The organism is Psychroserpens algicola, assembly GCF_014526325.1.
GTDB classification, from domain to species: Bacteria; Bacteroidota; Bacteroidia; order Flavobacteriales; family Flavobacteriaceae; genus Psychroserpens; species Psychroserpens algicola.
The window spans coordinates 115343-173013 of record NZ_JACNMJ010000008.1 but is presented as its reverse complement, the minus strand read 5'-3'; the positions used below and the strand labels follow the sequence as shown (position 1 = coordinate 173013).

Here is a 57671-nt window from a genome sequence, read left to right as displayed (position 1 = left end):
TCGAAATCTCTTGCTTCAGATAAACCTGCATCAGCTAATACTTTAGTAATAGCAGCAGTTAAAGTTGTTTTACCGTGATCTACGTGTCCAATAGTACCAATATTAAGGTGTGGTTTTGAACGATCGAAAGTTGCCTTTGCCATGTTTAATTTATTTAATCTTAATTTATATTAGTGTTCAATTTAATTTTCAATTCAAAAAGAGCCAATGACGAGATTTGAACTCGTGACCTCTTCCTTACCAAGGAAACGCTCTACCCCTGAGCTACACCGGCGTAAAGTGTTTATTCCCTCATTACTTAATGAGATTCCTGCCTTCGCAGGAATTTTAGAGCGAGAGACCGGGTTCGAACCGGCGACATTCAGCTTGGAAGGCTGACGCTCTACCAACTGAGCTACTCTCGCATTTTATAACCATTTTACTAGTTAAGGGTTTCAATATTTCAATTTGGACAACCTCGCTTTACTCAGTAATCCTGGATTGGTAACCCAATCCAAAGAATTTTAAAACGTAGCTTTACAAAAGCAAGCTTTTGATAACTTCTTATTTAAAATTCTTAGTGGGGAGAGCAGGATTCGAACCTGCGAAGACGTAGTCAGCAGATTTACAGTCTGCCCTCGTTGGCCGCTTGAGTATCTCCCCAATTTTAAAGAACAAATGCTAAACTAACCACAGTTAATTTTAGACTTTTTTTAGAGCCGATGGAGGGACTCGAACCCACGACCTGCTGATTACAAATCAGCTGCTCTAGCCAGCTGAGCTACATCGGCTTTTCTATAACTTTTTCGCTATAAAAAAAGCCCGCTATTTCTAACGGACTGCAAATGTAAAGATTTATTTATTTATTCAAAACATTTTTTGAAAAATTTTATCACATATGTGCTCTTAATTTTTCTTTTCGGCGTTTTAGCTGTCTTTCTAATGAGGAAACAGCCATATCTGTTCCTTCTTCAAATGTTTTACATTGCTTTTTCACAACAAAGCTATCTCCTGGAACTTTTACTCGCGCTTCAAATATTTTATTTGCTTTATCACTTGTGTTTTCAACTTTTAAATATACATCAGATTGTATGACTTTATCATAAAACATATCTAATTTGTCCATTCGTCTTTGGATAAAATCTATTAATTTTTTATCCGCGTTAAAATTTACAGATTGCGTGTTTACCTTCATAATCATTCGTTTATTAGTTAGACAATATTATTTTTTACTTCTTGGATGTGTATTTAAATATACTTTTTTTAATTCGGCTATACTATTATGTGTATAGACTTGGGTTGCTGCCAAACTTGAATGTCCAAGAAGTTCTTTAACAGCATTTAGGTTTGCACCTTGATTAAGTAAATGAGTCGCAAATGAGTGCCTTAATATATGCGGACTCCTTTTTACTTTCGTTGATACCTTACTAAAGTAGTCATTTATAATTCTGTAAACAAGAGTTTCATAAATTTTAACCCCTTTTTGTGTTAAAAATAAATGCTGATGATCTACTATTGTTTCTAATGTATTTCTTTCAACTAAGTAAGTCTCAATTGTTTGAACGACGGTATCAATTAACGGTATGTAGCGTTCCTTATTTCGTTTGCCTAAAACTTTTAACGTTTTATTAGCGATATCCAAATCAGATAGTTTAAGCTGTACCAATTCGATACGACGTATTCCTGTTGCATAAAACAATTCGACAATCAATTTATTTCGCAGTCCTTCAAAACCTTTTGTGGCATTTAACTCTTTAAGTACAGCCTCCATTTCAGCTTCAGAAAATGGCACTTGAACTTTTTTACTAACTTTTAAAGCTTTGTGTTTTAAAAGAGGGTTAACTTCTATCGTTTTTGTTTTTAGCAGAAATTTATAATAGGTATTTAAGGATGATACCTTTCTATTGATACTTCGATTAGAAATACCACTTTCTACCAAACTAACAATCCAGTATCTTATTTGCTGGTAGTTCACATTACTTATTGTCGGAATATCAAATTCTGATGCTATAAAACATTCAAATGCTTCTAAGTCATTCAAATATGCTTTAAGCGTTAGCTTAGAGTAGTTTTTTTCTAATAATAGATAATCTGAAAATGCCTTAAAAGTCATGGGTTTAATTTTTCCGAAGCATAAAATTAAATGTACAACTTTTAGATTAGGTATAAAAAAATCCCGCTAATTAATAGCGGGATGTATTTTTGAAAAGCAATGGTTATACGACCTCTTGATCTCTAAGACCTTGAACGTATTGTGCTTTTTGAATCTGTGCTCTACGTGCAACTGAAGGTTTTGTAAATTGCTTACGTTCTTGCAACTGATTTTTAATCGTTGTCTTCACAAACTTACGCTTGTAACGTTTTAACGCTCTCTCTATATTTTCTCCTTCTTTTACTGGAATTATTAACATAGTTCTTAACCTCCTCTCTTTTAGAATTTTTAAGGCTGCAAATATAAAAAGTAATTTTAATTTAACAATTAAAAATTATAAAAATAGATATTGGTTTATTTTACTGACCAAACCGAATAACTTTTAGGTGGTGCCTGAATCTTAACCCACTTACCGGATTGCGTTGTTGGCTCCCAACCTGAATGTCCTGTATAATCTTTAATAACTGTGTTAGACCAATTGGTTTCTACCCAACGTTCTTGCCATGAATTTGAATTATTAATGTATACGATTAAACCTGGTCCGTTATAACCATTTCGCTTAGCGACGTACTCATCGGTGTCTGCATGAAGTATGGTGGTGCTCCCTGAAGCTAAATTATTATGAATCCAAATAAGATTGTTTAAACGTTCTTTATTTAACCATTCTTCGTAATCACGATAAAATACCGTTGGATAACCTTCATGAGTTAAAATATATGCATAGGCTAATATTTTGTTATTTGTAATTTCATCAGTATCGTGATTTGTGACAAATGTCACGGCTTTAGATGCATTTTGTTTCCAAAGCATATTGTCATTTAATACACTTAAGTTATTTCCCATAAAGGCATCTCTCATTTTATAGTAACACGCAAAATCGAATGCGCTTACTTCGGCTGCACCAGTCCACCAATCTAATGTAGACACATTACTATCCCAATATTCTCCAACAGAAAAGCCACCAACTTCATTTTTCCAATCTTTAACAACCCAAGGCTCAAAGCCTTTTACATAATCAAAACGCCAGCCATCAAAACCAATAACATCTCTATAGTATTTTGCTACACTGTTAGAATTTTTCCATAACCAGTCTTGCACATAGGTCTGATGATGACACAAATCTGGAAAGCCACCAAAAGCACCACTATCGTTAGAATGAATATTATTTGCATGAAAATCGGTAGCTGAACGATAAAAATTTCCAGATAATGGGTTGAAATCTGTCCAGGTATTTCCTCCTGTATATGGATTTGCTTCGCTAGCGCCACCACTATTATGATTTATGACTATATCGGCAATAACACTTAATCCATTCTGGTGTGCTGAATTTATCATTCTTGTCAATTCGGTTCTTGAGCCAAATCGGGTTTCAATACTTCCCATTTGGTCATATTCACCAAAATCGAAATAATCGAATGGATCATATCCCATTGAAAATGGTCCGTTTTGTGCTTTTGATACTGGAGGAAGCCAAATGGCATCAATACCTGCATTACTCCAGTCGGCAACTTTAGAATTGATGGTATTCCACCAGTTACCTCCTGCCGGGACATCCCAATAAAACGCTTGCATCATTACTCCCTCTCCAATAGGTTTCAAGCCAGCTCGTTTCTGAATGGTTTCAGTTGTCTGGTTTTCATGTGTTAGATTTTCAGTGTCTTGAAGGTCTTCTTTTTCACAATTGAAAAGGCTTAAGAATACTAATACCAAGCCCATAAATTTGATAGTTCTCATAATTGATTTATTTAGTTGAAGTAAAAAGTTAACTAAATAAGTACGAAAATTAAAATAGCAAAATCCACGAAAACGTTTTCGTGTTAATAAATAATCAATTTTATAGCTAAAATATTAACATCTATTAAAAAAATGAGGTGTTTTATTGTGAAATTTAAAAATTAACAAGATTAAGATTACAATTTGGAGCGCTGTATTTTTGAAAGCACTTAATCCTTAAATAACGAAGCTTTTTTACTCAAATCGTCAATGAGCTTTTCATCTTCTTCACTTTCTAAAAGAATGTTATAGTTTTTCCAGAAGGCCTTATCATAGGGTTTTGGTGAAAATATATCCATATCCCATTCGCTGAGAAGTTCAGTATTAATAATGTCCTTGTCTAAAATAATTTCAGAAAACAATATTTCTTGAACCGTATAATAGTAACGTTCTTCTTTATTGTATCGCTCTTTCTCTTCATCACTGACTTTTTGGTCGGCTTTAAAACCAACATTCACAAGTTTTGGAGTTTCATAGTAGATATAATTAGGATACATTTTATCCTGATACTCGATATAAGTCATGATTAACTTATGATTGACTTGCGTATCAAACAATCGCTTACTTCGTACTTTTTGAGCATCTGAAGCCGCTACGAGTTCATATTCTATTTTTTTAATAGCATAATTGTCGTAATAAATGTAAAGCCATCCTTTTGCCTGATAACCTTCATTAAATATCCCTTTAGTATCCAGCCCGACGAAATCATTACCTTCGGAAATTTTAATTTTATAGATTTTACGGTCATTATCTACTAAAATCGTGTCTAATGCAAACTGGTGTTTCTCTAAAATATCTTCACCAAATAAAGCTTTTGCATCTGATGAATTTCGAAGTAAGTTTAATTTACCCTGAAAAATATTTTGCAATCCGTTAACTCTGTTATCATTCCATTTTATGGCATTAACCAATTGAGACGTTTTAAGCTGGCTGCGTTTCACATCTTTAGGTCTTAATCTGCTACGTTTAGCATTTTGGTTATTATAAGAAACATATGAAAACACGCTATCTACATCTCTGAGGTCATAACTCTTTCTAACCTGATCTACATTTATTTTTAAATACTCGTCAGAATTAGATGCAAAACCCGAATCGTATACAGTAATAGCACTCTCAATGAGCCATTTAAATTCTACTTTATTTCGTTCTTTATGTCTTAGAAATCCTTTTTGAATGTATGCAGAATCAGGTAAATTATTAGCCAATTTTTCCATGGCTTTTAATACAATTTCATTTCCTGTTTTTGGGCGCGTTTCAGCAATTAATAAAATTTCATCTAAGGAAGCGATATCTTCCTCCAAGTAGATTTCTTCAGAATTATCAAACGCTTCTACCTGAACTTTAAAACTCTTATATCCAATAGATGAAATAATTAAAGTATCTTTTGAAAACTCTTGCGGCACTTGAAGCGCAAACTTTCCATCGGAGTTGCTCACTGTACCAATCGTTGTATTCTTAACATAGATACTTGCACTTTCAATAGGCATAAGTGTACCAAAATCAACAATTTTATTTTTCAGTTCAACTTGAGAATATCCTACCAATGACACCAGTAGAATTATTAAAACAAGATATTTTTTATAGTTATTTTGTACCATTCTAAGTATTCTGTTAATTTATATGGAACTGCTTGACAATTACATTTCCGAAGACATCATATTAGGTCGCTGGTTTATAGTCTTTATTATCTAAAACCATTTTAGCTATAATTTCTCTGAGAATTTCGGAAGTTCCGCCACCAATAGGTCCTAGTCTGCTATCTCGCAATAATCTTGCCATTGGGTACTCTTCCATATAACCATAGCCACCTAAAAACTGAAGACATTGATATATGACTTCGTCTGCCATTTTAGTAGAACGTAGCTTAGATATGGTTGCCTCCTTTACCACATAATCACCTTTATCCAGGCGGTCGGCAATAGCATAATTAAATTCTTTACACATCATCATATCGGCATAACAATCGGCAAAGCTATGACGCAAAGCTTGAAACTTATCTATAGACTTCCCAAAAGCCTGTCGTTCACTCATATACTGTTTTGCATAATCTAATGCGTACTCTGCTCGGGCATGTGCATTAATTCCCATAATTAAACGCTCTAAAGCAAAATGCTGCATGATATAAGGAAAGCCTTTATTTTCTTCTCCCATCAGGTTAGATGCTGGGATAGTTACATTATCAAAAGCAATTTCTCCTGTATCTGAGGCGCGCCAGCCTAATTTATCTAACTTGGTTGCAGAAATACCAGGTGTATCGCGATCCATGATAAAAATACTGATGCCTTTATTACCAAGTTCAGGATTTGTTTTAGCGGCTACTACGAGATAATCACTGTAAACACCATTAGTTATAAATGTTTTAGACCCATTAATCACGTAAGAGTCCCCTTGTTTAACTGCTGTTGTTCGCATACCTGCCACATCACTTCCACCAAAAGGTTCTGTAATACAAAGACAACCGATTTTGTCACCAGAAATACTTGGTGTCAAATATTTTTCTTTAATGTCATGATTACCTTCTTTATTGACGTGAGTCATTGCTAAATAAGCATGAGCCCAAATTGCTGCTGAAAATCCAGCGGAATTAATTTTTTGAAGTTCTTCAAGCAAAATAACGGTGTAAAATAAATCGAGATTCATTCCGCCATAGGCTTCAGGATATGCTAATCCGAAAAACCCCATGTCACCAAATTTTTTCCATATAAAACGTTCTATATGTCCTGTTTCTTCCCATTTTTCAATATGAGGAACGACTTCTTTTTGTAAAAAATCTTTTAAACTTTGTCTGAATAATTCGTGCTCTTCGGTGAAGTACCTACTGCTCATAACCTGTCTTTTTAGTAATTCTAATCAAAGGTCAAATATAACTTAATTATCTCACTTCTTTTAATAGGGAAACCTTTAACTTTTGTTAATTCTTCAAACGATTTAAATCCTTGTCTAAGTGTACGTTGTTCAATGATTTCATAAGCAATCTCATAGTCGATATATTTAATTGTAACAAGTGTCTCAATGGTTGCCGAGTTAATATTAATTTTTGTTATTGGCTTAGCAGTCTTAACTGTAAACTCATTTAACAAGCGCTCTATAACTTCTGGCGACAAACCATACACTTCAGTGAGTTGCACATCGGAAATAAAACCACCAGATTTAGTTCTAAAATTAACGATACGTTCTGACAGTTTTTCGCCAATGCCATATATGCGTTTTAATTGCTCGGCAGAAGCAGTATTTAAATCTTGTTTTTGATCAAATGTTTTTGGTTTAGAATTCTTAGAATACGCTCTTGAATAGTCCGTTTTAGGTTTTGATTTAGTAACCCAGTCCGGAAATTTAAAATATGGAGATATTTCAGATAAAAGAGTATCTGACACCTTAGTTACACGTTGAAACTCTTTTGCTGAGTTCACCCATTTATTAGTTTCCCTAAATGCATGGAGGCGATCAATTTCTTCACTAGTCATCCCAAGTGTATAGCCTTTATAATCGGTAATATAATTTGGATTGAAAGGATAAATTTTAGGCTGATTGTTCTCTAATTTTAATTGTTTTAAAGAATCGACCTCTGCCCTAAATTCTGCAATTAATTGAGAATTGATATCCTTTTTTTCTACAGGAAAATCTACAAAAAAATAAATGCATTGCACAATCAATATCAGCACAATTAACACAAAAATCCCACTCCGTTGTTGTTTTGAAAACGTGAAGTGGGATTTAAATTTTGACATGTTTTATTTAAGATTTTCTAGCTTTTATAGCTGACATATATTTATTTAATTCTTCTTTAACTTTTGGAGCCAAGAGTATCAAACCAACCATGTTTGGAACCATCATTGCAAATACCATGGCATCTGAGAATCCAATAACTGACCCTAAACTAGCCGCAGCACCTATGATAACAAAAATACAGAAAATCACTTTATAGGTATACTCTGTTTTCTTTGAGCGTCCGAATAAATAGGTCCATCCTTGGAATCCATAATACGACCATGATATCATAGAACTAAAGGCGAATAATACTACAGCAACAGTTAATACGTATGGGAACCAAGATATTGAAGACTCAAAAGCACTCGAGGTTAATAAAATGGCTTGCGCATCATTAGCTGGAGGATTTAACGGATCAACAAAACCAGTAATTATTAATACTAAAGCAGTCATTGTACAAACGATAACGGTGTCAATAAACGGTTCTAATAAAGCTACCATACCTTCACTAGCTGCATACTTTGTTTTTACTGCTGAATGCGCAATAGATGCTGAACCAATACCTGCTTCGTTTGAGAAAGCAGCACGTCTAAACCCTTGAATCAATACTCCAACAGCTCCACCTGCAATACCTTCAGGGCTAAATGCTCCATTCCATATAGCAGCAAATGCAGAACCTATCATATCGAATTTAGAAAAGATAACAAATAAGGCTGCAGCTACATAAATTGCCACCATAAAAGGTACAATCTTATCAGTAACCTTTGCGATTTTTTTAATTCCACCAATAATTACAATACCGACAAGAATTGCCATTACGACACCAAATGCCCAACCATATCCATGTAAGAATGATTGCTCACCTCCAGTGATGTTTTCAACCAATTGAAACGCCTGATTAACTTGGAACATATTTCCTCCACCAAACGAACCACCAATAACAAAAATGGCAAATAATACAGCCAGAACTTTTCCTAATCCACCCATACCTTTAGATTTGAGTCCTTTAGTTAAATAGTACATTGGTCCTCCGTAAACGGTTCCGTCTTCGGCTATATCACGATATTTCACACCGAGGGTACACTCAACAAATTTTGAAGCCATACCCAAAAATCCGGCTATAATCATCCAGAATGTTGCTCCTGCTCCACCAATTGACACCGCAATAGCAACACCTGCTATATTACCTAAACCAACGGTTGCTGATAAGGCAGCAGTTAAGGCTTGGAAATGAGACACCTCACCTTCATGCCCTTCAACTCTAATTGTATCAGGATTATCATCTTCATCTGTAAAAGATGATTTTTCTAATTCTACCTTGTGATTTTCTCTTCCTTCTAAATCATCATATTTTCCTCTAACAATATTTACAGATGTAAAAAAACCTCTAAAGTTGATAAAGTTAAAATAGATAGTAAAATAGATAGCTCCAATAATTAATGGGAATAATACCCAGTAGACACTTATCGTATCCGTAAAAGGAATTTGATAAAAAACAGCTTGTACAAACCAACCTGTGGCATCACCAAATTTTTCATCAATAATTTGATCTATACTTTGTTCGTTGTCTTGAGCAAAAGTGAATAAAGGGTATGCGAGAGCAAAAAGTGAAAGAAGATATTTCTTCATACTTGAATTATTTAAGTTAGTTAGTTTTTGTATTAAACCCACAAGATGCTAAAAAAAAACGACTTTTTAAAGTAGAGCTTGTTAAAATGGCATACTATTTAATCGATATCGTAGAGCGAATTAAGCTTTTGAATTTGTTCAGGTCGTCCTAAAACTATTATTTTCGAATTGGGCTGCAATTGCATATCTGCTTCTGGGTTAACGATATACTCACCTTTATTATCCTTATAGCCAATAACAGTACATCCTGTTCGTTTTCTGAGGTCTAAATGTCTTAAGGTTTCTATCTTAGATGCTGAAAATAATTTTTCGACTGCAACCTCTTCTATATTGACATTTGCTTTACCTACTATAGATAAATTATCTATAAATTCTATTAAATCTGGAACCACAACTAAAGATGCCATATGATCGCCACCAATTCTATCTGGAAGAATCACATTATTAGCGCCAGCCAGCTTTAATTTTTGATATGATGTCTCTTGTGATGCACGACTTATAATATTCATTTGATTATTAATTTGTCTGGCAGACAATACGACAAACAAGTTATCTGCATCATTTGGCAAAGCTGAAATTAAGGTCTCTGCTCTATCAATTCCTGCCTGATATAAAATATCATCTTCATTTGCATTTCCTAAAACAAAAGGCACCATTTCACTTTGAAATTTATCTATGGTTTCCTTACTCTTTTCAATAACTACAAAAGGCTTTTTATACGCTAACAACTTTTTTGCAGCTTGTTTTCCGTTTCTTCCGTAACCACAAATAATAATGTGATTGTTGAAGCTGTCGATTTTCTTTTGCATTTTTCTTTGTTTTAGTTCTTCAAAATTATTCTTACTCAAAATATATTCTGTGATAACAGTTATGGCATATCCCAAAATAATGACACTTGCTAAAATTAAAAATATGGTAAAAACTTTTGTGTTATCATCTAGTGGCTGAACCTCACCAAACCCTACAGTAGTAATCGTAATCACTGTCATGTACAAGGCATCAATCCAAGTGTAATTAGACATCATTTTAAATCCGAGTACACCAATAATAAGTATAATTCCAAGCAGAAAAACTGCTGTGTAAATTTTGGTTCTAAATAGTTTTATTAATGGATTCATAGTTTACAAATCGAATACAGATGACCGCTTCGTATAGACAATGTCTTTAATTTTCATCCAAAATGCAAAAAATAAATACAGTGCAAAACCAAAACCCAGTGTTACGAACGTCAAGTACATAAAGGAGGTACGAACTACTTTTGCTCTAATACCCAAACGGTCTGCAATTCGCTGACATACGTAATAACCACGTTTTTGGAAATAATATAATATTTGATAAAATAAGTTCATGTGTATTCTTTTAGCACGTTTGGAAATTCAGATCTATTAAAAGTCTAAAGATTTAACACTGCAATTTAAACTTTATTTGCTTAACAGTGCATTTCCAATTGCACATTTTAAACACTGCTGTTTTTCACAATATTCTGATTTTAATTGAATGAGCGCCTGAGACTCCATAGCCGATTTTGATACCTGCTTTATTTGATTAAATCCATTGACTATATTGTTTTTTTCTGAAGGAATTGCTCTTATAATGGTCATAATCATCTCATGATTATAGTCACCTTTGTGCTGTGCATAATAAAATTTTAGAGGTATTATCGTATTTATAAGAAGTAAATTAATAAATGATCGGCTCATTTTTTTAGTCGAAGACTTAGCGCTTTTTCCAAAGGTGTAATGTGTAGTCCAATACTCAGATGTAGCCACATCAAATAGCAAATAAAAATCTGATAGTGTAGCTGCTGAAATGACTTTAGAAAACAACTGTTGCTTTGTATGGTATAGGTTTGCTAATTGTGATAACCTAATGGTTGGGAAATTAGGTGGTCTCAATCTAAAAAACTGACATGGTACAACGCCATGATTATTTAATTGATACTTCTGCTTTAAAAACTGATACTTACTTTGAAGCTTTACATGATACCCATCTGTGGCTTTATGGTCTAGCAAACCTGTTTGACCAAATAATAAAGCTTCCAAAGCAACTAGGCTAGACTGTTGTTTTCTTACTACTGAAAAATCAACAGAACGTGCAAGACTTGCAAAAGCCTCACCATTAACCTTAAGTCCAAAGTTTTTTACCAGTAATTTAAACAACACTGCTTCCCAATCATATTTTGAAGTTTTAAGCAGTTGCTCGATACCTTTCGATTTACGCTCTAATCGTTCAATATAGAGGCGTTCTAACCAATTATAAATGGTAAACTCTGAGACATTGGCAAAATCATTCTCGCAATAAATCCATTTGTTTTGTGCAGAAAACAGCCTATAATAGGTATCAAGCAAATCCTTATCAATAACGGATTTAAGTTCTAGTGTTGGGATAATTGTATTGTCGTTTCTGAAAATTTCAGTGTCATGTTCAAATACCACATGCAAAATGACATTATCGTAAGCCGCATCTTGTTCATGATTATGTAAAAACCAATCGCTTGATTTGACATGGATTTCAATATTTCCAGCCCAAAGTTGTTCTCCAATACGCAACTGACCATTGAAAAAATCTGGACCGCTATTCAGATTCAATAATCCTACTGATATAATTTCCAATGGTTCGTGTTGCGTAGTTTTTAAATGGAGAACATTTAGTTTTTTATATTGCCACACATAATAGAGAAAATTTTCTATCATAATCAAATGTAGTAAATTTTCTATATTTTACAAAATTTAAAAATAAAATCACGTAGATGTACGTATTGACTCTTGTAGATTTATTGTTGATTTTTGATAAACATCAAATTCATGCAAACCTTATCATTAATGACAAAAACCATTGCAATAGAGTCATTAAGATGCAATACGTAAAATTATGACAGACCTACCCTCTAGCTTATCTGAGCATGAAATACTAGCTCAAAATGCTGGCCTGGTACTTTTAAACAATTATTTTCAATTACTTTTTAAACGCTTAAATTGCATTGAAAACCAAGTCTTTACATCCAAACAAGATCAACAAAACGCCATTCATTATTTGCAATATCTTGCGACTGGTTTTACCCAAACAGATGACAGTTATTTAGCATTAAATAAAGTACTGTGTGGTTTTCCTTTAAGCGAAGCTATTAGTAATACTGTAACAATTTCAGATTCAGATAAAAATTTGATGGACGGATTAATCACAGCTGCAATAGACCATTGGTCAGGTATAGGACAAACTTCCAATGAAGGATTTAGAGGAAATTGGCTTGTTAGAGATGGATTACTTATTGAACATGATTCGCTTTGGGAATTAACCGTAGAAAAAAAAGCTTATGACATTTTATTAATTAAAAGTCCATACTCATTTTCGATCATAAAATTTCCCTGGATGCCTAAACCACTACATGTTTATTGGCCATACTAGTAAACAGCTATAAATACTCGCGATACTGAAGCACTCTAAAATCGAACGTATTAAATTCTGGATGACGTGCTTTCATTTGTTTGTATAGAGGCATTCGACTAATGGAGATATTGGCAGCACCAGATGACGAGGTTAAAGAGATTGTTTTAATGCTTCTTTGATCTAAAGGAAACTGATGTACTCTTGGCACTTCATTAGACACCAGTTCTAATTTAAGATTGTAATCTTTGAGATGTTTCCTAAAAAAATATTCTGGTCCGTTTTTACTGTTTCCGCCTATAAATAGTAAGGTATTAATATTTGGATAACGTTTTAAATAACCAACAAGGTCTCTTAATTTGATATGTTGCATCCCCAAATCAGAAGCATCTATTTTATCACGTTCTGCGCTATCGACAATATCACAAACACCTATTTTATGTGCAATTAAAAACGCCTTACGTTGTGCTATCGCTTCTTGAGAATTATCATAGCGCAAATTAAGTTGGTAAATTTCATCGATATACAACCACAAAGAATTATAATAACTACCATAACAAAAGTCAACATCATTTTCGAGGAGCTCTCCTGTAGTAAATCGTGGAGGTGGCAAGGTACCAACAATTAATTTTGTAGTATCCTTTTTAATAAATGGTTGGTATGGATGTTTATGAAAGAACACAGATTTAACTTGAATTTGATGATATTTTTTTGTACATTAAAGACACTACAAATTACACAAAAACTATGGGAAAAGGTGATAAAAAATCAAGACGCGGAAAAATACACAGAGGCACATTTGGTGTAAGGCGACCGCGTATAAAAAAGCGTCCGAAAACGGAAGACAAAATCAACCCAAATAAAAAAGCCTAACTATCTCGTGAATATCAATTCGGTATCGCTTGATAATGCTTCAGAAAAGCGATAGTTTTCATAATTAAAGCCTTTTATATCTTCAATTGAATTGGCATTGGTATCGATAATATAACGTGTCATATATCCTCTGGCTTGTTTAGCAAAAGTCATTATGGTTTTATATTCTCCGTTTTTAAAATCTTTAAAATTTGCTGTAATAACAGGCACTTTTAAAGCTTTTGTATCTATAGCTTTAAAATATTCGTTGCTTGCCAGGTTTAAAAACAATTCGCCTTCTTCTAACTCATCGTTTAAAGCCTGCGTAACTTGTTTTTTCCAGAACTCATATAGATTTTTGTTTTTTCCTACCGGAAATTTGGTGCCCATTTCTAATCGGTAAGGTTGCATTAAATCTAAGGGTTTTAAAATACCGTATAACCCAGAGATAATTCTTACTGTATCTTGAAGTTTGTCTATTTTTTTTGTGTCGATAGAGTAAGCATCCAATCCGCGATACACATCACCACTAAAAGCATAAACGGCTGGTCTGGCATTATCTTTAGTAAACGGAAGCGACCATTCCTGATTGCGTTCGTAGTTTAACTGCCCTAAATTATCAGAAATCTTCATGAGTTTAGATAAGCTTTTTGCCGATTTCTTTTTGAGCAACTTATTTAAACGTTCTGATTGTTTTAAAAAACAAGCTTCAGAGGTTTTAGTTGTAGGCAACTTACTATCGAAGTCTAATGATTTTGCTGGAGATAGAACGAGTTTCATATATCGGAAATTTTTATTTCAAATTTACAATTCTAAACACTAATCGTCAACTAAACCTTTTCAAATCTTTCTATAAGGCAATAAGTAAAACTAATGGCTTAAACTTGCGTTAAGGATGGAGCGCTTGTGGAGCTCCTCAACGAGAGCGACGTGCGAGAGCCTGACCTTTTAAGGTTTGAAACCTGAAAAGGGAACGCCCAAATACTATTGCATGTGCGTGGCATAATGACGCCATTTCTCAATACACTGTTGCATATCATCTGGAATTGGCGAATCGAAACTAAGTTGCTCACCCGTTTTTGGATGTTGAAATCCGAGAGTTTTAGCATGCAGTGCCTGTCGCGGTAAAATTTTGAAACAGTTATCTACAAACTGCTTATATTTTGAAAAGGTAGTGCCTTTTAAAATGCGTTCGCCACCATAACGCTCGTCGTTAAACAGTGTATGTCCAATATGTTTCATATGGACACGTATTTGATGTGTACGACCTGTTTCGAGTTTGCACGACACCAAAGTCACATAACCCAATCGCTCGATTACTTTATAATGTGTAACTGCTGGTTTGCCTTTCTCATCGGCATCATCACTTTCGAATACGGTATTTTGCAATCTGTTTTTGGGATGGCGACCAATATGCCCTTCAATTGTACCTTCGTCTTCTGTCATATTTCCCCAAACAATAGCTACATATTCGCGCTCACTGGTTTTATTAAAAAACTGCTTAGACAGATGCGTCATCGCTTGCTCTGTTTTGGCAACCACTAATAAACCACTTGTGTCTTTATCGATGCGATGTACCAGTCCTGGACGTTCGCTGGAGTTGTTTGGCAAATTTTCAAAGTGAAATACCAAGGCATTGATTAGTGTCCCAGAATAATTTCCGTGACCAGGATGGACGACCATTCCGGCTGGTTTATTAATCACTAAAAGCTCATCATCTTCATAGACAATATCTAAAGGGATATCTTCTGGTGTTAATAAATATTCGTAAGGTGGATGTTCGAATAAGACTCGGATTTTATCAAAAGGCTTGACCTTATAATTTTGTTTGACCTGAACATCATTGACATAAATACTACCGTCTTTTGCTGCAGTTTGAATTTTATTACGTGTCGCATTTTCAATTCGATTCATTAAATACTTATCGATACGTAATGGCGCCTGACCTTTATCTACTGTAAAGGCGTGATGCTCAAATAATTCATCATCATTTTGTTCGGCTGCTGTATGTGCTGTAGTCATTGTTTTAGTTTGATCCTCGTTTTCCGTTTCCTAAAACAACATCAATTTTTGAAGTTAGCGGCAACATTCTGCCTGCTGAAATAGTTTCGCCTTTAAATTTTATAGCAATTACTTCGTCTTTTCCTATATCATCGACATAGGTGACTTTTCCAACTTCAAATCCTAAGGTTTCTAATGTTGGTTTCGCTTGACGAAATGTACGTCGGACAATATTAGGCACTGCTACTTTACGGTATCCAGACGGATTTAAAGTGAGATAAATTTTTCGGTTTTCTTTCACTTGAGCTCCTGCTCTGGGATATTGCTCAATCACAGAAAATTTAGGATATTTAGGATTGTAGTTAGCCGAATCCTGAATTTCCATAACCAAATCATGGTCATCAAGTTCGATTGCAACGGTTTCAAGTGTTTTACCTTTTAAGTCAGGAACTTCTACAAACTCTCCGTGATTAGTCGTACTTTTTAGCCATTGCATTGTTAAAAATACGATAACAAGTAAAGCGACTATTGCTAATCCTAATTGCTTAAAAAACGTTTTACTCTTAAGAAATTGTATGACACTCATGAAATTTAGTACTAGAGGACAAATATATAAAAACGAAAGCGTTTTTATTATGGGTTTATTTGGTATTTTAGCTTAACTGATAATTCATTGTTTTTATTGTGAATTAATACAAATTATAAACTGAAATAAACCCAGCATACTTAAATCGGTCTTAAATGAAAAAAAATATCGCTATCATCATGGGAGGATTTTCGAGCGAATATGAAATCTCTCTTAAAAGCGGACAAGTGGTCTACGATACTTTAGACACTTCAAAATATAACACTTATCGCATTCATATTTTTAAAAACAAATGGGTGTTTGTTAATGATTTAAATGAGGAATTCCCTATTGACAAGAATGATTTTTCGGTATTGGTAAATGAAACAAAAATCACATTTGATTGTGTATTTAATGCAATTCATGGCTCTCCTGGTGAAGACGGTTTTATGCAAGGATACTTTGAATTATTGAACATACCACATACGAGTTGCGGTATGTATCAAGCTGCTTTAACCTTTAATAAAAGAGACTGCTTGAGTGCTCTAAAACCTTATGGCATTAAAACTGCTGAATCGTATTTTGTAAACTTAGGCGACAGCATTGATGAAGATGCTATTATTGACAAAGTTGGTTTACCATGCTTTGTTAAAGCTAATAAGGCTGGGAGTAGCTTTGGTATCTCTAAAGTGTATCACAAAGAAGAGCTTCAAAATGCTTTAGACGTTGCTTTTAAAGAAGATGACGAAGTCATTATTGAAGCTTTTTTAGATGGCACTGAAGTTTCTGTTGGTGTCATTAATTATAAAGGCGAAGTGTTGGTATTACCAATTACGGAAATCGTATCTAACAATGATTTTTTCGATTATAAAGCAAAATATTTAGGAGAATCACAAGAAATTACACCTGCACGTATTAGCGATGAACAAGCTGAAAAGGTAAGACGTGTAGCAAAAACAGTTTATGAAGTCTTACGTCTGCAAGGATTTAGCCGAAGCGAATATATCTTTAAAAATGGTGAACCTCACCTTCTCGAAGTCAATACTGTTCCAGGTTTAACAGCAGCAAGTATTTTACCTCAACAAGCTGTTGAAGCTGGTATTAGCATGCTAGACTTATTTGAAAATGCGATAGAGTCTTGTTTAAAGTAATGCTATGATTATTTGGGGAACTCGAAAAAAAATCATCAAAAAAGGGAGGTTGCACCATGTACCTTGTCCTGACTGTGACAGCAAAACAACCATGCATTATGAAGTTTTTGGTAGGTTTGTTGATGTCTTTTGGATTCCGACATTCCCCATAGGTAGACAAAAGTTTTTAGAATGTGATACCTGTGGTGCGATGTTTCGTTTAAAAGAACTACCGAAACGCGTTAAAGACACGTTTAAAACTGAAGCCTCTGCTCCATATCCGATTTGGTTTTTTAGCGGACTGCTCCTCGCAATATTAATGATTTCTTTCTTGACTTACGCTGTAATTAAAGATGATCAAAATGATCAATTATATATTAACAATCCAATGGTTGGTGATGTTTATACCATACAATTTAAAACAAAAACCAATTATACAACTATGAAAATTACTGATGTATCAGTTGATAGTTTACAGGTCATCTACAATCTCGAAAGCAGCTCTAAACGATCTAAAATTTACACTATAGATAAGCCTGAGAACTATGCAGAGTTCTTAAGAGATAAGTATTCAAAAAAAGACATTCAAGAGTTATATTCAGAAAAATTTATTCTCGAAGTTGATCGACGATGATATCGACTAACGATTATAAAACATAATTGTATCTTTATAGTATGAAACGAGCTATATTTCCCGGATCATTTGATCCAATTACTCTAGGTCATTACGATATTATTAAGCGTAGTGTAAAGCTTTTTGATGAAGTGATTGTTGCCATTGGTATCAATGCCGAAAAAAAGTACATGTTCTCTCTAAAAGAACGTCAAGAATTTATTGAAAATGCCTTTAAAGACGAGCCTAAGGTTTCGGTTGTAACTTACAAAGGTTTAACAGTAGATTTTTGCCAGAAAAATAATGTTGAATTTATTTTAAGAGGTTTACGTAATCCGGCAGATTTTGAATTTGAAAAAGCTATTGCCCATACCAACAGGGATCTCGCTCCTATTGAAACTGTATTTTTATTAACCGCAGCGAGTACGTCGTATATTTCATCTTCAATTGTAAGAGATGTTATTAGAAACAATGGCGATTATACCAAATTAGTACCTAATAGTGTAAGAATTAAATAAGGTTGTTCTTCTTAGCCTTTTGTACGGCTTCTAGTTTATTATGCACCTGAAGTTTTCGGTATATATTTTCAATATGTTTTCTGACCGTACCTTTTGACAAAATCAAATTATCTGCAATTTGTATGTAATTAAGTCCTTTACTAAGATGCTCTAAAACTTCAGTTTCACGGTTTGATAATCTGATGTCTTCTTTATCTTTTTCGTTTTCAATGCTCAAAGGGTTACGCAACAGTTTGAGTGTTTTTAACGCAATGGAAGGATTCATAGCAGCTCCGCCATTTAAGGTTTCAATGATACCATCATGAAGGTTTTGAGCATTAATTTCTTTAAGTAAATATCCATCAGCTCCTGCTTTAATAGCGTTAAAAATATGCTCATCATTATCAAAGGTAGTAAGCATTATAATTTTTATATGCGGATATTTCTTCTTTACAATTTCGGTAGTTTCAATCCCATTTAAAACAGGCATTTCTATATCCATCAAAATCAAATCAAGATTATGATTATCTTCTAATTTAGTAAGACATTCAGAACCATTTATGGCCATAAATTTCACACTGAAATCATCAAAAAAAGACAGTTTTTCCTTCACAGTATTTATCAGGAATGTATTATCATCTACTATGGCAATTTTGACAGTCATATCTATTCTATTTGAGCTTAAAAGTTACGATTTTATGCGTATAGTATTGCTACGGCATTTGCCGTATTTTACCACTATTGATGGTAAAGAAAAAAACCTAAATCGACATATAATGATTTAGGTTTTCCTGAACTTTTAAGCAAGGTCTTATCGTGCTAGTGTCGCTCCTTCTTTAGCTTTAAAAGTAATTCTTCCGCTGCGACCTTCAGTCGATTCGGTAGTCGTTTCAGAAGTACGAGTTTCGGTAACTTCATAATCATTGATATCGGTCGAATACGTTTCAGGCGATCCAGTTAAAGTGGCAAGGAATAAGGCAAATGCAGCGATGATTTCTGGTGTATATAACATAGTTTCAAAATTTTATTATCTCTAAAGTTACATTAAAATATTTAAATGTGGTTTTTTAACTTTAGTAGTAAAACGGTACCATTATCATCAGACAGTAATGTTAGAAGTCCTCCAATATCCTGTGCGCGTTTTTTCATATTATTAATGCCATTTCCAAGAGTCGCATTTTTAACATCGAAACCTTTTCCGTCATCTGAAACTTTAAAAACAAAATCGTCTTGTTCTACTGAAAAATCAACTGTAATGTTTTTGGCATCTGCGTATTTTAATGCATTATTAATACCTTCCTGAATAATGCGATACATGTTCATACCTTCAACTGATGTAAAGGTCACCTGTTCCATCTTAGACGTTGAAGAATTAAACTTAAATTGAACACCATCTGAAGCTGTATCGGCTTTCTCTATAAAATTAGATATACGGGATTGTAAATCTTCTAATGAAATCTCATTCTTATTCATTGCCCAAATGGTATCTCTTAACTCATAAATAGTAGTACTAGCAAACTGACTGATGGTTTCAAGCTTTTTGGTGAGTTTTTCATCTTTAATATCAAAACCGTATTTTAAATTATCGATTGATGAAATGATGAACGTCAGTTGAGCTCCAATATTATCATGCAAATCGCGACTAATTCTAAGACGTTGCTCTTGCAAACGATTTTGGGTTTCAATTTTAATCAATGCGTCTTTGAGTTCATTCTCTTTTTGTAGCTGTTTATTTTTAAGTTTTTGCTGGTTGTAAAATAAGAAGCCAATAAGCCCTAATATTAATGCCAATGCTATTAAACCATAAATTTGGTAATCACGCTGCTGAATGGTAAGTTTGTTTTCAGCTAATTCAGCACGCTGCACTAATATTTCACGTTCTTTCTTTTCGGTTTCATATTTGATTTCCAAATCTGCAATGGCTACTGCATTTGTTTCAGAAAAAATAGAATCTTTAAGTGTGATAAACTCTTGACGTTTTGCCCTTGCTTTTTTAAAGTCATTAAGCATATAGTAACTTTCGGCAGTGGTTAAATTCAAATCGGCAGATATCAATTCAATCTCAGGATATTTTTTGACCAATTCGAAACCTTTTTCTGCATAACGCAAAGCCGTTTTTGGCTGATTTAATTCATTATAAAGTGCAGCAATATTGTTTAGAGTAGTTAGCTGAGATTTTTGTTCAGACTCATAGCCTTCGGGTTTATCCAAAGCTTTTAAATACGTTTGCAGAGCCAGATCAAGGTCTCCATTAACATTATATGCATTTGCGAGATTATCTAATAATTTATAATAATCGATTAAGTTATTTTTGCGCTTAGCAAGTGCTATCCCTTTTTTATAAGTTATGATGGCTTCATCAACGCGACCTAAATCTTTTAAGTTTATACCAATATTATTTAAGGATGCTATTTGTTCATTCTCTAAATTATACTTTTCACGAACACTTAAAGCCTTTTTGTGATAACTCAATGCCTTTTCACTTAAATTCATTTCCTGGTAAATGAGACCAATATTGTTTAGTGATGAAGCAGTAGATCTTTCATCATCAATAGCTTCATTCATTTTTAATGATTGAAAAAAATAGTCCAAAGCTTTATCATAATTGGCTCTATTCCAATTGTACATTCCCAAATTATTGATACACATAGATTCTATGATTTGAAAATCATGTGTTCGGCTCATATCTAAAGCCTTTTCAAAGTAATACCCAGCAGAATCTGACTTTCCGGTAATGTCCATATAAATGCCATGGGTATTGGTGAGTTCTGTTAGACCAAAATGAAATTGTGCTTCATTGGCTAGTACCTTACCTTCTTTAATAACCTTTAAGGCCTTATTGGTATCATTAAAGATATAGCTGAATGCTATTTTATTAAACATTCTAATTTTAACAGAGTCATTTTTGGTTTGTCTTGCAACGGTAAGTAAACTATCGAGATTTTGTGAATAGCCAGAGCTACAAATTAAAATGAAGAGAAAAAAGCACTGACTTTTTTTCATTTTTGGGTATAAAAAAAGCATCAGATTTGTAAGGCCTTTTGGGACAACAAAATGAACTGACGCTCTTTTATAAAAATTGATTAATAGCATAGCTAATATATATACTTAATGAGGTTAGTTCAAGATTTTTCGATAAGAGGCAATTAAAAAAGATTAAGCGTAATCTAATAAAAAATCACGCCTAATCATAATCTCAACAACAAGATTTAATTATTAAGATTGTATGCATAAATGGTTTTGTCGTTTGCTTTATAGTATAAATACCCTCCAAATTCATCGACTTGATATTCTGGTTTTTTATCTTTTAAAACAATCTCCTTTTCGACCTCTCCTGTATCTTTACTTACCTTGACCAGTCCTACACCATCCTCTAATTTTGTCAATATAAATTGTGAATTTTCAGTTGCAGAAGTAGCCTTAAAACGCGTTGACAAATAATCAAATGATGCACCTGCAATTCCTGCAAACATATCGGCAGCTCTTTTCGCTTCTTTTCCGTAGTCGTTATAACTACCTAAATCATTTACACTTCCATAAGCACTTCTATTAGCTCCTGCTCTGGCACTCATAGAGACCGTCATTGCTGTAGAAGCCACAGCTGTTATACCTCCTACTATTTTACCGAAAGTACTTCTGCCTGGAGATTTATAATAGGTGTGGTAATTTTCGTTTCCGTCATAACTTAATGCGGTCATATTCTGACTAGAAGATAAAAATATACTGCCATTTCTAATTTCCATGTGGTTAGGATCTTCTTTTTCTTCAAAATCGCACTTTGCTAAATCATTTACTTCACCACTATTGGCATCAACTGCCATTATTTTACCGTCTGCAGCAATTAAATACCTATTGTTTTCTTTATCAAAAGTTGAAGCAACTGATGTTGCACTCTTATATTTTAATGGTTTTCCCCAAACTTCTTCTCCAGTTTCTAAATTTACAATATTAGCATCTTCGCCTGTAATATATATTAAACCTTGAGGGGAATGTGCCATCACCATAATATTTTCGCCTGTTTTAAGGGGCTTTTTAAAGAGGGTTTTCCCATCAAATGAAATCTTGTTTATACCACCTTCATAAATTCCAAAGAGAATACCATCGTCCATGATATAAAAATGTTGTACATAGCCTTTGGTTTTAGGTGCCTTATCCCATAAATCTTCACCAGTAGCCGCACTGAACATGGTTATTTTTGACTCTGATCTTGCAGCAAATGCACCACTTGATCCTGCAACGTCACTCACAACGGCTAAGCCCTGTGGCAAAATTTCAAAGTTTGAAACTATCCCTTTAACTTTTCTATCATCTTGCCATAACTCATCTCCATTGCTTCCAATTTTATGTATTCTAGTATTTTTCCCATTAGCAGTGGTTTCAAAACCATAAATTTCTTTTTCAGTTTTATCAGCAACCATCCAATTAATCCCCTTGATTTTAGTTTGCCATAAATCATCGCCTGAATGGGATTTTGCAATCAAACCTTGTGCTGTTGGTATGATTAAAAAGTCTTTTAATAGCAAAGGTGTACCTGTGACGCTAAAATCTTTAGCAATTCCAACTCTACCAGGCTTATCTAAAAAAAAGCTATAGTCTAATTTTGATGTGTTTAAATCGTAAACAGCAACCTTAGGTGTCATTTTTTCAAATTTATCACCTTCTTTTTGAATACCACTGACTACAAGTTTATTTTGTGGTAATATAACATTGCAAGTGTATATTTGGTTCCAGTTATCATTTTCGGAATTGAAAATAACTTTACCCTGAATGTAATCTATAACTGCTCGCTTGGTCTTAGTTAGTCCAGCAAATTTAGACCCTGCTCCTTGTGACACTACAATGTATGGTGAATTTGGAACAAAATCTGTTTCTTCTGGTTTTAACTTTCCGAAATTAGTGAATGTAAAAACAGGCTGGCTTTCGGTAGGTTTAATACCTATTAAACCATCGTTAGTTGCGACAACTAAAACACCGCCTACAGTTAGTGTCATTTCGTTAATCTTAGCTCCTAAATCATAATTTTGATCAGGTGTTTCCGCTTTTTGAGCGTTTAGTGAAGTCACACTCCATACGAGTGCAACCGTCACTAAATACTTCAATTGAATTAATAGCATTTTCATAATCAAACAGTTATTGTACCTGCTTGTTAAGGTTAAAAGAACCGTCTGTTACTGTTTTTACAGACTGGTCACCGTTAAGGTTTTTACATGTAAATTGGAAAGTTCCAATTACTTTAGTATCAGTTTCTTCAGATACCTTTAAAAAACCAACGGCACTGTTATCATAAGGTGCTTGCCAAATTTCTGTTGTTGAGTTTTGCGGATTGTTTAAATCTACATCTGTTTCGGTATAAGATGCTACATTAACATTTGAAATCACAGAACCATCTAAATCATAAGTTCCTACACCTTCATAACCAAAAATTGTAAATGCAAATGCTTTTCCATCGCTATTTGTTGCAATAATAATCAGGTTTTGACCTCCATTGGCAACTGTTGCAGACGATGATATTTCTAAAGACTGGTAAGATGTACCATCAACTTTAGCAACTAATACTCCAGAACCAGCAGAACCAGCTCCTCCTCCATCGTCATCACTTGAACATGACGTTAAACTTAGTAATGATCCTACCATTACAAATAACATAAATTGTTTAAAATTTCTCATTGTTGATTAATTTTGTGGGTTTATAATGAGACAAATTTGCGTTAAAACAAAAGGCAAGACAATACGACAAATGACGTATTTTTAAAATACGATATGCGGAAACCTTGATTTTACAAGGGTTTCTTTAGCTTTTAGCTGTTGAAGAAATGCAGTATGAGCATCAGATTCTGGATTAAACGGTTGGTGAGCCATTCCTTTTTGAATTGCATCAACATCGTTCATTGTTGCATGAGTATCTTCTGAAATCCAAACGTCTTGAAAATACTTCCAAATATAATTTATAGCTATATTATTAGGATGCAGCATATCATCCTTATAAAAACGATAATCACGTAATTCGTCCATCATAATTTCATAAGAAGGAAAATAATACTGATGCTGTCGCGGTTCTATTATTTGATGTACCGCAGCAATTAAATGCGACTTACTTAGGGTGTTTTCTACAAAGCCATCCTTAATATGTCGTACAGGTGATATTGTAAAAATGAAACTCACTTCAGGGTTAACACTTTTAATCAAACTCATAGTTGCATTGAGAGATTCTGAAATTTGATTTACGGAAAGTAATTCTTTTAAAAATCGTTTTTGCGGCACCTTATGACAATTAGCCACAAATGAATCTGTTTCAATAAAACGATAAGCCCAGGCTGTTCCCAAAGTTAAGATAACATGAGTTGCTGAGTTTAGAAATTGATACTTTTCAATGCAACGTGTGTTAAGCTCGTCAAGTAGTTGATCTTTAGATGTACGGCTCAACTTAGAGTGTGCCTCATAACAATGCCACTGCTCATTATGAAAAAACACATCACTATCCGTATAGATTTTTTTGTTTATAGCATTGGTAACGACGGTTTCTATAGCCAAGGGATGAAATAAAATTCCGAAAGGATTTTGAAGCTTTTGAAACTTAAAGTACTCAAACCGTTCGCCTATATGTTCTGAAAAACAAGACCCTATCAACATTACTTTCGAGTTGTAATCTATACGATTAAACTGTTGTGGTTGTAGAGGTATTTTGGTTTGAAGATTCATTATTTAGTTCTGCTTTCTATACAGAATGATCAATTATTTTATATAGTCTATAGCTGCATTCAAAGCCTCATCAATACCATTTGGATGCTTCCCTCCTGCAGTTGCAAAAAATGGTTGTCCGCCACCACCTCCTTGGATGTATTTTCCGAGTTCTCTAACAATCGTTCCTGCATTTAAGTCTTTGCTTGCTACTAATTCTTTAGAGATATAGCATGATAAAATTGCTTTCCCATTATGTTCAGCCCCAAATAATAAAAATAAATCATCAAACTGACTTCCTAATTCAAAACATACATCTTTAATTCCAGCAGCATCTAAATCGAGTTTTTTAGCCAAGAATTTTACACCATTCACTTCTGATAATTCACTTTTAAGATCTCCTTTAATAGACTTAGCTTTTTCTTTTAGTAAGGTATCTATTTGCTTTTTAAGGCTCGTATTTTCATCCTGCAAACTCTGTAAAGCTTTTACAGGTTCTTTCGCATTATTGAGAAGGTCTTTCATTTCAAAATACGCGCGATTGTTTTCAAAGTAAAAATCTTTAACAGCATCACTGGTAATCGCTTCTATTCGTCTGATTCCTGCTGCCACTGCACTTTCTGATACAATTTTAAAATGCCAAATATCGCCTGTGTTTTTAACGTGCGTTCCACCACATAATTCAATAGATTGCCCAAAACGAACGGTTCTTACAGTGTCGCCGTATTTCTCTCCAAATAACGCCATTGCTCCTTCATCAATAGCCTTTTGCATAGGAATGTTTCGTTGTTCTTTAAGTGGAAGCTTTCCTTCGATACGTCTGTTGACAAAACTTTCAACATCTCGCAATTCTTCAACAGTTAATTTAGAAAAATGTGAAAAATCAAAACGCAAATACTTTGAATGCACAGCCGATCCTTTTTGTTCTACATGCGTTCCTAGAACTTCACGAAGGGCTTGATGTAATAAGTGAGTTGCCGTATGATTACATTCGGTTCTATAGCGTTGTTTTGTATCTACTGATGCTTTTAAAGTGTCATTGATATGCTTCGGTAAGTTTTTTGCAAAATGAATGACGACATTATTCTCCCTTTTGGTATCAATAATATAAACGACATCACCATGAGCATCTTCTAAATACCCTTTATCACCTACTTGTCCGCCACCTTCAGCATAAAATGGTGTTATATTAAATACCAGTTGATATTGTTCACCGTCTTTTTTTGAAGTCACCTTTCTGTATTTAGTGATTTTCACTTGAGCTTCTAAAGTATCATAACCAATAAATTCTTGCTCTTCATCATCGATAAGAACAGTCCAGTCGTCTGATTTTAATTGTGATGCTTTTTTACCACGTTCTTGCTGTTCTTTGAGTTTTTTATTGAATTGGTCATGATTATAGGTAAAGCCATTTTCCCGAAGAATCAAATCGGTTAAATCCTCAGGGAATCCATAGGTATCTTTAAGTTCGAATACTTTATTTCCTGAAATCTCTTTAGAATTCGAATGAGTTATAATGCGGTCAAGTAGTAATAAACCTTGATCTAAAGTTCTTAAAAACGAATTTTCTTCTTCTTTAATCACATTTTCAATTAGCTGACGCTGCTCTTTTAATTCAGGAAACGCTTTTCCCATTTTATTTACGAGTACATCAACTAACCTGTAGATAAAGGGTTCTTTTTTGTCTAAAAATGTAAATCCGTAACGTACAGCACGACGTAAAATTCTTCGTATCACATAACCTGCTCCAGTATTGCTTGGCAATTGTCCATCGGCTATTGAAAACGCCACAGCTCGAACATGATCTGAAATCACACGAATAGCGACATCAACCTTTTCATTTTTACCATAATCTTTATCTGTTATGGTTTCTATTTCACGAATAATAGGTGTAAATACATCGGTATCATAATTAGACTGAACACCTTGCAATACCATACATAATCGTTCAAAGCCCATTCCTGTATCAATGTGCTTGTCGGGCAGATTTTCTAGTGAACCATTAGCTTTACGGTTGTATTGCATAAATACCAGGTTCCATATTTCTACCACTTGAGGATGGTCCATATTCACTAATGTTTTTCCGTCAACTTTAGCTTTTTCTTCCGCCGAACGAATATCCACATGAATTTCACTACAAGGTCCGCAAGGTCCTTGATCTCCCATTTCCCAGAAATTATCCTTTTTATTTCCCATCAGGATACGATCTTCAGGAATTAATGCCTTCCAGAAATCATAAGCTTCCTGGTCCATCGGTAGCTTATCATCGTCATTGCTACCTTCAAAAACAGTCACATATAAAATATCTTTATCGATTTCAAATTTTTCGGTCAGTAACTCCCAAGCCCAAGCAATCGCTTCTTTCTTAAAGTAATCACCAAAACTCCAGTTACCTAACATTTCAAAAAGCGTATGATGATAAGTATCATAACCTACTTCTTCCAAATCATTGTGTTTACCAGAAACTCGAAGGCATTTTTGAGTATCTGCAAGACGGTTATTTTTTGGCTGCGCATTTCCGAGGAAAAACTCTTTAAAAGGTGCCATACCAGAATTAACAAACATTAATGTTGGATCATCTTTTAAAACCATTGGTGCTGAGGGCACAATGCTGTGTTTTTTTTCTTCAAAGAAGTTTAAAAAGGTATTTCGGATGTCTTGAGACTTCATGCGCTAGTTTTAAAACCTGTTTCTATTAAATTCGATAAATAAGAAACAATTTATATATTTGTGTTACGTTCTATTATTCTTGCAAAAATAGAATTTTTTAAGATATGTCTAAAGTAAAATATTATTACGATCCTGAAACACTTTCTTATCGCAAAATAGAGCGAAAGAAAAGGAAGACTATTACCTACGGATTTATATTTTTACTGGCCGCTGCACTCTTCGGATTTCTTTTTGTTTTTATTGCGAGTCAGTTTGTAGAATCGCCTCGTGAGCGTGCTCTAAAACGAGAGCTCTCTAATCTCGAATTGCAATATCAGCTTCTTAATAAACGTGTTGACAATGCATTTGCTGCGTTAGAAAGCGTAGAAGAACGTGATAACTCTATTTACCGATTATATTTTGAAGCTAACCCGATTCCTGAAGAGCAACGTCGAGCTGGTTTTGGTGGCGTAAACCGCTATAAAAAATATGAAGGTTATGACAATTCTAAGTTAATCATCGAGAGTAACAAACGTATTGACCAGCTTCAAAAAGCTATTGTTGTACAATCGCGATCTTTAGATGAAATTGCTGTTTTAGCTGAAGATAAAGAGAAGTTTTTATCTTCTATTCCTGCAATCCAACCTGTTCGAAATAAAGATTTAAAGCACATGGCTTCTGGCTATGGTTATAGAACCGACCCTTTTACGAAGGTTAGAAAATTTCATTTTGGAATGGATTTCACCGCACCACGCGGCACACCAATTTATGCTTCAGGAGATGGTGTTGTTAAACGCGCTGATGCGAATTCATCTGGATATGGAAATCATATCAGAATTGACCATGGTTACGGTTACGTCTCTTTATATGCACATTTGTATAAGTATAATGTACGTGCCAATCAAAAGGTGAAACGCGGTGATTTAATTGGTTATGTTGGAAGCACTGGACGTTCTGAAGCTCCTCACCTACATTATGAAGTTTTTAAAGATGGTGAACGTATTAACCCGATAAATTTCTACTACGGAAATCTAACTGCGGAAGAATATGCTCGACTCTTAGAAAAAGCATCACTAGAAAATCAATCTTTAGACTAAGACTATGCATATCGATCTTCCAGAAAAACGTTACTATGGTATTGGCGAAGTTGCTAAAGCGTTTAATGTAAACACCTCATTAATTCGATTCTGGGAAAAAGAATTTGATGTTTTAAAACCTAAGAAGAATGCAAAGGGTAATCGGAAATTTACACCTGAAGACATCAAAAACCTTAAGTTTATTTATCACTTGGTCAAAGAACGTGGTTTTACACTAGAAGGGGCAAAAATTCACCTAAAAGAAGGAAAAAAGAAGTCACTGGATACTTTTGAAATCATCAACAAACTAGAAAGTGTCAAAGCACAACTCATTAAACTAAAATCACAGTTGTAACATAATCTAATTAATTTCAACTAACTAAAACACAACTTTAAAACTATATCATTATGAAAAAACTACTCGTTCCTATTATCATCATAGGTTTATTGGCTTTCGCATTATATTCTTGGGGAAAAGGATTTAATAACGAAGCGGTACAACTTAATGAAAATGTAAGTGAAGCCTGGGGAAATGTACAAACCTCATACCAACGTCGTAATGACCTCATCGGAAATTTAGTAAACACTGTAAAAGGTGCTGCCGATTTTGAAAAAAGCACATTAGAAGCTGTTGTAAAAGCAAGATCTGAAGCTACAAAACCTGAAATTAACATCAATAATGCTGAAGATTTAAGTCCGGAAAAGCTAGAGCAATTTAATAAGGCTCAAAGCGGATTAAGTAGTGCCTTATCTCGACTACTATTAGTTGTTGAGCGCTATCCCGATTTAAAAGCGAATCAAAACTTTTTAAAACTCCAAGACGAATTAACGAGTACTGAAAACACGATTCAAACGGCAAGAACGCGTTATAATGAAGCTATTAAACCTTATAATATTCATGTAAAAGAATTCCCTAATTCAATCCTGGCTGGCATTCTCGATTTTGACGCTAAACCTTATTTTGATGCTGAAGCTGGAGCTGAAAAACCTGTTGACGTAGAATTTGACTTTAGCAATTAAACATGTCAAAAGTTGAAGATTTTCTAACGGCTGCTGAGGAACAAGAGATTATTGAAGCCATTCGCATTGCGGAGAAAAGTACGTCTGGAGAAATACGAATTCATATAGAACACGGCTCTCATCTTGATGCTTTTGAACGCGCCATGGAGGTGTTTCATTTTCTAAAAATGGACAATACCAAACTTCAGAATGGTGTACTTATTTATGTGGCTGTAGACGCAAAAACCTTTGTGATTTATGGCGATAAAGGTATCAATGATGTTGTACCTAACGGATTTTGGGATAGTACTAAAGACATCATGCAATCTCATTTTAAAGCCAAGCGTTTTAAACAAGGTCTTATTGAAGGTGTTTTAAAAGCTGGAAAGCAATTAGAAAATCATTTCCCATGGATTCATAATGATATTAACGAATTACCAAATGAAATTTCAAAAGGATAAATGTTGAAATACAAACACATATTGTTATTAACACTGTTTAGCTTTATCAGCAGCTTTGTTATTGTTGTGCATGCTCAGTTTGACATTCCTCCTATTCCAGATGAACAAACCAGTGTTTATGATTACGCTAAGCTTTTAACAGATTTTGAAAAAACTAATTTAGAGCAAAAACTTATTCGGTATTCCGATACCACTTCAACACAAATTGTGGTTGCAATCATTAGAACTACTAAAGGTGAAAATATTGGTCTTTTAGCTCCTAAATGGGCTCATGAATGGGGTGTCGGACAAGCAAAAGAAGACAATGGTGTTTTTATTTTACTAGCAAGTGAAGATCGGAAAATATGGATTTCACCAGGTTATGGTGTCGAAGACCGACTTACTGCTGGAACAACAGGTGAAATTGTAAGAAATGTTATTATCCCAGAATTTAAACGCGGTGACTATTACCAAGGTTTAAACAAAGGTAGCGATGCTATATTTGAAGTGTTAACCGGAAAATACCAAGGTACTCGCCAGTCAAATAATTCGGGTAGTGATTTTCCTGTAGTGTTCTTCCTATTCATGTTTATCATGTTTATCATTTTTATCATTGCAATTACCAAAAACCGACGTGGTGGTGGAAAAAATGGTGGGCGTCGAACCAACGGCACCAGTATTTTAGATGCTATTATTTTAAGTAATATGGGACGAGGAAGCTATGGCGGAAGCAGTTCTGGTGGAGGCCTTTTTGGAGGCGGAAGTTCATCTGGAGGCAGCTTTGGTGGTGGTTTTGGTGGCGGCTTCGGAGGTGGTGGCTTTTCTGGAGGTGGTGCTGGTGGTAGCTGGTAATCGTTTGAAAGAACCCTATTCTCCATCTTCTAAAAAGAAAAGTTCTTCAACGGGAAGTTTAAATAACCTTGCGATTTTTATAGCTAATAGAGCCGAAGGCACGTACTTACCTTTCTCTATAGCATTAATAGATTGTCTGCTGACTCCAATTTTTTCAGCTAGATCACCTTGGGTCAAGTTATGTCTCGCTCTTTCAATTTTAATATTATTCTTCATAATTAAGCTCTTGACTTTAGAAAATTAAATCTTATGATAAAAAATAATAAAGGTGTAAAAATGTTATATACCAATACATCAAAAAATGCAAAATTATAAACAAAAATAATAGCTAACATCAATACTATATAATTGAAAATAATAGCCCAAACTAAAGAATCTTTACGTAATTTATATATAAACTCGTCTTCAACTTTCTCTTCAGAAAAACCAACCAACAGGCCACCAATAATAATAGACAATGCTGCTAACTCATCAATAATACTATTCTCAATAATCGAAAAGATTGTATTTGGCGAATCATTAAAACTATTATTTATTGTGGATTCTCCTCCAAATATTGATATAACTTTGACCTGAAAAATATTTGACTCATAATCTGAAAAAGCCAAAAACACACCTACCACTAACCCAATCATTAATAAAATCCATCCAGGTACTTTATACTTATTAGAAATTAAATAATTTGTCTTCATGATCTATTAAATTTTAAAATAACAACTCAAAAGTAAATAAAAATTTACAAAATGTAAAGTATAATTTACTTTTTGTAAAAAATAATAGCTAATTAATAGGAATTTAAATGATTATTATTTAATTTTTAACGCTTTAATGTAAAGTGATTTCTAAAGGTTCTTCCATCTTCTAAGGTTGCCGAAAACCAGTAGTCATTTGTAGGTAATGGTTGTCCTTTAAAGGTTCCATCCCAAGAATCAAAAGGCGAATTTATAGTGTAAAGCAATTTTCCGTAGCGGTCAAAAATAAAGACTTTACTATTAGGCTGAAACTGAGCCGATACTCCTTTAAGTTGCCATGTCTCATTTACACCATCTCCATTAGGAGTGAAATATTTAGGATATCCAATGACTGACACATCCTCTGAAGTAATGCCACAATCATTTTTAGTATCTCTTATATAAACCGTATAGATTCCAGCAGCAACATTATCGAATGTATTAGATGATTGATAGGGCCCTTCTATTCCTAAAATAGCATATTCATAGTCGCCTTCACCAGAAATCAATACTGTAATAGAATTATTTACTGAAACATCTTCGATAACAACATCTTCAATTGTAGCAATATTAGAAGGAAGGACTGTAATCGTTTTTGTTTTTGAGCAGCCTTCAACAAATGATACATCAACTGTATAAGTTCCTGTCTCGTTAATTTCAATATCAATAGTAGTCTCGCCTGTAGACCAATTATAGTAATAGTTATTTGGTGTATCACCCATCACACCACCACTTAATGTTATGGTTTCAGGAAATGAATTCAAGCAATACAATACCGTTTCTTCGGTTAAAATATTTGGATTAGGATTTACCTGTAAATGTACTTGTCCGATACCATAACATGAGGCTTCAATTTCAACTCTACTGTATATGGTATAATTGTAAGGCTCTGGATTGAAAAAGTTATTAGGCAATTCATTAACCTCTAATAAGGCATCATTATAAGTCTCGTAATAAGACACTTCAGAATTTAAAGGCAAATCGTCCAGAACCAATTCATCAGCAAGTGACAAATCCCAGATCACACGACCTGTTGGTTCTCTGGTATCACAAGATTCGAGTGTTACTGCAGGAACGGCTTCAGTATTGACTTGCAATGTAATCTCTGAACTATTAGTACACCCTGAACTCGTATCAGTAACCTTAGCATAAATGGTTTGCGGATTCGAACTATTACTATATGACGTCCCTTCTATTTCGATCGTTAAGGCCTCATCTTCAAAAAATTGCAGTTCTCTGTTCTGAGTGATGCCATTAGTAATATCTTCAAATGAGCTATCAAAATTAAATACCGTAAAACCATCTAGAATTTCGTCATCACATTGACTAATTGTAATATCTTCAGCATCTGGACTTGCCAGAAAGTTTGCTGTAAATGGAATTCGGTTTCCATCTGAACAACCATCAAATAGAGGCAAAACCCAAAATGTAGTCGTTTCAGTTAGTGCAACATCAAACACAAATCCAGAGTTTATCACATCTGTAGATGTTTGAGATTCAAACCATAATACTGTCGGCGTATTTGATGTAAGACTTAATGTCGATATCCCTTCACCACAAGCCACATCTGCCTCAAAAGAGAGCTTAGGTGTGGTAATAGTTGTACTTGCAGAAAGATTTAATACAGGATCATCAGGCATGCCTCCAAATTCTACCAAATAGCCTTTTGGATGATATGGGCTATCTGGATTAGTATCACCAGTATTTGCCAAATCATTCCAGGAACCTACAATACCAACTGAAGCATCAGTAATATGTGCATAATCTTCATTATTGATATTATTTGGCTCACCAGTATTCCAAAGTGAAAATTCGTTATTAACGGGAGCACCATCCCAGAACACAGTACTATTTTCGGGTCCGGTAACCCATTGCCAAACACCTTCGGTTTGCGCGTCACTGGCGCCAATCCATCCAACACCCGGACTTTGTTCTCCTGCAAATTGAGCTTCTTCAAAAGAGGTTAATGTAGCAAGGTAGCCTTGTAATCCGAAATAATCTTGAGTTTCAGCTGCAGCTCTAGCATTGGTCCATGTAATACCCTGACTAGGCACGTAAATATAATAGTGATTGGTAGAAGGCAGATAATTAGCATCTCCCAGATTTATTGAAAAAAACTTATCCTGAGTAAAGTTAGCTTCAACTGTACTATAAACCACATTACGTATGGCGTCTTCAAATTCGGTAAAAGAAGCAGGACCGTTGAGCGTTAATTTACCTTCAGCAATAATCCAGGTAGATGTAATATTGGGATAAGTTCCATTTAAAATTAGAACATCTTGACCAAAGGTATAGCCTTCAGAAATTTGAACATCTACTTTTGCTAAGGTAGTATCTCCTGGATCAGGATCTGTAATGCTAACATCAGTTACAATGCTCATTGGTGAGCTTCCACAAAACTCCTGATTACCTTCTGCTGAAATTGATGGAGGTGTTTGAGCATAGTTGTATTCAATACCAAAGAATACAAAAAGACACAAAAACACACACTTCAATTTCATAGACTGGTTATTTCTTCCTCATGTAAACACTTACAGGAACACCATTAAAATTAAAATGTTCTCGCAAGTTATTTTCTAAAAAGCGTTTATAAGGTTCTCTGACGTATTGCGGTAAGTTACAGAAAAATGCAAACTGAGGCTGAGGCGTTGGTAGTTGCATGATGTATTTAATCTTCACGAATTTACCTTTATACGCTGGTGGTGGATAGTTTTCAATAATTGGAAGTAAAACCTCATTAAGTTTACTCGTTTTTATTTTTTTGGTTCTATTTTGATAGACTTCAACAGCCGTTTCAATAGCTTTATAAATACGTTGTTTGTTGACTACGGAAATGAACACAATAGGCACATCGGTAAAAGGTTCGATTTCTTTTCTTATGACCTTTTCGAACTCTCTGGTTGACTTGGTATCTTTTTCAATTAAATCCCACTTATTAACCAGAATTACAATCCCTTTACGATTGCGTTCGGCGAGCCAAAATATGTTTTGTACCTGACCATCAAACCCTCTAGTGGCATCTAATACCAACAGACAAACATCACAATGCTCAATTGCTCTAACACTACGCATTACAGAATAAAACTCTAAATCTTCTTTTACTTTAGATTTACGTCTGATACCTGCGGTATCGACTAAGTTAAATTCAAATCCGAAACGGTTATACTTGGTATCTATGGAGTCTCTAGTTGTACCAGCTATGTCAGTAACAATGTAACGCTCTTCACCAATAAGTGCATTGATAAAAGACGATTTTCCTGCATTTGGACGGCCTACCACAGCAAACCTTGGTAATTCATCTTCTTCTAGGTCTTCTTCCACTTCAGGCAGCGCTTCTACAAGTGCATCCAGTAAGTCACCTGTTCCACTTCCATTAATACTGGCAATGGTGTAATATTCGCCTAGACCTAAAGAATAAAACTCTACGGCATCTTCGGCACGTTTGTTATTATCAACTTTATTTACAGCAAGAAAAACTGGTTTATCTACTTTCCGAAGTAATCGTGCTACATCTTCATCCATTCCTGTAACTCCGGTTTCGACATCTACCATAAATATAATAGCGTCGGCTTCATCGATAGCCAACTCTACTTGTTTATCAATTTCAGCTTCGAAAACATCATCACTTCCTTTAACATAACCTCCTGTATCGATTAGAGAAAACTCTCTTCCGTTCCAATCGCTCTTACCATAATGTCTGTCGCGCGTAACTCCACTAACAGCATCAACAATGGCTTCGCGACGTTGAATCAAGCGATTAAAAAACGTAGATTTTCCAACATTTGGTCTTCCTACAATAGCAACTATATTACTCATAATTCAAAATTTTATCTGCATTACATATCCTGTAAGCGGCTGCGAAGATACTAAATAAGTAAGCAGGTCGCATGAATTTAACGTTAAACCTTAAGAATCAGTTCAACTTTCAATAAAAAACAGTAATTTGAATTACTATTTCAGCTAAAAAATGTCATCTACTACAAATACTATCATTTTAAGACCTCGCTTTAAATTTAAAGTCAATCATAATAATGAGGAGCTTTTAAAGTTATTTGAAGATGAAAAAAGGACATCTGCTAGTTTTATAATTTCTAGAGTTGATAATCATATATTTATTAAAATCCCAAAAGAAAAACAACATTTCTGGTCACCTCAACTGCATTTAGAAATTGACAGTCACGAAACAGAAAACAGTAGTACTATTTATGGATTATTTGGTCCTAATCCAACAGTTTGGACGCTGTTTATGTTTTTACATTTTGTAGTTGCCGGACTTTGGATTGCTTTTGCAATATGGACTTATGTGAACTGGAACTTAGACACTGATTATACCATCCAGTTATTTTTAACTTTGTTGATGGTTGTGATATGGTTTGCTTTATATTTTGGAGGTCGTTTAGGCAAGCGATCAGGAATGCGAGAAATGCATGAGTTGCATCACTTTATGAGAGACACACTACGAAAAAAAGGGATTCACACTGAGTGCTAGTTATTGTATCCAAAACGTTTAAGTTGCCTTTCGTTACTCCTCCAGTTTTTATTCACTTTTACATATAATTCTAAATGCACCTGTTTGCCAAAAAACTTCTCTAAATCTTTTCTAGCCTCAATACCAACACGCTTGAGCGCACTTCCTTTGTGTCCTATGATAATTCCCTTTTGAGTCTCTCGTTCGACCATAATTACAGAGCGCATTCTAATAATTGCATCTTCTTCAAAAAACTCTTCGGTATCAATTTCTACGGCATAAGGTATTTCTTTTTTGTAATGCATTAAGATTTTTTCTCTAATGGTTTCGTTAACAAAAAAGCGTTCGGGTTTATCAGTTAATTGATCTTTAGGGTAAAATGCAGGTGACATTGGAAGTAATTCAATGATTCGGCCAAAAACCTCTTTTACATTAAAACCTTCTAAAGCAGAAATTGGAAATATTTCAGCATTTGGCACTTTAGTAGACCAAAGTGCTACCTGACTTTCTAATTGTTCCTGATCGGATTTATCAATCTTATTTAAAAGCAATAATACTGGAATTTTAGAATTTGTGATTTTTTTAAAAAAGGCTTCATCTTTTAATTCTTGTTCACCAATTTCGACCATATATATAAGCACATCAGCATCTTCAAAAGCTGATTTCACAAAATCCATCATAGATTGTTGTAACTCATAAGCTGGTTTAATAATACCTGGTGTATCACTTAAAATAACCTGGAAATCATCACCATTGACAATCCCTAAAATACGATGTCTGGTCGTTTGTGCCTTAGACGTGATGATTGATAATTTTTCACCTATAAAAGCGTTCATCAAGGTTGACTTCCCTACATTAGGATTTCCGATAATATTTACAAAACCTGCTTTATGACTCATATTAATCTTATTAAATAGGCTACAAAGTTACGACCTTGGTTTGTTTATTCCTCTATCATACATCACAATACTTCCAGCTACAGATACATTTAAGCTCAATTGTGATTTAAATTTAACTAAAAAATGACTTTTCTCTATGGCTTTATGTGAGAGTCCATGATCTTCTGCTCCTAACAAATATACACAACGTCTGGGATGGTGAAAGGTTTCTAAATCTTTGGCTGCATCAGTAAGTTCAACACCAACAATACGAGCGCCTTTAGGTAAGTTTTTATAAAAGTCATCAAAGGTGTCGTAATGAAAATAAGGCATAGATTTTACGGCATTATGTGTGTCGCTTGATTGTTTTGCATAACGATTTCCGATTGTAAAAATAAAACTCGCCCCTAGATTTTGTGCTGAACGCCAGAGTACACCAAGATTTTCTGGAGTTTTACCATTTTGAATACCTATTCCGAAGAACTCATTTTCGAAGTTATCTACCATGGTTCAAAATTAAGTAATCTTATGTTTTTATAGAAGTATACCAGTCGGTTTTATGAATGCTACAATTCTCTTGATTACATTAAAAGAGCCAAACTAACGCTTCACAATGAAGTTTAAAATCAATCCGATAAGAATTAAGAGGATTCCGATGATACTCATAAACGTATAGGTTTCACTTAGCCAGACAACACCTATAATCATAGTGAAGATAACTTCAATATATTTTAATGGTGCTACTTGATTGACTTCCGAAATCTGAAATGCTTTAGTCATGTAATATTGTCCGAAATATCCAAAAACGCCCAAACTAAATAAAAGAACCCATTCTAAACCTGTAGGGTTTGTCCATTCTGAAATAGCTAAAATCCCTCCAAAAAGTGCAGCTATGATCATAAAATAATTGACGACAACAACAGGATGGTCGCTGTTTCCTATTTTTCGGATAATTATAAATACCAATCCTGTAAAAAAAGCAGATAATAAAGCATAGGCGACTCCCATTCCACTGATATGAGCGTCAAAACCTTTAAGAATAATGACACCTGAAAATGCTATCGCAAAACAGAACCATTGTAAGTATTTAATTTTTTCTTTTAATAAGAGTAATGCAAAAAGGGCAGCAAAAATTGGTGAGATATAGCGAATAGATACAGCCGATCCCATAGATAGGTGTTGTAGTGATGTAAAAAAAAGCGTCATTGCAATAAAACCAATAACACCTCTTGAAACCAACAATACCTTTTTCTTACCAAGTATGGGTATTTTGTGGTATGTTAAAAAAGGTAGTGTAAAACATAAAGAACCTATTGACCTGAAAAATACAATTTGATAGACATTAAACTGGTTTAAACTTTTAACAAGCACATTTAAAAGAGCAAAAGCTAAAGCACTTATAATCATTAAAATTATTGCTTTTCTAAACATATGTCAAGCGCTGCTTATTTCAAATTAATTTATTCGTCTGAGTAATTTATTAAAGCCTTTTATGCTCTCTTTTTTTAATTGATCACGGGATAGCTTATCATTGATTGTTATGTACTCAATATGCAAGTTACTATTGCATTCTGAATGTGAATTTAGGCGTTTGTTATTATTTGATATGATTATAACACCATCGACACTACCATCATTACTCTTCTGAATAAACTCTTTTTCTTTGGAAAGATCTTCTAAAGATTGAAACAAAATAATTCTGTAGCCTTGGGCATAAGCTACTTTTTCTATGTTGAACAAAAAACAACTGTAAAAAGACGTGTTAACCTGCGGAATGATAACAGAAATAGCTTTGGCTCTTTTTTTTCTTAAAGCCACCGCAAAGTTATTCGGTATATAATTATACTTAAGCGCTATACTTTTAATAATTTGTCTGGTATCAGAACTAATATCAGTTTTATTGTTTAAGGCTTTAGAAACCGTAGACACTGAATAACCTGAAACCCGAGATATTTCTTTAAGTGTAATTGTAGACACAATCTGATTTATTTTCTAACGTCTTTAATGAACTGTAAAGCCTGTTTAGTAGTTGTTTTTATTTCTTCTAAATTATATGCTCCTTTAGCATCTTTTTTTACCAGTTTAGAACCTATTCCTACACAAGACACACCTGCACTAAACCATTGTTGCAAATTTTCCTTTGTTGGAGAAACGCCACCAGTTGGCATAATGCTCGTCCACGGCTGAGGTCCTTTAATAGCTTTTACGAAATCTGGACCATAAATTCCACCTGGAAATAATTTTACAATCTCACAACCTAATTCCTCAGCTTTTGCAATTTCAGAAAGGGAGCCACATCCAGGAGACCATAATACTTTTCGTCTGTTACAAACGATTGCTATATCTTCTCTCAATACCGGAGTAACGATAAAGTTTGCTCCTAAAGCCATATATCTAGATGCTGAAGCAGCATCAGTAACAGAACCAACGCCTAGAATCATTCCTGGCAATTTTTCTAAGGCATATATGTTAAGCTGTGCAAATACATTTTCGGCAAAATCTCCTCGAGCTGTAAACTCTAATAATCTTGCGCCACCTTCATACAAGGCATCTAATATACTTTTACATGTAGTAATATCACTATCGTAAAACAGTGGTACTAACCCTGTTTTGTTCATTATATCTACAACTTCTAATCTTGAATATTTTGCCATTTTACTTTTATTTATCTTGATACTTTGCCTGAAGCATTGCCACTCAATAGTTTTTCAATTTCATCAAGCGTAATTAAATTACAATCTCCAGAAATTGTATGCTTTAAGCAACAAGCTGCTACTGCAATGTTTAATGCTCTTTGTTTATCGGTTGCATCGTTTATTAATCCGAAGATTAATCCACCCATAAATGCATCACCACTACCAACGCGGTCAACAACTGGAGTAACCTCTTTCACATCTGCATTAAAAACAGATTTACCATCGTATAAAATACCACCTATACGTTGATGTGAAGCACTTACAGAATACCTCAAAGTTGTAGCAACTGTTTCTAAATTAGGACATAATTTGAACAATTGATCATATAATACAGGTAAGGATTTTTCATTCTGATAGTTAGGAAACACTTTATCTTTTCCTAACATAAAAAATGCAGTATCAATATCACCTAAGATGATATTACTGTATTTCAAAAGTTCAGGCATTACCTCGCTTGGTTCTTTTCCATACTGCCATAGTTTGGATCTGTAATTTAAATCTGATGATATCGTAATTCCTAGTTTATGAGCTACTTTTAAGGCCTCTAAACATTCTAATGCAGCAGACTCAGAGATTGCAGGTGTAATGCCACTCCAATGAAACCATGATGTGTCTTTTAAAACGTCTTCCCAATTTATTGCACCTTTTGGGATTGTAGCCATAGCACTATTAGCTCTATCATAAACCACATTACTCCCTCGTGTTCCTGCTCCAGTTTCTAGGTAATAGATGCCTAATCTGTCACCACCAAAGATGACATTTTTAGATTCAACATTATACTTACGCATTTCTTTTAATGCACAGGCTCCGATTTCGTTTTCAGGCAAACGCGTTACAAACTCGGCTGAAAGTCCATAGTTAGCCAATGAAACAGCGACATTAAATTCGCCACCACCATATGAAGCTGCAAATGTTTTTGCTTGTGAAAAACGTAAATGTCGCTCTGTAGAGAGTCGCAACATAATCTCACCAAATGTGACAATTTTGCTCATTTTATTATCTCTTTATATTTTAAAACCAAATAATCTTATTTTTAATTGTACTCTTATTAACAATGACAGAGCAATTTAAAAAATAAAATTATTTGGTTGTTTAAAACTCAAATTAAAATCTAGCTAAATACTAAACTTTATTATTGCAATTTACATCTTTTTTTTTTCAACTTCCTCAGTACTTCTTGCATTTCAAAATGATGTCGCACTTGTGTAACTCTAGTTGAAATTAAACCATCACTAAGTGCCATTACATTGCCTTTGTCAGTTTATTAAATACCTAAAGCTTGACCACCACCAATCTGAATGGTTTCGGCAGTTATAAATGCTGCATCTTTACTTGCTAAAAATGAAATAACACCAGCAACATCTTCTGGTTGACCTAATCTACCTAACATAATATTATTTGCCCAAGATGCAAAAACTTCAGGTTTGGTTGCTTTAATTTGCGCATGAAAAGGCGTATCGATTGTACCAGGTGATACGGCGTTCACTCTGATACCATATTCAGCTAAATCTTTAGCTAGTGCTCTGGTAATAGCGTGAACTCCAGCTTTAGATGTTCCGTAGATTCCAGCACCTGGCCCACCTGCAGTCCATCCTGCATTTGATGTATAGTTAATTATAGAAGGATGCTCTCCTTTTTTAAGAAACGGTATAGCTGCTCTTGATGCAAAGAAGACTGAATCTAAATTTAATGCCATTACAAATCTGTAAAAATCTGTTGTCATCTCTTCAAATCTAGATCGTCCGCCTAATCCACCTGCGTTATTAACGAGAACATCTATTCTACCATACTTTTCACCTATTTTTGTGATATTTGAAGTGACTTGTTCTTCTTTAGTAACGTCAAATCCACAATATTCAGCAGTAATCCCTTCAGCTTCCAGTTCTTTAACTCTTTTTGCTCCTGATTCATCTTCAATACCATTTAAAACCACAGTATATCCGTCTTTACCTAATCGTTTTGCTACTTCGAAGCCAATTCCACCAGTTGCTCCAGTTACTATTGCTACTTTTCCTTTATTACTCATATTAATTTATAGTTATTTTATAATTTAACTTATTTCGTTTTCTATAGGTTTAATTTCTTTAATAAGCGTGTAAATGGACACTAGAGCTAAAGGAGCTAACACAGCTAGTATAATAAATGCTGGTGTATATGATTCGGTAGTAATTATTGGTATCAACCAGTTCATAATAATTACTGAAACAGCACCAATACTTCCTCCTAATCCTGCTAATGTTCCTACAGATTTACCATTTAACAAATCACTTGGTATGGTTTGAATATTACTAATTGAAAACTGAAAACCAAATAGAACCACAAACACAAATGATACGAATTTCTCAGGTGTATTTGCAAATAAAATGGCTCCTACAATTGCTATAACAATAATTATCGCTCCAATAGTAATAACTTTCTTTCTTGATTTATCTAAACTCTTAGTATTCATGAGTTTTTTAACATACCAACCTCCTGCTAAACTACCTATTGCAGCTCCTACATAAGGGAACCATGCATAAAGTCCGATTTCTTTTACATCAAATCCAAACTCCTTGTATAGATAAATTGGCATCCAAAAAACAAACAACCACCATATAGGTTCTATAAAAAATCGTGCTGCTATAACGCCCCAAGATTCTTTCATAGATAGAATTTCTACGACACTTAAGCTCTTAGCATCATCGTCATCTTGTCGTGACTCCAATCGTCCTGAAACGATATGATTCTTTTCTTCGTCGGTGATCCAAGGATGATTTTTTGGTTTTGTTTTATTCATAATTAACCAAGGGATAATCCATAAAAAACCTAAGACACCTATAATCACAAATGTGACTTTCCAACCGTATATTCCAAAAAGTTCAGATACTGTTGGTGCTGCGATTATTGATCCAACGGCAGCGCCTGCGTTAAAGATACCTTGAGCTACTGCTCGTTCTTTAATAGGAAACCATTCGGCATTATTTTTTACTGCTCCAGGCCAGTTTCCTGCTTCAGCTACACCTAATAATCCTCTAAAAACACCGAGTGATGCTGCTCCTTTAGCAAAAAAGTGAAGAACGCTGGCTAAAGACCAGAAGAAGATAGATAGCACAAACCCTATTCTTGTTCCTACTTTATCATATACTTTACCAGAAATAAATTTACCTGCCGCATAAGTGATAGTAAAAATATTGATAACCCATGCATAATCTTCTTCGGTAAGTCCTAGGTCTTTACTCATTTCTGGCCACATTATTCCTAATGCTGACCTGTCTATATAATTGATGATTGTGGCTAGACATACTAAGCCAATGATCCACCATCTTAAACCTTTTAATTTCATAAACTATTAGTTAGTGTGTTCGTATTAAACATTGTAGCAATATTGATATAACACACTGAAGTGCTCTTTCATTTTTTGTTTAGCTAATTTTGGATCTTGTTTCACTATGGCATCATAAATAGCCATATGCTCGTCAATACCTTGAGTCGCTAAACCTTTATCACAGACATGATATTTTTCAAAATTTGTAATGATTTCTGGAGTTATAATAAGCATGAAAGTATTCATCGTACTATTACCACTAGCTTTAGCAATTGCTAAGTGAAATAGTAGATCTTCTTCAACAGCGTCTTCTCCCTCTAAAACTTTTTCTGTGTAGGCATCCAAAGCTGCCTTCATTTTTTTAAGATCTTTATCAGTTCTTCTTAATGCTGCCAAACGAACCGTTTTAAGTTCTAATAAAATTCTGGTTTCAACTAAAGATTTAAAATCAGGATCTTCTAGCCTTAGAATATCTTCTATCATTCCATTCATGGCAATGACACCAATATTAGCAACAAAAGTTCCACTTTGCGGAATTGACTTTAACAAGCCATAGAATTCTAATTTTTGAATAGCTTCTCTAACATTACTTCTAGAAACTTCAAACTTATCAGATAACATTCTTTCAGAAGGTAATTTATCTCCTGGTTCGAGGTTTTTTTGATTGATAAGATCTCTTATTTTAGAAATAATAGTCTTGTGTACATCAAAATTATCTGTTTTAGTTAGAATCTCTATTTTCATATTTAAACGTTTTAATTCTTGATTAAATTTATGGAAATAATAACCAAAACATATTGATTATTACTAAAATTTAAGTACTTAAAGAATTCTACTCATCTTAATTTTGACCAGTAGAACTCAATAAGTGACTAACTCAAAAATAATTAATTTTTAATGCTTAACTTCTAAGCTATAATATTTTACTTTAGCAAAGGCTCCTTCATCTCTTGTTTGGAAATAATTGCCCGCTTTAAAATAGTTTTCAAATATTCCCCATTTTGACATGTGAATATTTTCATACACTTTATACTCTGTGTTATTCAACACGATTACCATTTTTCCTTCGGAAACTTTAACTTCTAGTGTAAATTTCCCAAAGCCTACTTCCTGCTCAAAATTAAATCCTTCATCATTATCCCATGCATCTTCATGAAGTAGTTCGGCACCTGTTGCATTTAAGTTTTTTAATACTTTGGTTTTGACTCTAATTTTACCTTTATCCCAATAGATTTTCAACATTGGAGGTGCATTATTATCATCTTCACCTATTAAATCCCTTTGCTCATTAGTTAATCGACCATGAATTTGCATAATAATAATACGATGGTATTTTCCATCCTTATCTCTTGAAACATCTTCAATAGCAAGTTTTCCTTTCATGGTACCACCTTGTGCAAAGGTCCAGTTCGTATTGTTATCACCAGGAACCATTTGCTCCCTTAACTCAGATCTAGTGTATTTTGTGTTTTTTGTTTTAGATTCTGTAGGCATTGCATGAAATACAATAGCACCTTTTGTAGAATCTATATACATGTATGGTTTAGCCGCTTCAATATTAGCAAAATCTAAAATTTCAGGAGGACTAATTTCTAAAGGCTTACCGTCTTCATTTGTGACTGGTAAAGTAACTTTCCAATGACTTAAGTCAATTTCAGGAAGCCTAACTTTTTTCTTTCGTTTTTTCTTTTTCTTTTTCTTATCCTTTTTTTCAACTTTAGTTTCCGTGTCTGCAACGCTACTTTTCTGATTTTGAGAAGTAGCGTTAACAGATAGGAATACTATCAGAATAATTAACAATATGTGTTTTTGAATTTTCATTTAAATTAAAATCCAAGTTCAATTTCAACATTATCTAACCACACATTATCTACGTTAGCAGTATGATTAAACAGTAAAGCTATTTGACCATTGGCACCTGTTTCAAACGGCAGAGAAAAATCTGCATAACTATCAACACCACCTGTTGGCTCTGTTGCTTCTGCTTGTGCTAATAATGTAGCACTTTCAAATTCACTAAAGTTGTCTAATTGACCATCAATAACACTTGCTATAAGACCGTCACCTACACCATCAACTCGTATTGAATATCTAAACTTTAAGATATAACTAGTGTTTGGAGAAACAGTAATTGCTTGGTAAGAAGCTCTTAAATCATTACCTGGAGGATATTTAGCAGATCGTGTTCCACCATCACCGTTACTAGACGTTTGATGTATTGTTTCTCCATCAATTCTCCAGCAATCTCTACTATCACCTGGACAAAGATCACTATTTCCAGAACTTTCAAACTCCCATCCACCTATCTCAGGTATGATTGCTTCTGGCTCTTCTGGTTCTGCAACAATAACATCTATAGTTATAGAGCTCATTGCTCCATTTGAATCACTAGTTGTTAAAGTAACAGGATATGTACCTTCACCAGCTACAAACGTATAGGTAGGATCTTGTTCTGTTGAAGTATCTCCTCCTCCAAAGTCCCACATGTATGAGTTAGACTCAGAAGATAAGTCTTGAAAATAAATCAATGTAAAGTCATCTTCATCTGCCGAATAAGCAAAATTTGCTTCTGGCAATTGTGTATCCACCTGAGAATTAGAATCTGGTAAATCATCTCGGAATAGTTCATCTCCAACACAACTAACCATAGCACTTATTGTAAATAAGCTTACAAGTAGTAATGTTGTTTTACGTAAAATATTTACTTTATTTTTCATAGTTAAATTATTTTATAATATTAATATCCAGCATTTTGTGTTAAAAGACCTCCACTTATATTTATTTCTCTAGCTGGAATTGGTAATAGTAAGTCTCTAGAAGAGTACACATATCCCATTTCATCAGCATGTGCAGTTAATACAGAATTAGCGGCACCAAATCTAATTAGATCAAACCAACGTTGATTTTCAAAAGCTAATTCTACTCTTCGTTCTCTTAAAAGTTCTTCTTTAGTAATCGAGGTAACTGTATCTGTTAGTCCTGCTCTATTTCTTACTTGCTGAAAAGAATTTAATGCATTAGAACTAGACGTCATAGTACCTCCACCAATGATAGCTTCAACATGCATTAATAGTACATCGGCATAACGTAAAACAATATAATCATTTCCAGCATCACGAGCATTTGCTCCGTATGTTGGTGGTGTTGTTGTAATATCTGAACCTTCAGGTAAAAACTTAATAACTTCATTTGAAGTTCCAAACGTTACAAAAGATTCAGGACCTCTATTACCTCCATACATTTCAAAATCTGCTACAAGATTATCATTTACTATATTTTGACCATCTTCTCTACCTTGACGGAATGCTGACGTAAATTCAGATGAAAAACTTTGACTTTCTAGAGAGTTTCCTGTTTCATATTGAATAGCAAAAATGATTTCATCATTCAATTCATTGTAAAATACATCTCTGAAATTATCTTCTAAATCATAATCTAAACTAGAAATAATAGCTTCGCACAATACTTGAGCACCTGAATAATTAGGTGTTGCTTGAGTTAAATAAACTTTAGCTAATAATCCTTGAGCCGCAGCTCTTGAAGCTCTTGATTTATATGTATTATCTAAAGTATTAACAGCTTCTAGTAAATCTTCAACAATTTGATCATAAATTTGTGCTTCTGGAATTCTTGTAAATAAAGCCTCATTATCCTGAGGACCTACAACAGATGTTACTAAAGGCACATCACTATATAATCTAACTAGGTTAAAATATGCATAGGCTCTTAAAAATTTAGCTTCTGCAGCATATTTTGCACGATTGTTTTCATCTGCAACATCGATAAAATTTAAGATGTTATTAGCTCTAAAAATAACTTCATACATTGACTGGTAGTAGTCTTCAGATTCTACGTTATTAGCGTTGACTACATATCTGTGAAAATCGGACTTTGACCCTTCAAGTGTTGCATTTCTTGTGTTATCAGTACGATGCTCTGTTAAAAGGTGCTCAAATTGCACACCTCTATTAGCACGACCAATATTTGTTTCAGTATTCTCATTAACACCTTGAATGGCATCATAAATTCCGATCACACCTGCCAGTACATCGTCATCAGACTGGAAAAACGCTTCTACTGCTACTGCAGAGTCTGGCAGTGGATTTAAAAACTCATCATTACAGGACGTATAAATAAAACCTGTAATAGCTAAGACTAAATATTTTATATGTTTCATAATTTATTTTTTTTTAATTAAAAGTCGATATTCAGACCGAATGTTACTGTTTTAAATATAGGTGTACCCGCTCTTTGAGAACCATAAGCTCTAGGGTTAGTTCCATCGATATGCTCTGGGTTAAAACCGTGATAATCATCAGCAGTGATATAAATCAGGTTTTGTGCAGTTGCATAAAGTCTCAATCCTTCGATACCTAATTCTGATGTTAAATCCTCTGGCAAATTGAAACCAAGACTTACATTACGTAATGAGAAGTAATCAGCACTTGCGATAACCTCGCTTGTTAACACCTTTTCTTGTATAAAAGATTCATGTGGTACAAGTCCATCAGCTACGGCTTGAGCTTCACCACCACTTCTAGTTCTATTTCCAAACCAGTTGTAGAAATATTGATCACCAATATTATTTACTTGAGCACCTACGCTACCTTGAATCATGAAAGAAAAATCAAAGGCTCCGAATTTAAATTCGTTAGTTAAACTATATACTAAATCTGGGTAAGGATCACCAAGAATTGTTTTATCCTCTTCTGTAATAATTCCATCACCATTTAAATCCTTTACGATAGTATCATCTGCCTGACCGTTAATACGATTCCAAGGGTTATCAACATAAGTTGTTCTAAATTCAGTTTCGTTATATGCTTCTGTATCTACAACATATCCCCAAAACGATGATATTGGCTCTCCAATTCGGTTAATCCATTGTGAGTTTCTACCATAAGTATCTTCGATAAGAGCATTGTTAGAATCTCCAAAACTTAATAATTCATTTTGGTTAGTAGACGCAATTAACGTTGTATTCCAAGAGAAATTCTCTTTAGCCACATTTTTAGTTCTTAATTCTAATTCCCATCCTCTGTTTTGCACCTCACCTAAATTTACAATACCACTTGTAAATCCAGTAATATAAGATACAGGATTTTCTAATAGTAACTCGTCACTAGTTCTTTGGTAGTAATCTAAAGATCCTGATATTCTGTTATTAAAAAATCCAAAATCAATTGCTGGGTTAAATTCTTCAGAAGCTTCCCATTGTAATAAAGCATTTGCAATGTTAAGAGGAGAAACACCAGGAGATATACTTCCTTCTGTAATAGCATTTGAATTTTGCAATAATGCTAAGTAAGGCCATACATTTACGATATCATTACCTACATTAAAATTCTCAGCACCAGTAAAACCATAACTTACTCTTAGTTTTAAGTTGTTTATCACATCACTATCGATTAAGAAATCTTCATTATGAACATTCCAACCTATCGATGCTGCAGGGAAATTACCCCACTTTGAATTGATACCAAAAACAGAACTACCATCACGTCTAAAAGAAGCATTAAATAAATATTTATCTTTATAAGCATAATTTACCCTAGCAAAGTAACCTACTTTTTTTAGCTCAGTATTGATTTCTCCATACTCAGAAATTGAAGTTGCTCCCTGAAGGTTTGGAAGTAAATCATTTGAATAACCATTTCCAGTAATATCACTGTCTTCACTTTTTCTTTGTTGAACAGTTAAACCTGCTAACACATTGATTTCATGATCATCATTAAATATCTTATTATAAGATAGTGTATTATCAGAAACTAATCTCGTTCGGAATCTATTTTGCAAATTATATTGCGCTCTACTAGCTCCAGCGGCATGATGTTGTGTACCATCCCATCTTGTTCTTTTACGCTGCTCTAAAGTAACACCAAGTGATGTTTTTGCAGTTAAGCCTTCTAAAATCTCATAGCTTAAAAATGTAGACCCGTATAATTTAGTATTATATTCATAATGCTCTCTTTCTACATATTGTGCATATGGGTTAGAATCACCTGAAGTACGAGGTCTTTCATTGTTACCATCATTATCCAAATCTAAATTAATTAAATGGTTTTCGTAGAAGTAATCCCCTACACCAATATCTGGATAAGTATCTTGATTAACAAATTGAAGCGTCTCTTCGGTATGGTAAATAGGTAACCATGGTGATTGACGTATTGGATTGTGTATAGATGTTGGTAATCGTCTTTGCTCTGTATAAGACGGAGTTGCACGAATACCGAATTTAAATTTTTCTCCTAATTTAGAATCTACTTTTAATGATCCTGTATATAATTTAAAATCATCTGTAATAACAACACCTTCATCATGAAGATATCTTAAAGATGTACTAAACTTAGTAGTTTCTGAACCACCTCTAGCAGCAAATGAATGACTTGTTACCGTCCCTCCATCAAAAAATACATCTTGCCAATCTCTATCAACACCTGTAGTTGCAACTAGTAATTGTGCATAAAGAGTTTCACCTGATAATGTTCCTGTTGCTGCTTGTTCAATTCTAGCCCAATCAGCCACACTTTTTCTATAATCATCACTTCCGTGAGCTTCTTTAAAACCTGTATATGTTTGGTAGCTAAATCTGGTTTTTCCTTCCTTACCACTTTTTGTTGTAATAAGAATTACACCATTAGATCCTTCACTACCATAAATTGCTGCAGATGCAGCATCCTTTAAAACTTCAAAAGACTCAATATCGTTCATATCTAAGTTTCCTAAGAAATCAGAACTTACAACAACACCATCAACCACTACTGCTGGACCAGAGTCGGCGGTAATTGACCCTACACCTCTAATGGTAATAGTAGGCGCTCCACCTGCTTCAGCATTTGTCGCTTGAATATTAACCCCAGAAACCTGACCAATTAAAGCATCATCAACCCTTGAAACAGGAATTTGATCAAGCTTCTCATTTTTAACTTTCGATATCGCTCCAGTTAAATGGCTTTTCTTTTGAGTACCATAACCAATAACAACAACTTCATCTAATTTAGCTGCATCTTCGGCTAATGAGACTGTTAAAGTTGTCTGGTTATCAATAATTACTGTTTTTGTGACGTATCCTAAATAAGAAAATTGTAGGACTTCACCACTTGAAACTCTGATTTCAAAGTTCCCATCAAAATCTGTGGATGCACCTCTTGTAGTGTTAAGAACTAAAACGTTCACACCTGGAATAGGTTGCTTTTCAACTTCTGAAACAACTGTACCTCTAAGCAAGAAGCTTTCTTGTGCTAACACTGTCACACTAAACAACAGTGCAAAGAGTAGCGGTAGTTTGTTTTTTAAATTCATAATTAATCTTTTATAATTAAAATTAGTTAGTATTTACAATTACCAAAGCTCAATGCATAGCAAATAAATTTGTATCTTTGCTTATGTATTTACTGCTTCAGTAATTACTTTTTTTACTTCGGTCTTATTGAAGTAATGTTAGAAAAAGGATAGGCCCACCCTGTCCTTTTTTCTTTAAAAATAAATTGGTTTACCAGATTGGTTTACCAAATATATATAAAATTTTGTTAATTCCAACGTTTTCGTAAATTTTATATGTTAAAAAAGAAAATAATCAGGTTAATATAGCAAACATTTTCTTTTTTGTAAGAATATTACCACAAATCAAGCGCTAAGATATAGGTGTAGTAAAATTTTATTTTGAATTCTTGTCTCCAAAATAAGATACTCCGTCACCACTTAAGAAATCTTCTCTTACTGGGCTAAATGTGTCAATCAACTCACCTTCTTCTAAACAAACAGCACTATGTAACAAATTAGGCTCAATATACACGCCATCTCCTGCTTCAACAATTTGCTTTACACCATCAATTTCAAATTCAAATTTACCAGACACACAAAATGTAGCTTGTGTATGAAAATGTTGATGCGGTGAACCTAATGCACCTTTTTCAAATTTTACTCTTACCATCATGATTTGGTTATCATATCCTAAAAACTTTCTTGAGACTCCTCCTCCAAGTTCTTCCCATTCCATATCTTTAGTAATGATATACTTTTCACTAAATCGTTTCATATGTTTTTTAATTTTATGAGCTCCTCTTAGCTCAGTGTGATTATTGATTTATTGTTCTTGTTTTATTTGAAATAATAAGAACCCGACCACTCATAGTTCTTATCGTTGATTGTTATGTTATGTTTTGCCTCTTTTGAAGCATTGGTATTTGATGTTATAAATAGTTTAGTATTATCGTTTATAGTGGTGATAGAAATTGCAGTATAATCTTCAGTATCTAAAACAACATCTAATTTTTTGATATTACTGTTTGAGTTCTTAGCAGATTCTGTCACTGGACTATAACTTCCATGTGCTTCTATTACAGAAACAAATATTCTGTTTTTTGTAGTTTTTGCTCTAAGTATTAATGCTGGATCACGACGTAAATTAAATTCAGGATCGTTAGCACCAATTCTTGTGAATAACAATTCATCATTATTATTAGTTACAGTTGTTAGTGTATAAAATTTATTATTGTTGAACCATGAAAATTTAGAATTATCACTATTTGCTTTTGCTCTAGCTTCTAAATATAAATGTTGATATCCATTTTTACTCCCCAAAGCTTGTAAAGTTTCTTTTGTCTTGTATTCAAAATTAGTTTGTAATACTTGTCCGAAATAATAAAAAGGAAAATCATATTGGTTCGTTGAAGCCGAAGTTACCTTCATAATATCCAGCATGTATGGCTTTTCAAAATCTTCATCTTTAATGACAGCCATCGTACGAAGCATTTCTGTTCCAGGATAGGCATTAGGTTCTTTGGCACTTGCTGCTTGTACATTTTCATTTTCTGAAGAAAAATAATGTAGTACCGAATGATGCTGACTTCCTATATCATATTTCGCATTAAAATGAGAGTTTTCGTTTTGTATTAAGGTGTTATGCGCAATGGTTTGTTTTGCCCAAGTTTTGTTCTCCTTTAGGTAATTTCCGCCTCCTTTTTGCTCGATATTTACAAAACGAGCTAAGCCATAATCTTGAATAACCTCTTCTCCGTTTTCATATAATGAATAGGACAATTTATCATAATGACCATGGCTAGAGCCTTGTGCTGCATACTTAAACACCAACTCAATATTCTCGTTCCTTAAAATAGCCACGCCACCTTGAGTTCCATTTTGTCCATCAGATAAGTTGATAGATGTTTTAGTGAAGGGTTTAGATTCTCCGTTTTTAATACCTAAAGCTACAGCCAAACCAGAATCGTCTAACAATACTTGGTTTTGCTCTTTGGCAATACTTAATAAACCAGGATCTTGGTCTCCATAATGATATGAAATATCTACTGCTGTAACTAAAGCGCTATTGTAATATGACATACCTTTTTGACCATCATTAAGCGGAAAAAAATCACCATCGGCATCTGATAAGTTCAATAAGGCATTTATTGATTTTAGTAATACGCCTTCTTTGTATTCAAATATTTTTAATTCGGGTTTTACATTATGCAAACCTTCTGCAAAAATTAAAAAAGGATACATAGCGTAGCGTTGGTAGTATGGTCCTTCATTATAATAGCCATCTGGTGAAAAAGGTTCTTCTATATTGGCTAAAAAACCGGCTTTTCCATCTTTGTTTAAAAATCCGCCATCATCATCTTTTTTTGTAGCATCCAGTTTTAAATCTTTAATGCCGTATAAAGCACGATCAATCAATTCCTGATCGTCCATTACTAAACCAATCATACCTACTGCTGCATTTCCCCAGGTACTATGATTGTGAACTCTCTGATAAAACTGCGGACTATCAATTGAAATATGATCTGCGAATGGTCTAAACAGATTTGTTTCTAATTTGTTGCGCTCTTCTTCAGACAAATAATTATAAATACAATCGTAGGCCTGACTCACATACACTAACCAATTAGAATCATTTAAACATTGCCAGAATAATTTACCTCTAGCATAAGATCTTGTTTTTGGATGAAGCGGTAAAGTTTTATACAAAGCTTCATATTGCATTAACATGTCTTTGACATATTTGGCATATTTTTCATCATCTAAAATTTGATATAATACACCTGCTTTTTGCAATACGACCCAATTACGTTTGTGTCGTACATGCGTGTAACCACCAGAATAATCTTTTGGAATTGGCACTTCGATACCTGCTTCAATTTCGGCATCTATTTCTTCTTTTACCTTGGCTAAGGTGTTATCAAAAATTGGGATGGTTCCTAACTGAGCTCTAATATCGTTGACGCCTTGAGCAGTCAAAATTAGTTTTGGGTGTTCATCAGAAATTGTTTGATTCTCATTAGCTGGATCAGAGGTAACCTCATCTTTACATGAAAATGTGGTTGCTAAAACAGCAACTAAAATGAATACAAATGATGATAGATTTTTCATACAAATAAATTGGTTTACCAGATTGGTTTACCAATATAAGGGATTTTTTTGCTTAATTCCAAATAAAGTATAGATATTTAACTGAAATCTATTCTATTTTGATTTCTGACAGATAGAAAAACTTTAATATGTATTTGTGATTTTGTCCTTATTATAATTCAGTACCACACTACATATTGTACACACCACCATTAATATCAAGCGTTGCACCTGTAATAAAGCCATCATATTCAGATGCTAGATATAAAACTGCTCTAGCAACATCGTCAGCATTTCCTGCGCGATTAATAGGTATACCTTCAATTGTTTTGGCTGCAGATTCTTTTGTTGTGTGTGTATTATGGAATGATGTTCCTAAAATTAAACCAGGTGCAACCGCATTAACACGGATCCCTTTTGGACCAAGTTCCGTTGAAAGTGCACGCGTATAAGTTAGGATGGCTCCTTTACTAGTTGCATACACTAATGAACCTGGATGTCCGCCTTTTCGTCCTGCAAGTGATGCCAAATTAACAATACTACTGTTGCCATTTTTTGCCAAATAAGGAGCAGCAGCTCGCGTTACAAATTGCATAGATGTCATGTTTATATCCATAACTTTATGCCAGAAGTCAGCTTCTAATTCATTAAGCATTTTGCGAGCAACCAATGAACCTGCGTTATTAATAAGTATGTCTAAGCTTCCCAAGGTTTCCACTGTTTTTTCAACTAAAGCATTTGCATCCGATTCTTTTGTTAAATCACCACTAATGGCAACTGCTTTTAGTCCTTTACTAGTTGCGTAATCAACCAAGGTATTGGCAGTATCGGCACTCGAAAAGTAGTGAATGGCAACATTAGCGCCACTATCTATAAAATGCTTGGTAATGGCTTCGCCTATTCCTTGTGCTCCTGCTGTGATTAATATGTTTTTTCCTGAAAGTTTATTATTTATCATCTCTATTCTAATTTATTTTACTTTATCATTTTTACTAAAATAGCCTTCGTTAGATACAGCATTGTCGCTTACTGAAATACTTCCCGTTTTAAACCAAACTTCCGCGTAATTTCCGTCGGCATATTGTTTTTGAACATCACCATCATGGGTTTCAGCTCCAGAACACCAGTTTCTATTTACTTTTGGTGATTTTCCATTGGTTTGATTGTAGGCACCAAGTTTAAAAAAACAGCCTTCACCTGCATAAGCTTCTTTCCGTTCCACACCATCCTGACCAATAGGTACAAATAGTTTTTGCGTTTGCTCTGGGATATCTGCTTTTGTTGTGTATTCGGATTCAATTAAGTTTTTAGTAAAGGTCTTGGTTTCATGACCTTCACTTGTAAACTTCAAAGTCATAATACCATCCTTAACTACCACTTCATAACTAAATTCTTCACCTAAAGCAATCCCATCTTTTGGTTCTTCAGGATAGGTGTTTTCTGTATCACCAACTACTGAAAAATCATGTCCCCAAACTGCAGAAGAAAAATCCCAGCGTCCTGAATTATCATCACCAGCTGTATTGATTTCATAATGCCAAAACACAGAGCCTTTGGTATGACCTGGAAATTTTTTGTAGAAAATTTTTAAAGGTTCATTTTCGTGCTTATCTGCACTATGAATTTGTCCTACAACAACCGCATGCGAAGCCGCAACGCGTGCATCTCCAGTAGCAGATACATTCATAACTTTTAAGGTTGCTGTTAATTTATCATCTGCTGTTTTAGGATACCATTTTTTGGTTTGTGCTAATTCGGTTCTTGTATTATTTGAGGTGCCATGTGTATTGCCTCCATTAGGTGTTTTAAAAACCACCCAATTATTTTTACCATCGTTAGTTGTATAAAAGTAATCCTTGTTTTCAAAGTTATTGGCAATTCCAACATTAGATCCATCACCTAAAATTAATTTCCAATGATCAAAAAACGGAATGACATCACTGGCAAATACTGTTTTTTCAGTCTCTTTTCCTTCAGTTGTTTCTTCTACCTTTTCAGCTGCATTCTTACAGCTATTCAGTGTAAAAATGGCACATAAAATACAAAGTGCTATTGTGCTTGTTTTTTTATTCATGGTGGTATTATTTAATTTTATGTTTTATTTTTTTAGAAATATTCTGTTAGTGCAACTATCCCGTTATATGAAATGACTAATGAAAAGAACAGTGCTGCAAAAAGTCCGATGTTAACGCCCAACCCTGTTTTATAGTTTTTCATTATTTTTTTACTATTGACCATTAAAATGATTCCTAATACAACGGCTGGCAATACAAATACATTAAATACTTGAGAAAGAATTTGAACTTCAATAGGATTGGCACCAAAAGCTGGACCAATTAAAGCCACCAAACAAGCGATAAAGGTTATAATCCTGAATTGTTTAGAATTGGTATCTAACTCTCCAGATTGGTAATCGGCAATTAATAAAGGGGCTATTAATAAACACGGAAAAATAGAAGATAAACCTGCACTTAACGCTCCAAAAAAGAAAATAGTAACCGCCCATTTACCTGCTACTGGTTCTAAAGTATTTGCCATATCTAGTACTTGACTCACCTCTTTACCTTGATAATATAAAGCACCTGCAGCGACTGCCATAATGACGCCACTAATAATAAATATTAAAATCGCAGCTGTAATAGAATCCTTTTTTTGTTGATCTAAGTTTTTAATCGTCCAACCTTTTCCTTTTACAAATAAGGGTCTGGATAAAAAGGTAGCTGAAGCCATCGTCGTACCAACAAAAGCAGCTACTAGCATTTTACCACCAGGAACATCTGGGATGGTTGGAATTAATCCTTTTACAACATCCATTGGAAGTGGTTGCACAAAACACAACGAAAGTATAAATGAGAATCCCATTAAGGTAACAAAAATGACCAGTATTTTTTCAAAAAACGTGTACTTACCAACAAGCATTAAGAGGTAGAATGTAATGATGATGATCATGGCTGTTATTAAAACAGTTTGATATTTATAATCTGCTAAACCATCAAAGTTTACATTTAAGATTTCATAAATGATATTTGAAGAAATCCCCAGAATTCCCATTAAGGAATTCCATTGCCCAAAGGTGATACCTATAATGATTAATATGGCTAAAGCTTTACCATATTTTAGGTGTTTTTTAAATCCGTAGAGTGCTGTTTCACCTGTTATCAATCCGTAGTTTCCATAAGCAAACATAAGTACACCAGAGAAGATACAACTTAATAAAAGCACCCAAAGCAGTTGCATATTAAATTTGCTTCCTGCAACAATCATAGACGTCACACTACCTGTACCTATGGTATAACCTATGGCAAAAATACCAGGACCAAACCCTAATACTATGGCAATAATTTTTTTAAGTAACGATGTCTTCGGTGATGTTGTTTCCATAATATTAGTTTGTTTTATTCCAAATGGTGTGATGACTTTTCACGCCATCATCATCATTTCTTTTGTATGTATGCGCTCCAAAATAATCACGTTGCGCCTGAATGATATTTGCTGAAGAATCTACAGTTGTCATTCCGTTAAAAAACTGAATAGATTCACTCAGACATGATGCTGTAATATCATTAAGCACACATTGCGACACCACCTTTTTAACAGATGGTTTGTAGTGTTTTATTGATGCTATCAATTGCGAGTCGGTTAATATATTCGTTGTCTTTTTGAAGACTTCAACTAATGCTTCCATTAATGTTGATCTTATGATGCAACCGTTTGTCCAGATTCTAGCAATTTCACTTAAATTTAAGTTCCATGAGAATTTATCTGAAGCTTCAGCAATGAGTTTAAAACCTTGATAATGATTGATAATTCTTGCAAACTGATAGGCTTCTAAAATTTCGGTTGAAGACACCTGTACATCTGAAATGGTTTCACTTTTAAAATTAGCATCTAACTGCATACGTTCCTCTTTATAAAATGAGGTATATCTTGCAAACAACGCCGAAGCGATTAATGTACTCGGTACGCCCAATTCGGCTGAAGCAATAGTTGTCCAGTTTCCTGTGCCTTTATTTCCTGCCTTATCCAGTATCTTTTTTACCAGCCAATCATTACCTTCTTTTGTTCTTAAAATATCTATAGTTATTTCTAACAAATAGCTATTCGCCGTGTTTTTCCAGGTTTCTAAAATGTTAGCAATCGCATCTAAGTTATGACCCGAAGCTTCCAAAATAGTGATAACTTCAGCCAGTAATTGCATTTCAACATACTCGACACCATTGTGTACCATTTTAATAAAATGACCACTACCTTCGGGTCCAACATAGGT

The 57671-nt window shown here is 34.1% G+C and carries 57 protein-coding genes and 4 tRNA genes (2 of these 61 running past the window's edge); 11 read left to right on the top strand and 50 right to left on the bottom strand.

The features are described 5' to 3' along the window. The 16 genes from tuf to H7350_RS15550 form a co-directional block, all read right to left on the bottom strand. Positions 1-143, bottom strand: partial view of an elongation factor Tu gene (gene tuf / locus H7350_RS15620; protein WP_204346855.1) — the start only. The gene continues 1045 nt to the left of window position 1, outside the view; the window shows 143 of its 1188 coding nt (coding positions 1-143); the start codon lies at positions 141-143; its stop codon lies beyond the left edge, outside the window. A 59-nt stretch (positions 144-202) separates the two neighbouring features. Next, positions 203-274 (bottom strand) — tRNA-Thr (locus H7350_RS15615). 57 nt (positions 275-331) lie between these two features. Beyond that, positions 332-404: transfer RNA gene (locus tag H7350_RS15610), tRNA-Gly, on the bottom strand. A 156-nt stretch (positions 405-560) separates the two neighbouring features. Beyond that, positions 561-642 (bottom strand) — tRNA-Tyr (locus H7350_RS15605). Positions 643-696: 54 nt separating this feature from the next. Then, positions 697-770, bottom strand: a tRNA-Thr gene (locus H7350_RS15600). 101 nt (positions 771-871) lie between these two features. Beyond that, a complete protein-coding gene (gene hpf, locus H7350_RS15595) occupies positions 872-1174 on the bottom strand; it encodes a ribosome hibernation-promoting factor, HPF/YfiA family (RefSeq protein WP_204346854.1) in 303 nt (100 codons plus the stop codon). A gap of 27 nt (positions 1175-1201) precedes the next feature. Then, positions 1202-2092: a tyrosine-type recombinase/integrase gene (locus tag H7350_RS15590; RefSeq protein WP_204346853.1), complete on the bottom strand. Its 891-nt coding sequence runs from the start codon at positions 2090-2092 to the stop codon at positions 1202-1204. 103 nt (positions 2093-2195) lie between these two features. Next, on the bottom strand, positions 2196-2390 hold the full coding sequence (gene rpsU / locus H7350_RS15585; protein ID WP_204346852.1) for a 30S ribosomal protein S21: 195 nt from the start codon (positions 2388-2390) through the stop codon (positions 2196-2198). 95 nt (positions 2391-2485) lie between these two features. Continuing rightward, entirely contained in the window at positions 2486-3865 is a 1380-nt protein-coding gene (locus H7350_RS15580; protein ID WP_204346851.1) for an alpha-amylase, read from the bottom strand. Positions 3866-4074: 209 nt separating this feature from the next. Beyond that, positions 4075-5502, bottom strand: coding sequence for a carboxypeptidase-like regulatory domain-containing protein (locus H7350_RS15575; protein WP_204346850.1), 1428 nt, complete (start codon positions 5500-5502; stop codon positions 4075-4077). A 61-nt stretch (positions 5503-5563) separates the two neighbouring features. Further along, positions 5564-6730 (bottom strand): acyl-CoA dehydrogenase family protein, encoded by a 1167-nt coding sequence (locus tag H7350_RS15570; protein ID WP_204346849.1) that lies wholly within the window; start codon positions 6728-6730, stop codon positions 5564-5566. A gap of 20 nt (positions 6731-6750) precedes the next feature. Next, positions 6751-7632, bottom strand: coding sequence for a ComEA family DNA-binding protein (locus H7350_RS15565; protein ID WP_204346848.1), 882 nt, complete (start codon positions 7630-7632; stop codon positions 6751-6753). 7 nt (positions 7633-7639) lie between these two features. Then, the gene (locus tag H7350_RS15560; protein WP_204346847.1) at positions 7640-9241 is read right to left on the bottom strand and encodes an alanine/glycine:cation symporter family protein; all 1602 of its coding nucleotides are present in this window, start codon (positions 9239-9241) and stop codon (positions 7640-7642) included. Between the two features lie 98 nt (positions 9242-9339). Beyond that, entirely contained in the window at positions 9340-10359 is a 1020-nt protein-coding gene (locus H7350_RS15555) for a potassium channel family protein (protein ID WP_204346846.1), read from the bottom strand. A 3-nt stretch (positions 10360-10362) separates the two neighbouring features. Continuing rightward, positions 10363-10590 carry a PspC domain-containing protein gene (locus tag H7350_RS17065; protein WP_235989372.1) on the bottom strand — a complete coding sequence of 76 codons (228 nt, stop codon included), beginning with the start codon at positions 10588-10590 and terminating at the stop codon, positions 10363-10365. A gap of 72 nt (positions 10591-10662) precedes the next feature. After that, positions 10663-11934, bottom strand: a complete 1272-nt coding sequence (locus H7350_RS15550) for a DUF2851 family protein (RefSeq protein WP_204346845.1) — start codon at positions 11932-11934, stop codon at positions 10663-10665. A 178-nt stretch (positions 11935-12112) separates the two neighbouring features. On the opposite strand from H7350_RS15550, the gene H7350_RS15545 reads away from it, so the two are divergent. After that, a complete protein-coding gene (locus H7350_RS15545) occupies positions 12113-12646 on the top strand; it encodes a contractile injection system tape measure protein (RefSeq protein ID WP_204346844.1) in 534 nt (177 codons plus the stop codon). 7 nt (positions 12647-12653) lie between these two features. Here the strand turns inward: H7350_RS15545 and H7350_RS15540 are convergent, their stop codons facing one another. Continuing rightward, positions 12654-13307: a uracil-DNA glycosylase family protein gene (locus H7350_RS15540; protein ID WP_204346843.1), complete on the bottom strand. Its 654-nt coding sequence runs from the start codon at positions 13305-13307 to the stop codon at positions 12654-12656. A 65-nt stretch (positions 13308-13372) separates the two neighbouring features. Between H7350_RS15540 and H7350_RS15535 the strand changes: the two genes are divergently transcribed. Next, positions 13373-13498: a 30S ribosomal protein THX gene (locus H7350_RS15535; protein WP_204346842.1), complete on the top strand. Its 126-nt coding sequence runs from the start codon at positions 13373-13375 to the stop codon at positions 13496-13498. On the opposite strand, the gene yaaA is transcribed toward H7350_RS15535, so the two are convergent. The 3 genes from yaaA to H7350_RS15520 all read right to left on the bottom strand — a co-directional run bounded on the left by yaaA (position 13499) and on the right by H7350_RS15520 (position 16064). After that, the gene (gene yaaA / locus H7350_RS15530) at positions 13499-14257 is read right to left on the bottom strand and encodes a peroxide stress protein YaaA (protein ID WP_204346841.1); all 759 of its coding nucleotides are present in this window, start codon (positions 14255-14257) and stop codon (positions 13499-13501) included. A 204-nt stretch (positions 14258-14461) separates the two neighbouring features. After that, positions 14462-15499, bottom strand: a complete 1038-nt coding sequence (locus tag H7350_RS15525; protein WP_204346840.1) for an RluA family pseudouridine synthase — start codon at positions 15497-15499, stop codon at positions 14462-14464. A gap of 4 nt (positions 15500-15503) precedes the next feature. Continuing rightward, on the bottom strand, positions 15504-16064 hold the full coding sequence (locus H7350_RS15520; protein WP_204346839.1) for a PASTA domain-containing protein: 561 nt from the start codon (positions 16062-16064) through the stop codon (positions 15504-15506). A gap of 155 nt (positions 16065-16219) precedes the next feature. On the opposite strand from H7350_RS15520, the gene H7350_RS15515 reads away from it, so the two are divergent. From H7350_RS15515 to coaD, 3 genes are read left to right on the top strand one after another with little or no spacing between them, the layout of a single operon-like run. Then, entirely contained in the window at positions 16220-17194 is a 975-nt protein-coding gene (locus tag H7350_RS15515; protein WP_204346838.1) for a D-alanine--D-alanine ligase, read from the top strand. A gap of 4 nt (positions 17195-17198) precedes the next feature. Next, positions 17199-17807 (top strand): zinc-ribbon domain-containing protein, encoded by a 609-nt coding sequence (locus H7350_RS15510; RefSeq protein ID WP_204346837.1) that lies wholly within the window; start codon positions 17199-17201, stop codon positions 17805-17807. Between the two features lie 41 nt (positions 17808-17848). Then, a complete protein-coding gene (gene coaD / locus H7350_RS15505; RefSeq protein ID WP_204346836.1) occupies positions 17849-18304 on the top strand; it encodes a pantetheine-phosphate adenylyltransferase in 456 nt (151 codons plus the stop codon). Here the strand turns inward: coaD and H7350_RS15500 are convergent. The 7 genes from H7350_RS15500 to alaS form a co-directional block, all read right to left on the bottom strand. Continuing rightward, positions 18297-18947, bottom strand: a complete 651-nt coding sequence (locus tag H7350_RS15500) for a response regulator (RefSeq protein ID WP_204346835.1) — start codon at positions 18945-18947, stop codon at positions 18297-18299. The genes coaD and H7350_RS15500 overlap by 8 nt on opposite strands. A 147-nt stretch (positions 18948-19094) precedes the next feature. Beyond that, positions 19095-19295: a hypothetical protein gene (locus tag H7350_RS15495; RefSeq protein ID WP_204346834.1), complete on the bottom strand. Its 201-nt coding sequence runs from the start codon at positions 19293-19295 to the stop codon at positions 19095-19097. A gap of 41 nt (positions 19296-19336) precedes the next feature. Next, a complete protein-coding gene (locus H7350_RS15490) occupies positions 19337-21286 on the bottom strand; it encodes a tetratricopeptide repeat-containing sensor histidine kinase (protein ID WP_204346833.1) in 1950 nt (649 codons plus the stop codon). Between the two features lie 206 nt (positions 21287-21492). Beyond that, the gene (locus H7350_RS15485) at positions 21493-23403 is read right to left on the bottom strand and encodes an outer membrane protein assembly factor BamB family protein (protein ID WP_235989371.1); all 1911 of its coding nucleotides are present in this window, start codon (positions 23401-23403) and stop codon (positions 21493-21495) included. Positions 23404-23413: 10 nt separating this feature from the next. Further along, positions 23414-23950 carry a DUF6252 domain-containing protein gene (locus H7350_RS15480; RefSeq protein WP_204346832.1) on the bottom strand — a complete coding sequence of 179 codons (537 nt, stop codon included), beginning with the start codon at positions 23948-23950 and terminating at the stop codon, positions 23414-23416. Positions 23951-24031: 81 nt separating this feature from the next. Then, complete coding sequence (locus H7350_RS15475; protein ID WP_204346831.1) at positions 24032-24982, bottom strand: GSCFA domain-containing protein; 951 nt, start codon at positions 24980-24982, stop codon at positions 24032-24034. A gap of 33 nt (positions 24983-25015) precedes the next feature. Next, positions 25016-27631, bottom strand: coding sequence for an alanine--tRNA ligase (gene alaS, locus H7350_RS15470; protein ID WP_204346830.1), 2616 nt, complete (start codon positions 27629-27631; stop codon positions 25016-25018). Between the two features lie 104 nt (positions 27632-27735). Here alaS and H7350_RS15465 point away from each other — a divergent pair, with 104 nt between their 5' ends. Genes H7350_RS15465 through H7350_RS15445 form a run of 5 tightly spaced genes read left to right on the top strand, consistent with a single transcriptional unit; the run spans position 27736 to position 30977 of the window. Continuing rightward, positions 27736-28707 carry a M23 family metallopeptidase gene (locus H7350_RS15465; RefSeq protein WP_204346829.1) on the top strand — a complete coding sequence of 324 codons (972 nt, stop codon included), beginning with the start codon at positions 27736-27738 and terminating at the stop codon, positions 28705-28707. Positions 28708-28711: 4 nt separating this feature from the next. Next, a complete protein-coding gene (locus tag H7350_RS15460; RefSeq protein WP_204346828.1) occupies positions 28712-29041 on the top strand; it encodes a MerR family transcriptional regulator in 330 nt (109 codons plus the stop codon). Positions 29042-29094: 53 nt separating this feature from the next. Next, positions 29095-29706: a LemA family protein gene (locus H7350_RS15455; protein WP_204346827.1), complete on the top strand. Its 612-nt coding sequence runs from the start codon at positions 29095-29097 to the stop codon at positions 29704-29706. Between the two features lie 2 nt (positions 29707-29708). Continuing rightward, entirely contained in the window at positions 29709-30146 is a 438-nt protein-coding gene (locus tag H7350_RS15450) for a TPM domain-containing protein (RefSeq protein ID WP_204346826.1), read from the top strand. Further along, positions 30147-30977 (top strand): TPM domain-containing protein, encoded by an 831-nt coding sequence (locus H7350_RS15445; RefSeq protein ID WP_204346825.1) that lies wholly within the window; start codon positions 30147-30149, stop codon positions 30975-30977. It abuts the gene before it with no gap. 15 nt (positions 30978-30992) lie between these two features. Here the strand turns inward: H7350_RS15445 and H7350_RS15440 are convergent, their stop codons facing one another. The 4 genes from H7350_RS15440 to der form a co-directional block, all read right to left on the bottom strand. Beyond that, on the bottom strand, positions 30993-31193 hold the full coding sequence (locus tag H7350_RS15440) for a helix-turn-helix transcriptional regulator (RefSeq protein ID WP_204346824.1): 201 nt from the start codon (positions 31191-31193) through the stop codon (positions 30993-30995). Between the two features lie 2 nt (positions 31194-31195). Further along, positions 31196-31669: a hypothetical protein gene (locus H7350_RS15435; protein WP_204346823.1), complete on the bottom strand. Its 474-nt coding sequence runs from the start codon at positions 31667-31669 to the stop codon at positions 31196-31198. A gap of 125 nt (positions 31670-31794) precedes the next feature. Further along, positions 31795-34209 carry a T9SS type B sorting domain-containing protein gene (locus H7350_RS15430; RefSeq protein WP_204346822.1) on the bottom strand — a complete coding sequence of 805 codons (2415 nt, stop codon included), beginning with the start codon at positions 34207-34209 and terminating at the stop codon, positions 31795-31797. A 7-nt stretch (positions 34210-34216) separates the two neighbouring features. After that, complete coding sequence (der, locus tag H7350_RS15425; protein WP_204346821.1) at positions 34217-35524, bottom strand: ribosome biogenesis GTPase Der; 1308 nt, start codon at positions 35522-35524, stop codon at positions 34217-34219. A gap of 151 nt (positions 35525-35675) precedes the next feature. On the opposite strand from der, the gene H7350_RS15420 reads away from it, so the two are divergent. Further along, positions 35676-36197, top strand: a complete 522-nt coding sequence (locus H7350_RS15420) for a GTP-binding protein (protein ID WP_204346820.1) — start codon at positions 35676-35678, stop codon at positions 36195-36197. Here H7350_RS15420 and era read toward each other — a convergent pair. The 19 genes from era to gndA all read right to left on the bottom strand — a co-directional run. Next, entirely contained in the window at positions 36194-37075 is an 882-nt protein-coding gene (gene era / locus H7350_RS15415; RefSeq protein ID WP_204346819.1) for a GTPase Era, read from the bottom strand. The genes H7350_RS15420 and era overlap by 4 nt on opposite strands. A gap of 27 nt (positions 37076-37102) precedes the next feature. Next, positions 37103-37561, bottom strand: coding sequence for an RNA methyltransferase (locus H7350_RS15410; RefSeq protein WP_204346818.1), 459 nt, complete (start codon positions 37559-37561; stop codon positions 37103-37105). A 93-nt stretch (positions 37562-37654) separates the two neighbouring features. Further along, the gene (locus H7350_RS15405; protein ID WP_235989370.1) at positions 37655-38485 is read right to left on the bottom strand and encodes a DMT family transporter; all 831 of its coding nucleotides are present in this window, start codon (positions 38483-38485) and stop codon (positions 37655-37657) included. A 24-nt stretch (positions 38486-38509) separates the two neighbouring features. Continuing rightward, on the bottom strand, positions 38510-39031 hold the full coding sequence (locus H7350_RS15400; protein ID WP_338105784.1) for a LacI family DNA-binding transcriptional regulator: 522 nt from the start codon (positions 39029-39031) through the stop codon (positions 38510-38512). 8 nt (positions 39032-39039) lie between these two features. Further along, a complete protein-coding gene (locus tag H7350_RS15395) occupies positions 39040-39708 on the bottom strand; it encodes a bifunctional 4-hydroxy-2-oxoglutarate aldolase/2-dehydro-3-deoxy-phosphogluconate aldolase (RefSeq protein WP_204346817.1) in 669 nt (222 codons plus the stop codon). 11 nt (positions 39709-39719) lie between these two features. Continuing rightward, positions 39720-40742 carry a sugar kinase gene (locus H7350_RS15390; protein ID WP_204346816.1) on the bottom strand — a complete coding sequence of 341 codons (1023 nt, stop codon included), beginning with the start codon at positions 40740-40742 and terminating at the stop codon, positions 39720-39722. A 272-nt stretch (positions 40743-41014) separates the two neighbouring features. Beyond that, positions 41015-41776 carry an SDR family NAD(P)-dependent oxidoreductase gene (locus H7350_RS15385; protein WP_204346815.1) on the bottom strand — a complete coding sequence of 254 codons (762 nt, stop codon included), beginning with the start codon at positions 41774-41776 and terminating at the stop codon, positions 41015-41017. Positions 41777-41800: 24 nt separating this feature from the next. Next, the gene (locus tag H7350_RS15380) at positions 41801-43072 is read right to left on the bottom strand and encodes an MFS transporter (protein ID WP_204346814.1); all 1272 of its coding nucleotides are present in this window, start codon (positions 43070-43072) and stop codon (positions 41801-41803) included. 24 nt (positions 43073-43096) lie between these two features. Continuing rightward, positions 43097-43798 (bottom strand): FadR/GntR family transcriptional regulator, encoded by a 702-nt coding sequence (locus tag H7350_RS15375; protein WP_204346813.1) that lies wholly within the window; start codon positions 43796-43798, stop codon positions 43097-43099. Positions 43799-43948: 150 nt separating this feature from the next. Beyond that, positions 43949-44875 (bottom strand): polysaccharide lyase family 7 protein, encoded by a 927-nt coding sequence (locus tag H7350_RS15370; protein WP_204346812.1) that lies wholly within the window; start codon positions 44873-44875, stop codon positions 43949-43951. A 5-nt stretch (positions 44876-44880) separates the two neighbouring features. Then, entirely contained in the window at positions 44881-45771 is an 891-nt protein-coding gene (locus H7350_RS15365; RefSeq protein ID WP_204346811.1) for a PKD domain-containing protein, read from the bottom strand. Positions 45772-45791: 20 nt separating this feature from the next. Next, positions 45792-47231, bottom strand: a complete 1440-nt coding sequence (locus H7350_RS15360) for a RagB/SusD family nutrient uptake outer membrane protein (RefSeq protein ID WP_204346810.1) — start codon at positions 47229-47231, stop codon at positions 45792-45794. Between the two features lie 17 nt (positions 47232-47248). Continuing rightward, positions 47249-50356 (bottom strand): SusC/RagA family TonB-linked outer membrane protein, encoded by a 3108-nt coding sequence (locus H7350_RS15355; RefSeq protein WP_204346809.1) that lies wholly within the window; start codon positions 50354-50356, stop codon positions 47249-47251. A 355-nt stretch (positions 50357-50711) separates the two neighbouring features. Then, positions 50712-51092, bottom strand: a complete 381-nt coding sequence (locus H7350_RS15350; RefSeq protein WP_204346808.1) for a cupin domain-containing protein — start codon at positions 51090-51092, stop codon at positions 50712-50714. Positions 51093-51154: 62 nt separating this feature from the next. Then, on the bottom strand, positions 51155-53425 hold the full coding sequence (locus tag H7350_RS15345; protein WP_204346807.1) for an alginate lyase family protein: 2271 nt from the start codon (positions 53423-53425) through the stop codon (positions 51155-51157). A 169-nt stretch (positions 53426-53594) separates the two neighbouring features. Beyond that, positions 53595-54362, bottom strand: a complete 768-nt coding sequence (locus tag H7350_RS15340; protein WP_204346806.1) for an SDR family NAD(P)-dependent oxidoreductase — start codon at positions 54360-54362, stop codon at positions 53595-53597. Between the two features lie 12 nt (positions 54363-54374). Further along, a complete protein-coding gene (locus H7350_RS15335) occupies positions 54375-55478 on the bottom strand; it encodes a polysaccharide lyase family 7 protein (protein WP_204346805.1) in 1104 nt (367 codons plus the stop codon). 32 nt (positions 55479-55510) lie between these two features. Further along, entirely contained in the window at positions 55511-56785 is a 1275-nt protein-coding gene (locus H7350_RS15330; protein ID WP_204346804.1) for an Nramp family divalent metal transporter, read from the bottom strand. 4 nt (positions 56786-56789) lie between these two features. Next, positions 56790-57671 carry the end of an NADP-dependent phosphogluconate dehydrogenase gene (gene gndA, locus H7350_RS15325; protein WP_235989369.1) on the bottom strand. Its footprint extends 1011 nt past the window's final position, so only the last 882 of its 1893 coding nucleotides appear in the window; its start codon lies beyond the right edge, outside the window; it ends in the stop codon at positions 56790-56792.

Excerpts from the sequence above, each read along its gene's own strand:
- hpf (WP_204346854.1), bottom strand. The coding sequence starts at position 1,174 with ATGAAGGTAAACACGCAATCTGTAAATTTTAACGCGGATAAAAAATTA.
- H7350_RS15590 (WP_204346853.1), bottom strand. The coding sequence starts at position 2,092 with ATGACTTTTAAGGCATTTTCAGATTATCTATTATTAGAAAAAAACTAC.
- rpsU (WP_204346852.1), bottom strand. The coding sequence starts at position 2,390 with ATGTTAATAATTCCAGTAAAAGAAGGAGAAAATATAGAGAGAGCGTTA.
- H7350_RS15580 (WP_204346851.1), bottom strand. The coding sequence starts at position 3,865 with ATGAGAACTATCAAATTTATGGGCTTGGTATTAGTATTCTTAAGCCTT.
- H7350_RS15575 (WP_204346850.1), bottom strand. The coding sequence starts at position 5,502 with ATGGTACAAAATAACTATAAAAAATATCTTGTTTTAATAATTCTACTG.
- H7350_RS15570 (WP_204346849.1), bottom strand. The coding sequence starts at position 6,730 with ATGAGCAGTAGGTACTTCACCGAAGAGCACGAATTATTCAGACAAAGT.
- H7350_RS15565 (WP_204346848.1), bottom strand. The coding sequence starts at position 7,632 with ATGTCAAAATTTAAATCCCACTTCACGTTTTCAAAACAACAACGGAGT.
- H7350_RS15560 (WP_204346847.1), bottom strand. The coding sequence starts at position 9,241 with ATGAAGAAATATCTTCTTTCACTTTTTGCTCTCGCATACCCTTTATTC.
- H7350_RS15555 (WP_204346846.1), bottom strand. The coding sequence starts at position 10,359 with ATGAATCCATTAATAAAACTATTTAGAACCAAAATTTACACAGCAGTT.
- H7350_RS17065 (WP_235989372.1), bottom strand. The coding sequence starts at position 10,590 with ATGAACTTATTTTATCAAATATTATATTATTTCCAAAAACGTGGTTAT.
- H7350_RS15550 (WP_204346845.1), bottom strand. The coding sequence starts at position 11,934 with ATGATAGAAAATTTTCTCTATTATGTGTGGCAATATAAAAAACTAAAT.
- H7350_RS15545 (WP_204346844.1), top strand. The coding sequence starts at position 12,113 with ATGACAGACCTACCCTCTAGCTTATCTGAGCATGAAATACTAGCTCAA.
- H7350_RS15535 (WP_204346842.1), top strand. The coding sequence starts at position 13,373 with ATGGGAAAAGGTGATAAAAAATCAAGACGCGGAAAAATACACAGAGGC.
- yaaA (WP_204346841.1), bottom strand. The coding sequence starts at position 14,257 with ATGAAACTCGTTCTATCTCCAGCAAAATCATTAGACTTCGATAGTAAG.
- H7350_RS15525 (WP_204346840.1), bottom strand. The coding sequence starts at position 15,499 with ATGACTACAGCACATACAGCAGCCGAACAAAATGATGATGAATTATTT.
- H7350_RS15520 (WP_204346839.1), bottom strand. The coding sequence starts at position 16,064 with ATGAGTGTCATACAATTTCTTAAGAGTAAAACGTTTTTTAAGCAATTA.
- H7350_RS15515 (WP_204346838.1), top strand. The coding sequence starts at position 16,220 with ATGAAAAAAAATATCGCTATCATCATGGGAGGATTTTCGAGCGAATAT.
- H7350_RS15510 (WP_204346837.1), top strand. The coding sequence starts at position 17,199 with ATGATTATTTGGGGAACTCGAAAAAAAATCATCAAAAAAGGGAGGTTG.
- coaD (WP_204346836.1), top strand. The coding sequence starts at position 17,849 with ATGAAACGAGCTATATTTCCCGGATCATTTGATCCAATTACTCTAGGT.
- H7350_RS15500 (WP_204346835.1), bottom strand. The coding sequence starts at position 18,947 with ATGACTGTCAAAATTGCCATAGTAGATGATAATACATTCCTGATAAAT.
- H7350_RS15495 (WP_204346834.1), bottom strand. The coding sequence starts at position 19,295 with ATGTTATATACACCAGAAATCATCGCTGCATTTGCCTTATTCCTTGCC.
- H7350_RS15490 (WP_204346833.1), bottom strand. The coding sequence starts at position 21,286 with ATGAAAAAAAGTCAGTGCTTTTTTCTCTTCATTTTAATTTGTAGCTCT.
- H7350_RS15485 (WP_235989371.1), bottom strand. The coding sequence starts at position 23,403 with ATGAAAATGCTATTAATTCAATTGAAGTATTTAGTGACGGTTGCACTC.
- H7350_RS15480 (WP_204346832.1), bottom strand. The coding sequence starts at position 23,950 with ATGAGAAATTTTAAACAATTTATGTTATTTGTAATGGTAGGATCATTA.
- H7350_RS15475 (WP_204346831.1), bottom strand. The coding sequence starts at position 24,982 with ATGAATCTTCAAACCAAAATACCTCTACAACCACAACAGTTTAATCGT.
- alaS (WP_204346830.1), bottom strand. The coding sequence starts at position 27,631 with ATGAAGTCTCAAGACATCCGAAATACCTTTTTAAACTTCTTTGAAGAA.
- H7350_RS15465 (WP_204346829.1), top strand. The coding sequence starts at position 27,736 with ATGTCTAAAGTAAAATATTATTACGATCCTGAAACACTTTCTTATCGC.
- H7350_RS15460 (WP_204346828.1), top strand. The coding sequence starts at position 28,712 with ATGCATATCGATCTTCCAGAAAAACGTTACTATGGTATTGGCGAAGTT.
- H7350_RS15455 (WP_204346827.1), top strand. The coding sequence starts at position 29,095 with ATGAAAAAACTACTCGTTCCTATTATCATCATAGGTTTATTGGCTTTC.
- H7350_RS15450 (WP_204346826.1), top strand. The coding sequence starts at position 29,709 with ATGTCAAAAGTTGAAGATTTTCTAACGGCTGCTGAGGAACAAGAGATT.
- H7350_RS15445 (WP_204346825.1), top strand. The coding sequence starts at position 30,147 with ATGTTGAAATACAAACACATATTGTTATTAACACTGTTTAGCTTTATC.
- H7350_RS15440 (WP_204346824.1), bottom strand. The coding sequence starts at position 31,193 with ATGAAGAATAATATTAAAATTGAAAGAGCGAGACATAACTTGACCCAA.
- H7350_RS15435 (WP_204346823.1), bottom strand. The coding sequence starts at position 31,669 with ATGAAGACAAATTATTTAATTTCTAATAAGTATAAAGTACCTGGATGG.
- H7350_RS15430 (WP_204346822.1), bottom strand. The coding sequence starts at position 34,209 with ATGAAATTGAAGTGTGTGTTTTTGTGTCTTTTTGTATTCTTTGGTATT.
- der (WP_204346821.1), bottom strand. The coding sequence starts at position 35,524 with ATGAGTAATATAGTTGCTATTGTAGGAAGACCAAATGTTGGAAAATCT.
- H7350_RS15420 (WP_204346820.1), top strand. The coding sequence starts at position 35,676 with ATGTCATCTACTACAAATACTATCATTTTAAGACCTCGCTTTAAATTT.
- era (WP_204346819.1), bottom strand. The coding sequence starts at position 37,075 with ATGAGTCATAAAGCAGGTTTTGTAAATATTATCGGAAATCCTAATGTA.
- H7350_RS15410 (WP_204346818.1), bottom strand. The coding sequence starts at position 37,561 with ATGGTAGATAACTTCGAAAATGAGTTCTTCGGAATAGGTATTCAAAAT.
- H7350_RS15405 (WP_235989370.1), bottom strand. The coding sequence starts at position 38,485 with ATGTTTAGAAAAGCAATAATTTTAATGATTATAAGTGCTTTAGCTTTT.
- H7350_RS15395 (WP_204346817.1), bottom strand. The coding sequence starts at position 39,708 with ATGGCAAAATATTCAAGATTAGAAGTTGTAGATATAATGAACAAAACA.
- H7350_RS15390 (WP_204346816.1), bottom strand. The coding sequence starts at position 40,742 with ATGAGCAAAATTGTCACATTTGGTGAGATTATGTTGCGACTCTCTACA.
- H7350_RS15385 (WP_204346815.1), bottom strand. The coding sequence starts at position 41,776 with ATGAGTAATAAAGGAAAAGTAGCAATAGTAACTGGAGCAACTGGTGGA.
- H7350_RS15380 (WP_204346814.1), bottom strand. The coding sequence starts at position 43,072 with ATGAAATTAAAAGGTTTAAGATGGTGGATCATTGGCTTAGTATGTCTA.
- H7350_RS15375 (WP_204346813.1), bottom strand. The coding sequence starts at position 43,798 with ATGAAAATAGAGATTCTAACTAAAACAGATAATTTTGATGTACACAAG.
- H7350_RS15370 (WP_204346812.1), bottom strand. The coding sequence starts at position 44,875 with ATGAAAATTCAAAAACACATATTGTTAATTATTCTGATAGTATTCCTA.
- H7350_RS15365 (WP_204346811.1), bottom strand. The coding sequence starts at position 45,771 with ATGAAAAATAAAGTAAATATTTTACGTAAAACAACATTACTACTTGTA.
- H7350_RS15360 (WP_204346810.1), bottom strand. The coding sequence starts at position 47,231 with ATGAAACATATAAAATATTTAGTCTTAGCTATTACAGGTTTTATTTAT.
- H7350_RS15355 (WP_204346809.1), bottom strand. The coding sequence starts at position 50,356 with ATGAATTTAAAAAACAAACTACCGCTACTCTTTGCACTGTTGTTTAGT.
- H7350_RS15350 (WP_204346808.1), bottom strand. The coding sequence starts at position 51,092 with ATGAAACGATTTAGTGAAAAGTATATCATTACTAAAGATATGGAATGG.
- H7350_RS15345 (WP_204346807.1), bottom strand. The coding sequence starts at position 53,425 with ATGAAAAATCTATCATCATTTGTATTCATTTTAGTTGCTGTTTTAGCA.
- H7350_RS15340 (WP_204346806.1), bottom strand. The coding sequence starts at position 54,362 with ATGATAAATAATAAACTTTCAGGAAAAAACATATTAATCACAGCAGGA.
- H7350_RS15335 (WP_204346805.1), bottom strand. The coding sequence starts at position 55,478 with ATGAATAAAAAAACAAGCACAATAGCACTTTGTATTTTATGTGCCATT.
- H7350_RS15330 (WP_204346804.1), bottom strand. The coding sequence starts at position 56,785 with ATGGAAACAACATCACCGAAGACATCGTTACTTAAAAAAATTATTGCC.